This window comes from Bradyrhizobium sp. BRP23 (assembly GCF_020194135.1).
GTDB lineage: Bacteria > Pseudomonadota > Alphaproteobacteria > Rhizobiales > Xanthobacteraceae > Bradyrhizobium > Bradyrhizobium yuanmingense.
Genome location: NZ_JADYVW010000004.1, coordinates 56,075 through 113,160 on the forward strand (window position 1 = coordinate 56,075; position 57,086 = coordinate 113,160).

At 64.5% G+C, this 57,086-nt stretch carries 52 protein-coding genes and 1 pseudogene (2 of these 53 running past the window's edge); 18 read left to right on the top strand and 35 right to left on the bottom strand.

Annotated features, from left to right (window positions below):
- Positions 1-337, top strand: the end of a protein-coding gene (locus I6F24_RS11750; protein ID WP_036021959.1) for a 5-(carboxyamino)imidazole ribonucleotide synthase. It extends 770 nt beyond the left edge of the window; the window shows 337 of its 1,107 coding nt (coding positions 771-1,107); its start codon lies beyond the left edge, outside the window; the stop codon is at positions 335-337.
- Between the two features lie 42 nt (positions 338-379).
- Here I6F24_RS11750 and aqpZ read toward each other — a convergent pair whose 3' ends face one another.
- Positions 380-1,102, bottom strand: coding sequence for an aquaporin Z (gene aqpZ, locus I6F24_RS11755; protein WP_035998714.1), 723 nt, complete (start codon positions 1,100-1,102; stop codon positions 380-382).
- Positions 1,103-1,361: 259 nt separating this feature from the next.
- On the opposite strand from aqpZ, the gene rpsU reads away from it, so the two are divergent.
- Both rpsU and I6F24_RS11765 read left to right on the top strand, forming a co-directional pair.
- Entirely contained in the window at positions 1,362-1,658 is a 297-nt protein-coding gene (rpsU, locus tag I6F24_RS11760; protein ID WP_008546194.1) for a 30S ribosomal protein S21, read from the top strand.
- 101 nt (positions 1,659-1,759) lie between these two features.
- Positions 1,760-2,410, top strand: coding sequence for a tetratricopeptide repeat protein (locus I6F24_RS11765; protein WP_074447704.1), 651 nt, complete (start codon positions 1,760-1,762; stop codon positions 2,408-2,410).
- Between the two features lie 26 nt (positions 2,411-2,436).
- Here the strand turns inward: I6F24_RS11765 and I6F24_RS11770 are convergent, their stop codons facing one another.
- From I6F24_RS11770 to I6F24_RS11825, 12 genes are all read right to left on the bottom strand, one after another.
- Complete coding sequence (locus I6F24_RS11770; protein WP_036021950.1) at positions 2,437-3,342, bottom strand: hypothetical protein; 906 nt, start codon at positions 3,340-3,342, stop codon at positions 2,437-2,439.
- Positions 3,343-3,435: 93 nt separating this feature from the next.
- On the bottom strand, positions 3,436-3,720 hold the full coding sequence (locus I6F24_RS11775) for a cupin domain-containing protein (protein ID WP_036021948.1): 285 nt from the start codon (positions 3,718-3,720) through the stop codon (positions 3,436-3,438).
- 12 nt (positions 3,721-3,732) lie between these two features.
- Positions 3,733-4,830, bottom strand: a complete 1,098-nt coding sequence (locus I6F24_RS11780; RefSeq protein WP_035998688.1) for an ionic transporter y4hA — start codon at positions 4,828-4,830, stop codon at positions 3,733-3,735.
- 48 nt (positions 4,831-4,878) lie between these two features.
- Positions 4,879-6,306, bottom strand: coding sequence for a sodium:proton antiporter (locus tag I6F24_RS11785; RefSeq protein WP_225146460.1), 1,428 nt, complete (start codon positions 6,304-6,306; stop codon positions 4,879-4,881).
- A gap of 4 nt (positions 6,307-6,310) precedes the next feature.
- Positions 6,311-7,108, bottom strand: a complete 798-nt coding sequence (locus I6F24_RS11790; protein WP_035998702.1) for an alpha/beta hydrolase — start codon at positions 7,106-7,108, stop codon at positions 6,311-6,313.
- A gap of 211 nt (positions 7,109-7,319) precedes the next feature.
- Entirely contained in the window at positions 7,320-8,717 is a 1,398-nt protein-coding gene (locus I6F24_RS11795) for an NAD(P)(+) transhydrogenase (Re/Si-specific) subunit beta (RefSeq protein WP_035998685.1), read from the bottom strand.
- Positions 8,718-8,756: 39 nt separating this feature from the next.
- Complete coding sequence (locus I6F24_RS11800; RefSeq protein WP_035998681.1) at positions 8,757-9,074, bottom strand: proton-translocating transhydrogenase family protein; 318 nt, start codon at positions 9,072-9,074, stop codon at positions 8,757-8,759.
- 12 nt (positions 9,075-9,086) lie between these two features.
- Positions 9,087-10,214, bottom strand: coding sequence for a Re/Si-specific NAD(P)(+) transhydrogenase subunit alpha (locus I6F24_RS11805; protein ID WP_036021943.1), 1,128 nt, complete (start codon positions 10,212-10,214; stop codon positions 9,087-9,089).
- A 140-nt stretch (positions 10,215-10,354) separates the two neighbouring features.
- A complete protein-coding gene (locus tag I6F24_RS11810) occupies positions 10,355-10,507 on the bottom strand; it encodes an aa3-type cytochrome c oxidase subunit IV (RefSeq protein ID WP_036021940.1) in 153 nt (50 codons plus the stop codon).
- A gap of 97 nt (positions 10,508-10,604) precedes the next feature.
- On the bottom strand, positions 10,605-11,000 hold the full coding sequence (locus tag I6F24_RS11815; RefSeq protein ID WP_074447732.1) for a type II toxin-antitoxin system death-on-curing family toxin: 396 nt from the start codon (positions 10,998-11,000) through the stop codon (positions 10,605-10,607).
- A 12-nt stretch (positions 11,001-11,012) separates the two neighbouring features.
- Positions 11,013-11,237, bottom strand: coding sequence for an AbrB family transcriptional regulator (locus tag I6F24_RS11820; RefSeq protein ID WP_035998672.1), 225 nt, complete (start codon positions 11,235-11,237; stop codon positions 11,013-11,015).
- Positions 11,238-11,318: 81 nt separating this feature from the next.
- Positions 11,319-13,256, bottom strand: coding sequence for a M3 family oligoendopeptidase (locus I6F24_RS11825; protein WP_225139252.1), 1,938 nt, complete (start codon positions 13,254-13,256; stop codon positions 11,319-11,321).
- Between the two features lie 127 nt (positions 13,257-13,383).
- Here I6F24_RS11825 and I6F24_RS11835 point away from each other — a divergent pair, with 127 nt between their 5' ends.
- The 3 genes from I6F24_RS11835 (at position 13,384) to I6F24_RS11845 (ending at position 19,273) form a co-directional block, all read left to right on the top strand.
- Positions 13,384-14,880, top strand: a complete 1,497-nt coding sequence (locus I6F24_RS11835) for a sigma-54 dependent transcriptional regulator (RefSeq protein ID WP_057028054.1) — start codon at positions 13,384-13,386, stop codon at positions 14,878-14,880.
- Positions 14,881-15,227: 347 nt separating this feature from the next.
- Entirely contained in the window at positions 15,228-17,396 is a 2,169-nt protein-coding gene (locus I6F24_RS11840; RefSeq protein ID WP_225149231.1) for a L,D-transpeptidase family protein, read from the top strand.
- Positions 17,397-17,680: 284 nt separating this feature from the next.
- Entirely contained in the window at positions 17,681-19,273 is a 1,593-nt protein-coding gene (locus I6F24_RS11845) for a DUF882 domain-containing protein (protein ID WP_225126293.1), read from the top strand.
- A gap of 49 nt (positions 19,274-19,322) precedes the next feature.
- On the opposite strand, the gene I6F24_RS11850 is transcribed toward I6F24_RS11845, so the two are convergent.
- From I6F24_RS11850 to I6F24_RS11860, 3 genes are all read right to left on the bottom strand, one after another.
- Positions 19,323-21,089, bottom strand: a complete 1,767-nt coding sequence (locus I6F24_RS11850; RefSeq protein ID WP_035998656.1) for an adenylate/guanylate cyclase domain-containing protein — start codon at positions 21,087-21,089, stop codon at positions 19,323-19,325.
- 86 nt (positions 21,090-21,175) lie between these two features.
- Complete coding sequence (locus tag I6F24_RS11855; RefSeq protein WP_018641571.1) at positions 21,176-21,448, bottom strand: DUF2312 domain-containing protein; 273 nt, start codon at positions 21,446-21,448, stop codon at positions 21,176-21,178.
- A 195-nt stretch (positions 21,449-21,643) separates the two neighbouring features.
- Positions 21,644-21,949, bottom strand: a complete 306-nt coding sequence (locus tag I6F24_RS11860) for a DUF1244 domain-containing protein (protein WP_035998652.1) — start codon at positions 21,947-21,949, stop codon at positions 21,644-21,646.
- Between the two features lie 153 nt (positions 21,950-22,102).
- Between I6F24_RS11860 and I6F24_RS11865 the strand changes: the two genes are divergently transcribed.
- The 3 genes from I6F24_RS11865 (at position 22,103) to I6F24_RS11875 (ending at position 25,260) form a co-directional block, all read left to right on the top strand.
- Positions 22,103-22,684, top strand: coding sequence for a DUF1036 domain-containing protein (locus I6F24_RS11865; protein WP_035998649.1), 582 nt, complete (start codon positions 22,103-22,105; stop codon positions 22,682-22,684).
- Positions 22,681-24,117: a pyruvate kinase gene (gene pyk, locus I6F24_RS11870; RefSeq protein ID WP_036021924.1), complete on the top strand. Its 1,437-nt coding sequence runs from the start codon at positions 22,681-22,683 to the stop codon at positions 24,115-24,117. Before I6F24_RS11865 ends, pyk begins: the two co-directional genes overlap by 4 nt.
- 231 nt (positions 24,118-24,348) lie before the next feature.
- Positions 24,349-25,260 (top strand): EamA family transporter, encoded by a 912-nt coding sequence (locus I6F24_RS11875; RefSeq protein ID WP_225149232.1) that lies wholly within the window; start codon positions 24,349-24,351, stop codon positions 25,258-25,260.
- A 34-nt stretch (positions 25,261-25,294) separates the two neighbouring features.
- Here I6F24_RS11875 and I6F24_RS11880 read toward each other — a convergent pair whose 3' ends face one another.
- Positions 25,295-25,975 (bottom strand): TetR/AcrR family transcriptional regulator, encoded by a 681-nt coding sequence (locus I6F24_RS11880; protein ID WP_057028549.1) that lies wholly within the window; start codon positions 25,973-25,975, stop codon positions 25,295-25,297.
- A 438-nt stretch (positions 25,976-26,413) separates the two neighbouring features.
- Here I6F24_RS11880 and I6F24_RS11885 point away from each other — a divergent pair, with 438 nt between their 5' ends.
- From I6F24_RS11885 to I6F24_RS11900, 4 genes are all read left to right on the top strand, one after another.
- Positions 26,414-27,139, top strand: a complete 726-nt coding sequence (locus I6F24_RS11885; RefSeq protein WP_225149233.1) for a hypothetical protein — start codon at positions 26,414-26,416, stop codon at positions 27,137-27,139.
- A 252-nt stretch (positions 27,140-27,391) separates the two neighbouring features.
- The gene (locus tag I6F24_RS11890) at positions 27,392-27,811 is read left to right on the top strand and encodes a hypothetical protein (protein ID WP_225149234.1); all 420 of its coding nucleotides are present in this window, start codon (positions 27,392-27,394) and stop codon (positions 27,809-27,811) included.
- Positions 27,812-28,124: 313 nt separating this feature from the next.
- The gene (locus I6F24_RS11895) at positions 28,125-29,723 is read left to right on the top strand and encodes a glycosyltransferase 87 family protein (RefSeq protein ID WP_225149235.1); all 1,599 of its coding nucleotides are present in this window, start codon (positions 28,125-28,127) and stop codon (positions 29,721-29,723) included.
- Positions 29,724-29,797: 74 nt separating this feature from the next.
- A complete protein-coding gene (locus tag I6F24_RS11900) occupies positions 29,798-31,030 on the top strand; it encodes a glycosyltransferase family 87 protein (RefSeq protein WP_081492866.1) in 1,233 nt (410 codons plus the stop codon).
- 222 nt (positions 31,031-31,252) lie between these two features.
- Here the strand turns inward: I6F24_RS11900 and I6F24_RS11905 are convergent, their stop codons facing one another.
- The 3 genes from I6F24_RS11905 to I6F24_RS11915 form a co-directional block, all read right to left on the bottom strand.
- Positions 31,253-31,465, bottom strand: coding sequence for a hypothetical protein (locus tag I6F24_RS11905; protein ID WP_036021901.1), 213 nt, complete (start codon positions 31,463-31,465; stop codon positions 31,253-31,255).
- A 109-nt stretch (positions 31,466-31,574) separates the two neighbouring features.
- On the bottom strand, positions 31,575-32,804 hold the full coding sequence (locus I6F24_RS11910; protein WP_036021898.1) for a glycosyltransferase family 87 protein: 1,230 nt from the start codon (positions 32,802-32,804) through the stop codon (positions 31,575-31,577).
- A 167-nt stretch (positions 32,805-32,971) separates the two neighbouring features.
- Entirely contained in the window at positions 32,972-33,136 is a 165-nt protein-coding gene (locus tag I6F24_RS11915; protein WP_035998610.1) for a Flp family type IVb pilin, read from the bottom strand.
- 297 nt (positions 33,137-33,433) lie between these two features.
- On the opposite strand from I6F24_RS11915, the gene I6F24_RS11920 reads away from it, so the two are divergent.
- The 3 genes from I6F24_RS11920 (at position 33,434) to I6F24_RS11930 (ending at position 37,591) form a co-directional block, all read left to right on the top strand.
- Entirely contained in the window at positions 33,434-34,924 is a 1,491-nt protein-coding gene (locus I6F24_RS11920) for a hypothetical protein (protein WP_074447703.1), read from the top strand.
- A gap of 110 nt (positions 34,925-35,034) precedes the next feature.
- Positions 35,035-36,531 carry a hypothetical protein gene (locus I6F24_RS11925; protein WP_225156416.1) on the top strand — a complete coding sequence of 499 codons (1,497 nt, stop codon included), beginning with the start codon at positions 35,035-35,037 and terminating at the stop codon, positions 36,529-36,531.
- Positions 36,532-36,595: 64 nt separating this feature from the next.
- Positions 36,596-37,591, top strand: coding sequence for a glycosyltransferase family 2 protein (locus I6F24_RS11930; protein ID WP_036021887.1), 996 nt, complete (start codon positions 36,596-36,598; stop codon positions 37,589-37,591).
- A 64-nt stretch (positions 37,592-37,655) separates the two neighbouring features.
- Here I6F24_RS11930 and I6F24_RS11935 read toward each other — a convergent pair whose 3' ends face one another.
- From I6F24_RS11935 to tolQ, 14 genes are all read right to left on the bottom strand, one after another.
- Positions 37,656-39,095: a hypothetical protein gene (locus I6F24_RS11935; RefSeq protein WP_225149236.1), complete on the bottom strand. Its 1,440-nt coding sequence runs from the start codon at positions 39,093-39,095 to the stop codon at positions 37,656-37,658.
- Between the two features lie 121 nt (positions 39,096-39,216).
- Entirely contained in the window at positions 39,217-40,449 is a 1,233-nt protein-coding gene (locus I6F24_RS11940; RefSeq protein ID WP_057028066.1) for an APC family permease, read from the bottom strand.
- Positions 40,450-40,458: 9 nt separating this feature from the next.
- Positions 40,459-41,298, bottom strand: a complete 840-nt coding sequence (locus tag I6F24_RS11945; protein ID WP_225126311.1) for a universal stress protein — start codon at positions 41,296-41,298, stop codon at positions 40,459-40,461.
- Positions 41,299-41,549: 251 nt separating this feature from the next.
- On the bottom strand, positions 41,550-43,472 hold the full coding sequence (gene ftsH / locus I6F24_RS11950; RefSeq protein ID WP_035998585.1) for an ATP-dependent zinc metalloprotease FtsH: 1,923 nt from the start codon (positions 43,470-43,472) through the stop codon (positions 41,550-41,552).
- A 276-nt stretch (positions 43,473-43,748) separates the two neighbouring features.
- A complete protein-coding gene (tilS, locus tag I6F24_RS11955; protein ID WP_035998583.1) occupies positions 43,749-44,804 on the bottom strand; it encodes a tRNA lysidine(34) synthetase TilS in 1,056 nt (351 codons plus the stop codon).
- A gap of 64 nt (positions 44,805-44,868) precedes the next feature.
- A complete protein-coding gene (gene ybgF, locus I6F24_RS11960; RefSeq protein WP_225149237.1) occupies positions 44,869-45,966 on the bottom strand; it encodes a tol-pal system protein YbgF in 1,098 nt (365 codons plus the stop codon).
- 207 nt (positions 45,967-46,173) lie between these two features.
- Positions 46,174-46,662: a peptidoglycan-associated lipoprotein Pal gene (gene pal, locus I6F24_RS11965; protein WP_035998574.1), complete on the bottom strand. Its 489-nt coding sequence runs from the start codon at positions 46,660-46,662 to the stop codon at positions 46,174-46,176.
- Positions 46,663-46,906: 244 nt separating this feature from the next.
- Positions 46,907-47,668, bottom strand: a complete 762-nt coding sequence (locus tag I6F24_RS11970; protein ID WP_035998571.1) for a hypothetical protein — start codon at positions 47,666-47,668, stop codon at positions 46,907-46,909.
- A 167-nt stretch (positions 47,669-47,835) separates the two neighbouring features.
- Complete coding sequence (locus I6F24_RS11975; protein WP_036021865.1) at positions 47,836-50,157, bottom strand: EAL domain-containing protein; 2,322 nt, start codon at positions 50,155-50,157, stop codon at positions 47,836-47,838.
- A gap of 36 nt (positions 50,158-50,193) precedes the next feature.
- Complete coding sequence (locus tag I6F24_RS11980) at positions 50,194-50,337, bottom strand: hypothetical protein (RefSeq protein ID WP_225112956.1); 144 nt, start codon at positions 50,335-50,337, stop codon at positions 50,194-50,196.
- 78 nt (positions 50,338-50,415) lie between these two features.
- On the bottom strand, positions 50,416-51,762 hold the full coding sequence (gene tolB / locus I6F24_RS11985; RefSeq protein WP_225112957.1) for a Tol-Pal system beta propeller repeat protein TolB: 1,347 nt from the start codon (positions 51,760-51,762) through the stop codon (positions 50,416-50,418).
- A gap of 30 nt (positions 51,763-51,792) precedes the next feature.
- On the bottom strand, positions 51,793-52,752 hold the full coding sequence (locus tag I6F24_RS11990; RefSeq protein ID WP_225112958.1) for a protein TolA: 960 nt from the start codon (positions 52,750-52,752) through the stop codon (positions 51,793-51,795).
- A 4-nt stretch (positions 52,753-52,756) separates the two neighbouring features.
- Positions 52,757-53,209: a protein TolR gene (tolR, locus tag I6F24_RS11995; RefSeq protein ID WP_036021864.1), complete on the bottom strand. Its 453-nt coding sequence runs from the start codon at positions 53,207-53,209 to the stop codon at positions 52,757-52,759.
- A 43-nt stretch (positions 53,210-53,252) separates the two neighbouring features.
- Positions 53,253-53,969, bottom strand: a complete 717-nt coding sequence (gene tolQ, locus I6F24_RS12000) for a protein TolQ (protein WP_225126318.1) — start codon at positions 53,967-53,969, stop codon at positions 53,253-53,255.
- A 421-nt stretch (positions 53,970-54,390) separates the two neighbouring features.
- Between tolQ and I6F24_RS12005 the strand changes: the two genes are divergently transcribed.
- Positions 54,391-54,909, top strand: coding sequence for a DUF2231 domain-containing protein (locus I6F24_RS12005; RefSeq protein WP_225149238.1), 519 nt, complete (start codon positions 54,391-54,393; stop codon positions 54,907-54,909).
- A gap of 7 nt (positions 54,910-54,916) precedes the next feature.
- Here I6F24_RS12005 and I6F24_RS12010 read toward each other — a convergent pair.
- A pseudogene (locus tag I6F24_RS12010) lies at positions 54,917-55,686 on the bottom strand (serine acetyltransferase).
- Between the two features lie 255 nt (positions 55,687-55,941).
- Between I6F24_RS12010 and I6F24_RS12015 the strand changes: the two are divergent.
- Positions 55,942-57,086 carry the 5' portion of a fatty acid desaturase gene (locus I6F24_RS12015; protein WP_225112960.1) on the top strand. 19 nt of this gene lie beyond the right edge of the window, so 1,145 of the gene's 1,164 nt are visible here — the first part of the coding sequence; the start codon lies at positions 55,942-55,944; its stop codon lies off the right edge, out of view.

The following is a 57,086-nucleotide window of genomic DNA, read 5'->3' on the forward strand; positions in this document are numbered from 1 at the left end:
GGTCGAGATGTTCGTGCTGGCAGGCGGCACCGGACCGAAGGTGCTGGTCAACGAGATCGCGCCGCGCGTGCACAATTCCGGGCACTGGACGCTCGACGGCGCCTCCGTCTCACAGTTCGAGCAGCACATCCGCGCCATCGCCGGCTGGCCGCTCGGCAAGCCGGTGCGCCACGGCGAGGTCGTCACCATGACCAACCTGATCGGCGACGAGATCAACGATTACGAAAAGTGGCTGAGCGTGCCGGGCGCGACCGTGCACATCTACGGCAAGGGCGCGCCGCGCCCCGGCCGCAAGATGGGCCACGTGACAGAAGTCAGGCCGCCCCGGGACAAGTGACGGGATCGCAGCAAGAGCTGCAATCCCGCCGGGTGATTGTGACTACGCCGTCTTCACGCCCGCAACGACGCCGCTGGGCTCCTCGCTGAGCCAGCGATAGATCACCCCGCCGAGCGCGCCGCCGATCAGCGGCGCGACCCAGAACAGCCACAGCTGCGACAGCGCCCAGCCGCCGACGAACAACGCCGGGCCGGTGCTGCGCGCCGGGTTCACCGAGGTGTTGGTGACGGGAATGCTGACGAGGTGGATCATCACCAGCGCGAGCCCGATCGCCAGCGGAGCGAAACCCGCCGGCGCGCGCCCATGGGTCGCCCCCATGATGATGAACAGGAACATCATGGTCATCACCACCTCGGTGAGGAAGCCGGCCATCATGCTGTACTGACCGGGCGAATGCGCGCCATAGCCGTTGGAGGCGAAGCCCTTGCTGACGTCGAAGCCGGGCGCCCCACTCGCAATGACATAGAGCAGCGATGCGGCGACAATCGCGCCCGCCACCTGGGCGATCACATAAGGCAGGATCTGGCCGGCCGGAAAGCGGCCGCCGGCGGCGAGACCGACCGTGACGGCCGGATTCAGATGGCACCCGGAGATGTGGCCGATCGCGTAGGCCATGGTGACGACGCTCAATCCGAAAGCCAGGGACACGCCGACCAGCCCGATCCCGACCTGCGGGAAGCCGGCGGCGATCACCGCGCTTCCGCAGCCCGCGAATGTCAGCCAGAAGGTGCCGATGGCTTCGGCAGCATATTTTTTGATGTCCATTGTAGTCCCTCATTGCAAAGATTCCGGAACAAAGCTCCGGTGCGGCCCCGTCCTCGGCGCCAAATCGCCCAAATCGGGGCCGCATGGAGGTATTTTCGCCGCATTTAATGGCCGAACTTGGCCCGAAAATCCGCTTGGCCGGTGGACATCTGCGGTTTTGTCTGATACATCCGCGCGCTCAAGGTTAAGGGCTTGCGCGTTTCGCCATCCCCTTTGACTTACCAGAATTCAAATCCGATCCACCTGAAGAGGATGCCGCGTGCAGGTTCTCGTTCGCGATAACAATGTTGATCAAGCCCTCAAGGCGCTGAAGAAGAAGATGCAGCGCGAGGGAATTTTCCGCGAGATGAAGCTCCGCGGTCATTACGAGAAGCCCTCCGAGAAGAAGGCCCGCGAAAAGGCCGAGGCCGTGCGCCGCGCGCGCAAGCTGGCCCGCAAGAAGCTGCAGCGGGAAGGCCTGCTGCCGATGAAGCCGAAGCCGGTGTTCGGCGCCGGCCCGGGCGGTGATCGCGGCGGTCGTGGCGGCCCCGGTGCAGGTCCGCGCGGACCGCGCTGAGCCGATTCAGCAAGACTTTAGTTTTCGATGACGCGGGCCCCGGGCCCGCGTTATTGTTTTGAGGACTTGTCGGATCAAGCTCTAGCGCGAGCCAACCGTAGATGGCCTCCCCTTTCTCCCAGCGCGGCCTTCCGCGACGGCGCCGGATCTGGCAGCCGCCGCTCGCGGCGGCCCTGACGGGGATCGTGCTGGGCGGCTGCTCGTTCGATCTGGGATCACTGATGCCGGAGAAGGACAAGCCGCAGGAGGCCCCCAAGGCCGCCGCGCCGGCCGAGAGCGCGGTGAGCGCCGGCAACGTCACCGAAGCCCAGGCCCATACCGCGAAGGCTCAGTCTCTGGCGAAGTCAGGCGAGGCCGCGGCAGCGCTCGACGAGTTCAATCGCGCGATCGGCCTCGATCCCTACAATGCGCAGGCGCTCTATGGCCGCGCCCTGATCTACCAGGGCAACAACCAGCACGACTTCGCGATCGCCGATTTCAGCGCCGCCAGCGGACTCAACCCGCAAAAGGCCGAGCCGCTGCTGGGCCGCGCCAACAGCTATCTCGCGCTCGGCAAGGTCAAGGAGGCCGCAGCCGATCTCGACGAAGCCTCCGAGGCCGATCCGAACAATGCCCAGGTCTGGACCGCGCGCGGTCAGGTCTATGAGCGCTTGGGCGACAAAGCCAAGGCGGCGGCGTCCTACACCAAGGCGGTTGCGCTTCGTCCACGCGACGAACCCGCTCGCAGCGGTCTCGCCCGCGTCGGCGGCTGACGGTTTGGCGGAGGCTGAGCGGAGTTCTAGTCGGGCGTGGCGCTCTTGGGCAGAACGGCGTTGAACATCGACTTCATGCCCGACAGCATCTCGTCGGCGACATTGGTCTTCTTCGGCCGCGGCAGGGCGGCGCCCGCATCGGCACGCAGGTCGAGCGGCGGTGCGATGACCGGCACGGGAATGTCGGCCGGCGGCGTCACCCGATTCGGATCATCGTTGCCGATCGAGGCCGTGTAGGGCGGATTGGAGCCCCCATTGCCATAGGCCTCGGGTGAGGGCGTCGAGACATTGATCGGCGGCGGCAGCGGACGGACTGGAGACGGCTCCACATTCACGACACGCGGAGCCTCCGGCGTGCGGGCGGCGTCCCGCACCGCAGGCTCAGCCGGCTTGGTCTCCGACGCGCGAGCCTCGGCAGGCTTGGTTTCCGACGACCTGGCCTCAGCAGCCTTGCCCTCGGGCGACTTGCGCAGGCGCTCGATCGCAGCACGCGCCAGATCGTTGGCGTCGGGAGCCGCGGAAGCCGCCGTCGGGGCCGAATTGGCCTCAACCACGGGAGCAGAAGCCGCCGGTGCGGATTTCGCCGCGGCCTTGTCGCGGGCAGAGGGACGTCCGCGCGGACCGGTGTCAGCGGGAGCCACGTCTGCGGCCTTGGTCTCGGCGGCCGGCGGATGATCGACCGGCTTCTCGACCGCCGCCTTGTCCGTCACGCTCTTCTCGGGGATGCCCTTGGCCTTGACGCCGGAGGCGGGAAGGTTGGCGGTATCGGTGGGTTTGCCGTCGCTGCCGGTCTGGGCAGGCGCGGTCACGGCGGCTGGGGTGTCGGCGGCCGGCTTGGCGTTGATGTAATGATTGACGATGTAGGCCCCGATGATCGTCGCGAGCACCGAGGGGAAAATATCCATCGAAATTTTTGCGAGGTATTTCAGCATTCCGACCACACTCCCCGCGCGACCTGATGCGGGAACTTTAGGGCATTGTGAGGGATCAACTGCGACGGATCGATGGCAAACAGGGGCGCGACCCTAGCGTTTCAGCTCAATTTCAAGGAACACGATCTCAGTTGAGGTTTCGTTAAGTACGTCATGCTGGACACCGGCCTTGCGGAAATAGGATTTCCCGGCGGCAAGCTGCGCCTTGGACCTTTCGCCATTGGGCGCGACGATGGTCATCTCGCCGGCGGCGACCGGAACGATCACATAGTCCATGCCATGGGTGTGATGGCCGGTGGCGCTGCCGGGGGCAAGCCGCCATTCGGTCACCCGGACCTCTTCGTTGTCGACCTGAACCTCGGACTTGGCGGCAAGCACTGGGAGCTCCTTCTAGGGTACGAAAACCATGAACACGTAGACGGCAAATACCACCATATGCACCAGGCCGAACAGGACATTGGTCCTGCCCGTGCCGAAGGTCAGCATGCTCAGGAAGAAGGTCAGCAGCAGGAGCACGCTGCCCTGGGCGCCGAGGCCGAGCTCGAGCTCCTTGTCGAGCGCGTAAGTGGCGACCCCGACGGCAGGAATGGTCAGGCCGATGGTCGCCAGCGACGATCCCAGAGCGAGGTTGATGCTCTTCTGGAGGTCGTTCTGGCGGGCCGCCGAGACGGCCGCGACGCCTTCCGGCATCAGGATTAGAAGCGCGACCAGAAGCCCGGCAAAGGCCGGCGGCGCGCCGATCTTGGCCGCGACGGCGTCGACCACCAGCGAGAATTTCTTGGAGAGCAGCACGACCGCCAGCAGCGCGATCAGCAGCAGCACGACGCTGAGCACCAGCATCCTGCCCGACAGATGCACCTCGCCGCTGCCGGCGTACGCCCGCTCGTGGACGAAGTAATCCTTGTGCAGGACCGTCTGGGTGTAGAGAAACACCGCATAGAGCGCCAGCGTGACCACGTCGACGAAGCCGAGCTGGACCGCCGAATAGACAGGCCCCGGCGTGGTGGTGGTGTAGTTCGGCAGGATCAGCGTGATGGTCGCGAGCGCGAACAGGACGCTGAGATAGACGTTGGCGCCGGAGAGCTGAAAACCCTGCTCGCGATAGCGCAGGCCGCCGATGAAGATGCAGAGCCCGACGAGGCCGTTGCAGACGATCATGACCACGGCGAACACGGTGTCGCGCGCCAGTGCCGGGGCAGGCTTGTCGCCCAGCATGATCGTGGTGATCAGCGCGACCTCGATGATGGTCACCGAGAGCGTCAGCACCAGCGTGCCGTAGGGTTCGCCGACCCGCTCCGCGATCACCTCGGCATGATGAACCGCCGCGAACACCGTGCCGAACAGGATGACCAGAAGGACGACGGTGAAGAGAAGACCGCCAAACGACAGCGTGAAGACGTAATCCGTGGCGCTGACGGCTGCGAACAACAGCAGGGCCAGCGCCGGAAAGACCCAGGCCGACCGGGGCATCGGATCATGCGCGCTCATCCATCGGCTCCAACTACAAAGCGAGCAATAGCAAATCGGCCGGCGGATTCAATGCCAGTGCAGGATCGGTGCGACCGGCAGGAACGTCAGCAACAGGAACAGCGGGATCAGCACGGCGCCGGCGCGCAGGAGATAACCGAAGAAGCTCGGCATCGCGACGCCGTTCTCGCGGGCGATGCTGCTCACCATGAAGTTCGGCGCGTTGCCGATATAGGTGAGCGCTCCCATGTAGACCGCTCCCATGGAGATCGAGGCGAGCGTGCCCGAGAGCTGATGCATCAGCACCTGCGGATTGCCGCCGGCGAGCTCGAAGAACAGCAGATAGGTCGGCGCATTGTCGAGGAACGCGGACATCAGGCCGGTGAACCAGAAATAAACGACCTCGCGCGGCGCGCCATCCGGCGCCGTCACCGCCGACAGCAGCCAGGCGAACGCGCCGTGATGGCCGGCATTGAGCATGGCAATGACCGGGATGATGGCGACGAAGATGCCCGCGAACAGTTTTGCGACCTCGCGGATCGGCTCCCAGGTGAAGCCGTTGGCCTGCCTGTGCTCGTCGGGCGTCAGCCACACCGACAGCGCCGCGATGGCCAGCAGCGCCAGGTTGCGCGCGACGTCCTCCAGCTCCAGCTTGGTACCGAAAATGTCGAAGGCAATGTCGGGCCTCCACATCGCCGAAGCGAGAAGGCTGGCGACGATGGCTGCGATCAGCACCAGATTGACGAGGCCGCGGATGCGCAACGGCTCTCCCCGGCCTGTGTCGGCGGGCGGCGGCTCACTGCGAAAGCGCCAGACGTCGACGACGGCGAAGATCGCGAGCAGCAGGACGGCGACGAGTGCTGTCTGCAACCAGATGGTCCGCGTGGTCCAGAAGAAGTCAACGCCATGCAGGAAGCCGACGAACAGCGGGGGATCGCCGAGCGGGCTCAGCGCGCCGCCGACGTTGGCCACCAGGATGATGAAGAAGATGACGACATGGGTGTTGTGGCGCCGCTGCCGGTTGGCGCGGATCAAGGGGCGGATCAGGATCATCGCGGCACCCGTGGTGCCGACGATGCTCGCCCCCAGCGTGCCGAGCGCGAGGATGCCGACATTCGCCGCCGGCGTGCCCTTGATGTCGCCGGTGATGAGGATGCCGCCGGCCACGACATAGAGAGCGAACAGCAGCACGATGAAGCCGAGATATTCGGCGAGCATGGCATGGACCAGCGCCGCCAAGGTCGCCGCGCCGCCGGCAAAGACGACGAGCGCGGCGAGCGCCAGCAGCGACCAGGCGGCGGTGATCTTGCCGTAGTGGTGATGCCAGATCTTCGGCAACAGCAGCGGCCCCATTGCAATCGACAGCAACAAGCCGGCAAAGGGCAGCGCATAGGGCCAGCGCATCGCCGCACCATCGAGGCCGGTCGCGGCAAGCGCATTCTGCGGCAGAAGCGTCAAGCAGGAGACGGCGAGCGCGGGGATGTAACGTTGAGCCAAGCCGTCAGCCGCCAATGAAGCCTCTCGCCGTTTCGATCGCGCCATATTGATCGAGATCGTCGTGCCCGCCGCCCTCGATGCGAACGAACCGCTTGGGCTCGCGGGCGAGCGCGAACAGACGCTCTCCGAAGACGATCGAAATGACAAGGTCATTGGTGCCATGCATGACGAGCAGCGGCACCGTGACGCGCGACATGCGCTGGTCCGAATGGAACGGGTCGCGCATCAGAAGGCGGACCGGAACGAACCAGAACGATGACCCCGCAATGTCGGCCGTCGACGTATAGGGCGCCTCCAGGATGAGTTTTCCAACGCGATGCTCCGAGGCGAGCGCGACCGCGACGCCCGTCCCGAGCGAAAAGCCCCAGGCGACGATTCGTTCCGCCGCATAGCGCGCGGTGGTGAACGCGTAGGCGGCTGCAGCGTCGCGCAGCAGGCCCTGCTCGCTCGGCATCCCGCTCGAGCCGCCATAGCCGCGATAGGACAGCGCAACGAGGCCGGTGCCGTCGGCAGTCATCGCCTTGAAACGGCCGACGCGGCCGGCGAGAAAATCGCCATTGCCGTGGAAGTAGAGGATCACGGAACGACCGGGCTTGGCCGGCACGTGCCAGACGATGACCTGCTCGCCATCAGACGTGGTCAGGACATGCTCTTGCGCCTCGGGAAGGCCCGCAGCATCGGGTGCGGTGCGGCCGGCGGGCGGGATCGGAAACAGCATCTCGCGCTGGCGGACGTACAGCACGAGGAGACCGGCGCAATAGACGGTCAGGAGCACGATGGCGATCCACTTGACAATGCTCATCATTGCGCGGCCGCTCCCTCGCTTGAGACTAGGGCTTGCGACGGCTCCGCAGCAATTTCATGACGTCGGTCGCAGGCTCGCCGGAACGTCGCGGCAGCTGCACGCCGCCTTGTGGGCAGCGTGCCAGGCGACGCGCTGCTCGCGCACGCCTTGGGCGGCATGCGATCGGACTGGTGCCATTCCTAATTGATGGCCACGGTCCCTCCCCCCGTCACATCGCCTTGACGATGTTCTCGGTGACCTTCTTGGCGTCGCCGAGCAGCATCATGGTGTTGTCGCGGTAGAACAGCGGATTGTCGATACCGGCATAGCCCGACGCCAGCGAGCGCTTGATGAACATCACCGTGCCGGCCTTCCAGACCTGGAGCACCGGCATGCCGTAGATCGGCGAAGTCTTGTCCTCTTCGGCCGCCGGGTTGGTGACGTCGTTGGCGCCGATCACGAAGGCAATGTCGGCCTGCGCGAATTCGGAGTTGATGTCCTCGAGCTCGAACACCTCGTCATAGGGCACGTTGGCTTCGGCCAGCAGCACGTTCATGTGGCCGGGCATGCGGCCGGCGACCGGGTGAATGGCGTATTTCACCTCGACGCCTTCCTTCTTGAGCATGTCCGCCATCTCGCGCAGCGCGTGCTGGGCCTGCGCCACCGCCATGCCGTAGCCGGGCACGATGATGACCTTGGAGGCGTTCTTCATGATGAAGGCCGCATCGTCCGCCGAGCCGAGCTTGGCGGGCTTCTGCTCGCCCGTGGCGCCGCCGGCCGCCGCGGTCTCACCGCCGAAGCCGCCGAGGATGACCGAGATGAAGGACCGGTTCATCGCGTGGCACATGATGTAGGACAGGATCGCGCCCGAGGAACCGACCAGCGCGCCGGTGATGATCAGCGCGGAATTGCCGAGCGTGAAGCCGATGCCGGCGGCCGCCCAACCCGAATAGGAGTTCAGCATCGAGATCACGACCGGCATGTCGGCGCCGCCGATCGGGATGATCATGAGCACGCCGAGCGCCAGCGCGATGATGGTGATCATCCAGAAGTCGAACGCGCCGCCGGTGAGGACGAGACGGACGATGAAGAACACCAGCGCGACGGCCAGCGCGATGTTGATGATGTGGCGGAACGGCAGGATGATCGGCGCGCCGCTCATGCGCGCGGACAGCTTCAGGAAGGCGATCACCGAGCCGGTGAAGGTCAGCGCGCCGATGGCGACACCGAGCGACATTTCGACCAGACTTGATGCATGAATGGCGCCAGGCTTGCCGATGTCGAAGGCCTCAGGCGCGTAGAACGCGCCGGCAGCGACCAGCACCGCGGCCATGCCGACCAGCGAGTGGAAGGCGGCGACCAGTTCCGGCATCGAGGTCATCGGCACGCGGCGGGCGATCACCGCGCCGATGCCGCCGCCGATCGCGACCGCGAGGATCACGAGGACCCAGGCCACGCCATCCGCCGGCGGATGGCTCGCCAGCGTGGTGGCGACCGCGATCGCCATGCCGATCATGCCGAACAGATTGCCCTGGCGCGAGGTTGCCGGGCTCGACAGCCCGCGCAGCGACAGGATGAACAGCACCCCCGCCACGAGATACAAGAATGCAGAGAGATTGGCGCTCATCTCAGGTCCCCATTGATCCCTTCAGCCCGAGGTGGCCGCTTACTTCGACTTCTTCTTGTACATCGCCAGCATGCGCTGGGTGACAAGGAAGCCGCCGAAAATGTTCACGCAGGCGAAGACGAGCGCGACGAAGCCGAAGCCGCGCGCCCAGCCCGAGCCGCTCGAAACCATGCCGACGCCGACCGCGAGCAGCGCGCCGACCACGATCACCGAGGAGATCGCGTTGGTCACGCTCATCAGCGGCGTGTGCAGCGCCGGCGTCACCGACCACACCACGAAATAGCCGACGAAGACGGCGAGGACGAAGATCGACAGCCGGAAGATGAAGGGGTCGACGACCTGTGCAGCGTGCTCCATGGCAATCTCTCCTTAAGCTTTCGGCTGGAAGTTCGGGTGGATCACGGCGCCGTCCTTCGTCAGCGCGGTAGCCTTGACGAGTTCGTCGTCCCAGTTGACGGCGAGCTTCTTCTCTTTCTTGTCGACCATGGTCTCGATGAAGGAGAACAGATTGCGCGCGTAGAGGCTGGAGGCCGAGGCCGCAACGCGACCCGCAACGTTGGTGTAGCCGACGATCTTGATGCCATCGAGGTCGACGACTTCGCCGGCCTTGGCGCCCTCGACATTGCCGCCGCGTTCGACGGCGAGATCGACCAGCACCGAGCCGGGCTTCATCGACTTGACCATGTCGGCACTGACGAGCTTCGGCGCCGGGCGGCCCGGAATCAGCGCGGTGGTGATGACGATGTCCTGCTTCTTGATGTGCTCGGCGGTGAGCGCGGCCTGCTTGGCCTGGTATTCTTTCGACATTTCCTTGGCGTAGCCGCCGGCGGTCTGCGCGTTCTTGAACTCCTCGTCCTCGACGGCGAGGAATTTCGCGCCGAGGGATTCCACCTGCTCCTTGGTGGCAGGCCGCACGTCGGTCGCGGTCACGACGGCGCCGAGACGGCGCGCGGTCGCGATCGCCTGGAGGCCGGCGACGCCGACGCCCATCACGAACACCTTTGCGGCAGGCACGGTGCCGGCTGCGGTCATCATCATCGGAAAGGCGCGGCCGAAGGCTTCGGCGCCCTCGATCACGGCGCGGTAGCCGGCGAGGTTGGCCTGCGAGGACAGCACGTCCATCACCTGCGCTCGGGTGATGCGCGGCATCAATTCCATCGCGAAGGCGGCGATGCCGGCATCGGCCATCGTCTTCAGCGCGGCATCGTTGCCGTAGGGGTCCATGATGGCGATGACGAGGGCGCCGCGCTTGTACTGCGCCAGCTCGGATGCCTCAGGGCGCTTCACCTTGATGATGATGTCGGCGTCCTTGAGCGCGTCAGCGCTGACGGTGGCGCCGACCGCGGTGAATTCGGAATCCGGCAGGCCCGATTTGATGCCGGCACCCGGCTCGACGGCGATCTCGGCGCCCAACGCCTTGAACTTCTTCACCGTATCAGGCGAAGCGGCGACCCGCGGCTCCGACGGATCTATTTCTTTGGCAACGGCGATCTTCATAGGCCCTCCGGCGACGCGGACAAAAACGCGCACGCGAACTTAGCGTTACTCCCGCAACGTTTGGATACCGGTTTTGAAACCGGCTTGTATGCAAATTTAATGAGCAGCCGCCGGCGTTGGCGGATGCAGCCGACGATGGATCAGGTCAGAAAGACCGCCATCAGGATCACGATGAGCGCGACCGAGACCGTGCCGTACTTCACCAGCTTGATGAAGCCCTCATAGGTCTGCTCGTGGGCAACGTAGTCGTTGCCGTCGGCGATGGTGTACGCCACTTCGCTATGGTCAGCCATGGAATGTCCCCAATCGAACGTCGAATTCTCGGGCTGGGATACCTGAAAGATTTAGACAGGGCAACGGCACCGAGGCGGGGTTTTCCCGCAAATCGGGTCATTTGGAATTCCAATTGTCCCGGATCCATCGCGTCAGACTCTCCTCACTGACTTCGCCGGCGGCGAGGGAGAGGATGATCGTTGTCGCTTCCGCGGGATCGGGGCTGAAAGCTACGCCGTTCTTGCGAAGAAAAGCCATCATGGCCATGAAGGCGATGCGCTTGTTTCCATCGACGAATGCATGATTTTTCGCGAGGCCGAATGCATAGGCTGCAGCGAGTTCGTCCAACGGCGCCTGTTCCGAGCGCCATTTGTTGATCGGGCGCTCCAGCGCCGAGCGCAGCATGCCTTCGTCGCGCAATCCCGGCGCACCGCCGAAGCGCCGGAGCTGTCGACCATGAATTGCGACAGCCTGCTCGTAAGTGACCCAGAGCGGCTCCTGAGGATCGCTCATGCGCATCGCCAGCTATTTTGCGAGCGCAGCGAGCGTGTCGCGATACTTATCCATGATCTCGTCGGCGATCTCCATCGTCCGCTCGAAATCGGGGTCGTAGGGCAGCAGCTGAAAACCACCACCAGGCAATTCCACCACATGCAATTGCTGGCCGCGCTTGAGATCGAGGCGCTGCATCAGCTCGCGTGGCAACAGCAAACCATCCGAATTGCCGATCTTCTTGATCTCAATTTTCATGGCTGACCTCCGGCGCGTTATACACTTGTATAACACAACCAACGAGTCGGTTCAACGGATGTTTTACGGATGGCGAATGCGTCAGCCCATCGCCTCCAGCTCGTCGATCATTCCGGCGATGACGCTGAGCCCGCCGTCCCAGAACTTTGGGTCCTTCGCATCTAACCCGAATGGCCGCAGCAGCTCGGAATAGTGCTTGGTGCCGCCGGCGGCGAGCATGTCGAGATAGCGCTCGGCGAAACCCTCGGCCGCGTTCTCGTAGACGGCATAGAGCGAGTTCACGAGACAGTCGCCGAACGCGTAGGCGTAGACATAGAACGGCGAATGGATGAAGTGCGGGATGTACATCCAGTAGTTCTCGTAGCCCGCCTTGATCTCGATCGCCGGTCCAAGGCTCTCGCCCTGCACCGACAGCCAGATCTCGCCGAGCCGCGTCGCGGTGAGCTCGCCGTTCTTGCGCTCGGTGTGGACCGCACGCTCGAAGGAATAGAACGCGATCTGCCGCACCACGGTGTTGATCATGTCCTCGACCTTGCCGGCGAGCAGCGCCTGGCGCTGCTTCGCGCTCTTGGTCTGGGCCAGCAGCCGCTTGAAGGTGAGCATTTCGCCGAACACGCTCGCGGTCTCCGCCAGGGTCAGCGGCGTCGGCGCCATCAGCGCGCCGTTCTTTGCCGCGAGCACCTGATGGACGCCATGGCCGAGCTCATGCGCGAGCGTCATCACGTCGCGCGGCTTGCCCTGGTAGTTCATGAGAACGTAAGGGTGCGCTGACGGCGTGGTCGGATGCGAGAACGCCCCGGGCACCTTGCCCGGCCGGACCGGCGCGTCGATCCAGCGGTCGGTGAAGAAGCGCTCGGCGATATCGGCCATTTTGGGCGAGAAGCCGCGATAGGCCGTCAGCACCATGCTGCGCGCCTCCGGCCAGGCGATGACATCGGTCGCCGCGAAAGGCAGCGGCGCGTTGCGGTCCCAATAGGCCAGCCGCTTCTTGCCGAACCATTTCGCTTTCAGCGCATAATAGCGATGCGACAGTTTCGGATAGGCTGCGCGCACCGAGGCGACCAGCGCATCGACGACCTCGCGCTCGACACGATTGTTCAGATGGCGGGAATCGGCCACGTCCTTGAAGCCGCGCCAGCGGTCGGAGATGTCCTTGTCCTTGGCCAACGTGTTGGTGATCAGCGCAAAGGTGCGCTCATTGGCCTTGAAGGTCTTCGCCAGTGCCTCCGCCGCGCTCTTGCGCTTGGCGCCGTCGCGATCCTGCAGCAGATTCAGCGTCGGCTCGATCGCGAGCTCCTTGGCGCCGACCTTGAAGCGGAGGCTGGAGATGGTCTGATCGAACAGCCGGTTGAAGGCTGAATAGCCGGTCTGCGCCTTCTCCAGGAAAAGCTGCTCCAGCTTGTCGTCGAGCTGGTACGGCTTCTCCTTGCGCAGATCCTCGATCCAGGGACCGTAGTGCGCGAGCTCGGCGGCCTGCATCGCGCGATTCAAAATATCGTCATCGATCCGATTGAGCTCGAGCGCGAAGAACAACAGATGCGTGGACGCCGCCGTCAGCCGCTCGGACACGTCGCCGTAAAACTTTGAAATCGCAGGGTCCACACTGTCGCCGGCATGGACGAGCCCGGCATAGGAGCCGAGACGGCCGGCGAGATCGTCGATCGCCTCATAGCGTCGCACCGCCTCGGCGAGCCACTTTCCGCCATCTTCGTTTGCTGTCCCTGTCGCCAGCTTGCCCCTGTAGTCCGTCTCGAAGGCGACGCAGTCGGCATCCATTCTCTCGAGGTCGCGCGCCACCTCCGGCGCCTCGATCCCGGAATAGAGGTCGGCCAGGTTCCACTCCGGAAGCTTGCCGGTCTTGCTCGCAGCTTTGGAGGGTGCAGCTTTGGAGGGCCTTGCCTTGGGGGCGGATTTTTTGGTGCTTGGCTTGCGGAGAGCGGGCTTGCCGGGAGCGGACTTCTTGAGAGCGGACTTGTTCAAGGCAGATTTGTTCAAGGCGGACTTGGAGCGCGAATTCATTGTGTGGGAAACCTGTGTTCAACAATCGCGGCGGCAGGCGGGGGCATCAAGGTTTAAGCGTGCGTTAATCGGCTTCGGCCAGAGTGCCCCGATTCGAGACAGATAGTAGTAGCGTGCGGGGAACACCATGGCTGCCAGTATTTTGATCGCCGACGACGACGCTGTAGCCCGCCGGCTGGTCGAGAACATGGTGCAGAAATGCGGCTATGAGACGGTCGTCGTGGACTCCGGTGACGCCGCAATTGCCGCCCTCACTGCCCCCGACGGACCGGCCATCGACGCCGTCATCCTCGACCTCGTCATGCCCGGCCTCGACGGCATGGGCGTATTGGCGAAGATCCGCGAAGCCGGCCTGAGCGTCCCCGTCATCGTGCAGACCGCTCATGGCGGTATCGACAACGTGATCTCCGCGATGCGCGCGGGCGCGGCCGATTTCGTCGTCAAGCCGGTCGGCGTCGAGCGGCTCCAGGTCTCGCTTCGCAACGCGCTCAACACGTCCGCGCTCAAGGGGGAATTGCAGCGCATCCGTCACAGCCGCGAAGGACGGCTCACCTTCTCCGACATCATCACCCGCTCCGAAGCGATGACGGGCGTGATGCGCGCCGCCCAGAAGGCGGCAAACTCCGCGATCCCCGTGCTGATCGAGGGCGAGTCCGGCGTCGGCAAGGAGATGTTCGCGCGCGCCATCCATGGCAGCGGCGAGCGCAAGGCCAAGCCGTTCGTTGCGGTCAATTGCGGCGCAATTCCCGACAACCTCGTCGAGTCCATCCTGTTCGGCCATGAGAAGGGCGCCTTCACCGGGGCCACCGAGCGGCACACGGGCAAGTTCGTCGAGGCTCATGGCGGCACGCTGTTTCTGGACGAGGTCAGCGAGCTGCCGCTGACGGCGCAGGTAAAGCTGCTGCGTGCGCTCCAGGAGGGCGCCGTGGAATCGGTCGGCGGCCGCAAGCCGCTCAAGGTCGACGTCCGCATCATCTCGGCCACCAATCGCAAGCTGCTGGAGCGGGTGAAGCAGGGACAATTCCGGGAAGACCTGTTCTACCGGCTGCACGTGCTGCCGCTGACGATCCCCTCGCTGCGCGCGCGGCGTGAGGATATCCCGCACCTGCTCAGGCATTTCATCGCGCGCTTTGCCGCCGAGGAGAACCGCCCGATCACCGGGATCAGCGGCGAGGCGGTGGCCCATCTTGCCCAGCTCGACTGGCCCGGCAACATCCGCCAGCTCGAGAACGCGGTCTATCGCGCCGTGGTGATGAGCGACGGGGACCAGCTTGGTCTCGGCGACTTCCCTCTGCTCGCCTCGCAGGCGCATCCCGTCACGGATATTCCGACCGCTCCGTTGCTGCTCGAGCCGGCGGCGACGCCCTCCGTAGTGTCGGGTAATGAAATACCAATCGCCCCGCTCCCCGCGGTGGGAACGCTGTCTATGCTCACTGCGACCGGCGATGTCCGCCCGCTGGAGGACATGGAGAACGAGATCATCCGTTTCGCCATCTCGCATTATCGCGGCCAGATGTCCGAAGTGGCTCGCCGACTCAAAATCGGCCGCTCGACGCTCTACCGTAAACTCGACGAGGCCGGGGTTCCCGGGCATGGCGGCAAAAGCGGCGAGGAGACGCATTGAGCCCAGTGCGAACGAAGCTTCGCACGGCGGTGCGAGATCGCTCTAAGCCGTTCGCGTGACGACGGAATTCGTCTGCGATTTGAACCGTGACTTGGAAGTGACAGACAGAGGGAAAAGCGCGTGGCAGAAGCGTACAATCCGTTGCCAAGAGGCTCCCTTGAAGTCAGTTTGTCGTGAGTTGCCCCGGGCAGCGCTGGCCGCAAAATCGGGGCCTGTATATCGTCTGCGTCAGAATCGTTGCGTGCAGGCGTGCAACTTTCGAGAGGCCGGCGCGGTTTAGCCGAAACATCAATAAGCGATAACGAGCTGTTCCGTGAAGGAACAGTTCACCCGAGGGGTGCGACACAATGCGTGACTGTTTGAACCACCGTGTGGGCTTTGACCGTGTCTTGATGACGGTCGCGGCGACCTTCCTCACGGTGTCGGCCAGCTCGGCCCTGGCGCAGGATCTGCCGCGCAGCAGCGCCGCGGAACTCGCGATCGAAGCCGCGATCCCGCGCCCCGAACCGGCAAACGTCCCGCCCCCGACTGCAGCCGACATCAAGCTCGACACCACCGCCACGGTGCAGGATTCCACGAAGGACGTCGCAAGGGATTCCGCCAAGGTGAACGTCGCGCCCACGGCGGACAAGGTGGAGACCAAGCCCTCCGACGTTGCCACCACACCCGCGCCGGAAGCGCCGAAGAGCGAGACTGCGAAAACCGAGCCGGCCAAGGCCGACACCGCAACGGCCACGCCGGCGGCTCCCGCAGCACCGGCCGCCGAACCGGTGAAGGCCGCAAGCAACGTGCCCACCGCCGACCAACCGGTCGCGGACAAGCTCAAGGACATCATCGGCGCTAAGACCTCGCGCCATTTCGACCGCAAGAACGAGCGTGCAGCGATTGAGAAGTTCTATGGCGCGCGCGACTTCGCGCCGGTCTGGACGCAAGGCGGCAACCTGACTGCTGCGGCCAAGGGCGTGATCGCACGGCTCAAGGACGCGGCGTCCGACGGTCTCAATCCCGCCGACTATCCGGTGCCGGATTTCGCCGCCACGACCCCCGATGCGCTGGCTGATGCCGAGCTCAAGCTCACCGCCAGCATGTTCGACTATGCCCGCCACGCCCAGAGCGGCCGCATGCATTGGTCGCAGGCCGGCGGCGACATTCTCTATCCCGAGCATCCGGTCGATCCCGGCGAAGTGCTCGCCAAGATCACGACGGCGGCGGACGCCTCCGCGGCGCTCGAGAGTTACAACCCGCCGCACAAGCTCTACAAGGAGCTGAAGGCCAAGCTCGCCGAGCTGCGCGGCCAGGGCAGCGGTCCGGTGATCGAGATCGCCGACGGCCCTGCGCTGAAATACACCCCTGCCGGCAAGAAGCAGGCTGAGATCGTCGTGGAAGATCCGCGCGTGCCGCAACTGCGCGCCAAGCTCGGCCTCGCCGAGAATGCCAGCGACACCCGCTACGACGCTGCGGTCGCCGAAGCCGTGCGCAAGTTCCAGACCGGCGCCGAGCTGAAGCCGACCGGCATCCTAGACGACAAGACGGTCAAGGCGCTCAACACCCCCAAGCGCGACAAGCAGATCGACGTGGTGCTGGTGAACATGGAGCGCTGGCGCTGGCTGCCGCGCGATCTCGGCGCGCCGGCGCTGGGTGATGCCTATGTCATCCTCAACATTCCCGATTTCACTTTGAAAGTGATGCAACGCGGCCAGCAGGTCTGGACCACACGCGTCGTCACCGGCAAGCCGGGCAAGCAAGCCACCCCGCTCCTCACCGAGACGATGAAGTACATCACGGTGAACCCGACCTGGAATGTGCCGCCATCCATCGTTTACAACGAGTACCTGCCGGCATTGCAGCAGGACCCGACCGTGCTTCAACGCATGGGCCTGAGGCTTGAGCAAAACCGCGACGGCTCGGTGCACATTTCGCAGCCGCCGGGCGAAGCCAACGCGCTCGGCCGCATCCGCTTCAACTTCCCGAACAAGTTCCTCGTCTATCAACACGACACGCCGGACAAGCATTTGTTCGCCAAGGAAGAGCGCGCCTTCAGCCATGGCTGCATGCGCGTGCAGAATCCGGATCAGTACGCCTCCGTTCTGCTCAACATCGTCATGCCGAACGAGAAGTACACGCCGGAGCGCATCCGCAGCATGTACGGCAAAAGCGAGATCGACCTGAAATTCCCGACCCCAATCCCGGTCAACATCACCTATCAGACCGCGTTCGTGGATGAGGCCGGCAAGCTGCAGTTCCGCAAGGACGTCTATGGCCGCGACGCGGCCATGATCAACGTCCTGAAGAACAACCGCGGCAAGGACCTCGAGGCCGTCGTGGCGCATTCCCAGCCGAGCTATTCGCGTCCGGCAACGACGCTGCCCTCCGGAGTGGCCGTGGCCAACAACGGCAGCGGCTTCGGCTCGTCCGGGCCGAACTTCTTCGAGCGGCTGTTCGGGGCGCCCACCCAGGCCGTGCCGCCGGCACCGGTCGGCCGCCGTCCGCAACAGCAGCGGGTGTTTACCCGCTGACGCCCGTCCCGCACTCGTTTTCCTGAAATTCTGCAAGGAAATCAGCGACCCCGTCCCCAGGATGGGGTCGTTGACGTTAACCATGCTGCGACCTGCGATGGGGCGGCGGGCGTTTTTTTGCCACAGTCAACCGCTTAGGATCGTAATCTGACTTGGTTTGGGGGCGAGAAGGTCAACCTCAAATTAACCTTCTCGCTTTAAGAAAGCGTTCATTCTCTTTCGCGCTGCTAACGGGGTTGGCGGGAGAGTCCATTTGAACGCTCGTCGACTGGGTGGGCTCATACGTGCTGACTGGTCTCGCACGCCAATTCGTTGTGCTGTCGTTGTCCCATGCGGGCGTGAAGGCCGGATCCCGGATCGGCCTTGCGGCTGCATTGCTGCTTGCGGCCGCCGGTTCGGTTCATGACGCCGCCGCTCTGAACGAGACCAAGACGCTCTCGTTCCACCACACCCATTCCGGCGAAGACCTCACCGTCACCTTCAAGCGCGACGGGCGCTACGACGAGGCGGCGCTGAAGCAGCTCAACCACTTCCTGCGCGACTGGCGTACCCAGGAACAGACGGTCATGGACCGTCGCCTGTTCGACATCCTCTGGGAAGTCTATCGGGACGTCGACGGCAAGCAGCCGATTCAGATCATCTCCTCCTATCGCTCCCCCGCCACCAACGCCATGCTCCGCCGCCGCTCCTCCGGCGTGGCGCGCGCCAGCCAGCACATGCTGGGCCATGCGATAGACTTCTTCATCCCCGGCGTACCGCTGGAGCAGATCCGCTTCGCCGGCCTGCGTCTGCAGCGCGGCGGGGTCGGCTTCTATCCGACATCCGGCTCGCCTTTCGTGCACCTCGACACCGGCAGCGTCCGGCACTGGCCGCGGATGACGCATGACCAGCTCGCCCGCGTCTTCCCGGACGGCAAGACGGTGCATCTGCCGACCGATGGCGTGCCGCTGAAGAACTATGAGCTCGCCAAGGCCGAGATCGAGCGGCGCGGCAGCGGCGATGACGCCGGCAGCAAGCCGAATTTCTTCGCAGCCTTGTTCAGGAGCAAGCCGGCAGCTCCGGCCGCCAGCGACGAGGATGACGAGGGCGCGCCCAGCCCGGCCGCGAAGCCGGCGGCACCGACCGTCGTCGCAGCCGCCGCCAAGCCCGCCGAGCCGGTGCCGACGCCGCGCGCCAAGCCGCAGATCGCCGCCGCGATCCAGCTCGCGTCGGCCGATGCGCAGATCGTCGCGCCGCCCAAGCCGAAGCCCGCGCCCGTGGCTGACAAGCCCGCTGCCAGCAAGCCGGAAACCCCGGCCGACATCATCAATGCGCGCGGCTTCTGGGATGACGTTCCGGCCATGCCGCAGCAGGCGACGCCGGCGCAGGTCGCCGCGCTGAAGGCGCGCCAGGCGCTGGCCGCGGCCACCGATCCGCAACCGACCGCGAGCGTGTCCAACGCGGCCCTGCAAGCCCTGGCTTACGCGCCGGCGGCGTCCCCGGTCGACCGCGGCAATGTCGTCGCCGCCTCGGCGCCGATCCCGCGCACCACCCGCCCCCGTAGCGTGGCTCAGGCGCCGGAGATCAACAGCGTGGTCGGCAAGAGCGTCGACGGCAGGGTCGCAACCGCGACCCGCCTGTCTGCGGCCAAGGGCGAGAGCATCTGGCTCAAGATCGTGATGCTGTCGCCGAGCGCCAGCCACGCGATGTCGGTGACGCTGATGGGCGAGCTCGATACCGCGGCGCTGCGCGGCTATTTCGTCAAGCCGCGCTCCGTGATCGCGATGGGCTTCTCCGACGACCCGATGCAGGGCCTGTCCTGCGACAATTTCTCGGGCAGCGCGACCGCAAAGCTCGAGACGACGTCGTTCGTCGTGCGCACCGCCGCGCTGCGCTGAGTCCTCTGTGCCAGCAAAGCTCTCTCTGTTCGTCCTTGCCCGGGGTCGATCAAGCCGGCAAGCCGGCCGCGATGAGGCCGGCCTCGTGACGCTGCCGGTCGGGCTCGCGCTTGTAGTGCAGCGTCGCAAGATAAGCTGCCACCGAGAATCCCGGTTCGCGCTTCAAGACCTCGGCGGCGTGAGCGCCGGCCGCGATCGCGTTCTTCATCTGCGCGAATGTCGCCGCCAGGAACGCATGATGGGTATAGTCGGGGCGCGTGATCCTTGAAAACGCCTCGGCGGCCTCGGCGTATTTCTCCGCGCAATAATAGGCGCGGCCCAGATGGCTCCAGAAGCGCTCGGGATGATAGGGGTTGAGACGCATCGCTTTCCTGATCCAGTCGATGCCTTCCTCCGGCAGGCCCAGCCAGGTCAGAAGCTCTCCCTGTTGCACGACGACGAGGTCGTAGTTCGGATTGAGGGCGAGTGCACGCTCCTGGTGATAGGTGGCCTTTTCGTAGTCGTGTCGCGTCAGATTCAGCGCGGCGAGAATTCGGTGTACGTCCGCGTCGTTGTCGTCGAGCGCCAACGCAATTTCCAGCTCCGAAGCAACCTGCTCGAAGGTCGCCTCGCGGTCGGCGCACCAGCCATAGATCCAGCACTGACCGAGCACGCATGCCTTCCAGGCATGAGCGTGGGCATAGTTCGGATCCATCGCCAGCGCACGGTTGAGCAGCGTCTGCGCCTGAGCGTTGTCGTCGCGGGTTGATCGATGATGCAGGAGCTTTGCAGCCAGCACGCATTCGTAAGCGGGCATGTTGTCGGTCGGCTTGCGCTTGGTGCGGTCGTGCGTTGCGGCTTCTACTCGCCCCGGCAACGTCGCCACGATCGCGCGGGTCATCTCGTCCTGGATGGCGAAGATATCCCGGAGCTCGCGGTCGTAACGTTCGGCCCAGATATGGCGGTCGGTCTCTGCATCGATCAGCTGCACGGTGACGCGGACGCGCTCGCCGGCCTTGCGAACGCTGCCCTCGATGACATAGTCGACTCCGAACTCACGGCCGATGTCCTGGACCTTTACGGCCTTTCCCTTGTAGACGAACGTCGAGTTGCGGGAGATGACGAGCAGGTCGTGGAAGCGCGAAAGCTCGGTGATGATGTCCTCGGTGAGACCGTCAGCGAAGAACTCCTGCTCCGGATCGCCGCTCATATTGGCGAACGGCAGCACGGCGATGGACGGCTTCTTCGAAACACCCGGCGGCGTCAGAGCACGATTGGACCCGTCAGGCAGGCTTGCGGGCCCCTCCGCCAGCCGAATGCGGAAGATGCGGATTGGACGGGCGATGTTCTTGACGCTCTGTTCACCGAGATCGTCGAACTGAACGCCGTCGAGCCGGTCGCCGACCTGATCGCGCACCGCGCCGGAGACGCAGATTCCTCCGGGCTCGGCCAGCGTCTCCAGCCGCGCCGCGACGTTGACGCCATCGCCGAATATGTCGTTCTGATCGACGATGACGTCGCCGAGATTGATGCCGATGCGGAATTGGATCCACCGCGGCGGCGGGACGTCGGCATTGCGCCGCGCCATGCGGCGCTGAACCTCGGCCGCACATAGCACGGCATCGACGACGCTGTGGAATTCCGCGAGCATGCCGTCGCCGGTCGTCTTGATGATACGGCCGCGATTCTTGGCAATGGCGGGATCGATGAGCTCGACACGATGGGTCTTGAGGCGCGCAAGAGTGCCGGCCTCGTCGACCTCCATCAGCCGGCTGAAGCCGACCATGTCGGCAGCGAGAACCGCGGCAAGCCTGCGCTCTGGTCCCGGCACATCCATCGCTCGGTCCCTTCACCGAGCAACCTAGCAGATGCCGAGATTTTGCCCAAGCTTGGTGCGCTGCAACGCCGACCGGGCGGGGGGCCTCAGAGCATCCCCAGCGCCTGCATGTAGGTCTCGAGGATGGTCTCGGCCTCGGCGCGCTCGTTGGGGTCCTGCTTGCGCAGGCGCACGATGGTGCGCAGCGCCTTGACGTCGTAGCCGTTGCCCTTGCTTTCGGCATAGACGTCGCGGATGTCGTCGGAGATCGCCTTCTTCTCTTCCTCCAGCCGCTCGATGCGCTCGATGATGGATTTGAGCTGGTCCTTGGCGAATTTCGTCGCGGGCTCGTCGTCGCGGACGGCGGCGGAGGTGGCCATCTTGGTACTCCCAATGGAACTGGCAAAACGAGGTGACGCCGGCATCCCTCACCGCGCGTGCTGGGTAGACCCTTAGGGTCGGCGCTCCCAGCGTTCAAGCAAGCATCACGCTCGTCCACAGCGCGCCCACACCTTCCTGCGCCGACGCACAGAAAGCTGTTGTGTGGTGCGGCTCAGGGCTCGGCGATGGGCCGTTCAATGCCCGTGGGGATGGACCTTCTTCATCGCCTCGAGCTGCTCGGGCGTGGCCGTGCCCTGGTGCTTCGCCTTCCAGGTCTCATAGGGCATGCCGTAGACGGCCTCCCGGCTCTCGTCCTTGCTCAAGGCGACGCCCTGGGCGTCCGCAGCGTCCTTGAGCCAGTTGGACAGGCAATTGCGGCAGAAGCCGGCCAGATTCATCAGGTCGATGTTCTGGACGTCGGTGCGGCTCCGCAGATGCTCGACCAAGCGCCGAAAAGCGGCCGCCTCGAGCTCCGTTCTGGTTTTGTCGTCGATTGCCATGGCTGTCTTCCTCAAGGTCCGTTCCGGGGCAGGGTTACGGGATCAGGTGGGTCTTGTCACAGATTTTGCCATATCGCGGCGCAAAGGGGCCACTGCCCGGCTGCCCCCGGCCCAACGCCAAATCGTCAATGATCTGGTATAGCTTCCGCGACAATGACTGCCGAATCTCCCCGCTCCCCGCTTTACCTGCTCGCCCGGTTGGTCCCGGTGCTGGTGGTCGCCCTGGCGTGCCTCTACGCCGGCCCGGCCTCCGCCGATTTCCGCCTCTGCAACAACACGTCGAGCCGGGTCGGGATCGCGCTCGGCTACAAGGACGCCGAGGGCTGGACCACCGAGGGCTGGTGGAACATCTCGTCCCGTTCCTGCGAGACGCTGCTGCGCGGCACGCTGGTCGCCCGGTACTACTACATCTACGCCATCGACTACGACCGCGGCGGCGAATGGTCGGGCCAAGCCTTCATGTGCTCCCGCGACAAGGAGTTCACCATCCGCGGCACCGAGGATTGCCTGGCCCGCGGCTATGACCGCACCGGCTATTTCGAGGTCGACACCGGCGAGCAGCGCGCCTGGACGGTGCAGCTGACCGACGCCAACGAACAGCCGGCGCAGCAGCGCGTGCCTGGCCTGCCCGGCCCGGTGGGCCCGGGCGGCGTTCCGGGTTTGCCCAATAGCCCGCCCGGTGCTACGCCCCCGGGCTCGCCCGGCCTGCCACCCCCGTCTGGAAATAAGCCATGAGGCGCCTTCGCCGTATCAAGATTCTCGCGACCCTGGGACCAGCCTCTTCAGACCTCGCGATGATCCGCCGCCTGTTCGAGGCCGGCGCCGACCTGTTCCGCATCAACATGAGCCACACCCCGCATGACAAGATGCGGGAGCTGGTGGCGACGATCCGCAACGTCGAGAGCAGCTACGGCCGGCCGATCGGCATCCTGGTCGACCTGCAGGGCCCGAAGCTGAGACTGGGCTCCTTTGCCGAAGGGGCGATCCAGCTCCAGAACGGACAGACCTTCACGCTGGATTCCGACAAGACGCCCGGCGATGCCACGCGCGTCCAGCTCCCGCATCCGGAGATCCTGGCGGCGCTCAGGCCCGGCCATGCGCTGCTGCTCGACGACGGCAAGGTGCGGCTGATCGCGGAGGAGACCTCGAAGGAGCATGCGGTGACGCGTGTCGTGGTCGGCGGCAAGATGAGCGACCGCAAGGGCGTCAGCCTGCCCGACACCGACCTGCCGGTCTCGGCGATGACGCCCAAGGACCGCGCCGACCTCGAGGCCGCCCTCGTCACCGGCGTCGACTGGATCGCGCTGTCCTTCGTGCAGCGCGCCGACGACGTCATCGAGGCCAAGAAGATGATCCGCGGCCGGGCCGCCGTGATGGCCAAGATCGAGAAGCCGCAGGCGATCGACCGCCTCGCCGACATCATCGAGGCTTCCGATGCGCTGATGGTGGCGCGCGGCGACCTCGGCGTCGAGCTGCCGCTGGAGCGGGTGCCGAGCCTGCAGAAGCAGATGACGCGGATGGCGCGCCGCGCCGGCAAGCCGGTGGTGATCGCGACCCAGATGCTAGAATCGATGATCCAGTCGCCGGTGCCGACCCGCGCCGAAGTCTCCGACGTCGCCACCGCGGTCTATGAGGGCGCCGACGCCATCATGCTGTCGGCGGAATCGGCGGCCGGCAAATTCCCGGTCGAGGCGGTCTCGACCATGAACCGCATCGGCGAGGAGGTCGAGCGCGATCCGACCTACCGTTCGGTGATCATGGCCCAACGTCCGGCGCCGGAATCCACCGCGGGCGATGCCATCGCCGACGCCGCGCGGCAGATCGCCGAGACGCTCGACCTGCCGGCCTTGATCTGCTGGACCTCATCGGGCTCGACCGCCGTGCGCGTGGCGCGCGAGCGGCCGAAGCCGCCGATCGTGGCGATCACGCCGAACATCACCGCCGGCCGCCGGCTCGCGGTCGCCTGGGGCGTGCATTGCGTGGTGGCGGAGGACGCGCGCGACCAGGACGACATGGTGAGCCGCGCCGGCCAGATCGCCTTCCGCGACGGTTTCGTCCGCGCCGGCCAGCGCGTCATCATCGTCGCCGGCGTGCCGCTCGGCATCCCCGGCACCACCAACATGGTGCGCATCGCCTCGGTCGGCCCCGAGGGCGACGCCAACATGTGAGGCCCGCCGGGGGCGGCCAAACAAAAAGTCGAAAAACAACCCCATGCACAGTAGCCGGCCACTCTGGCCGGTCTTGCCGGGGTTTTGCGAAAAGGCACGCTCGGGCAATGGCCTGAGCGCGATCAGGTCGCCTTTTGGCTCGCGGCGCGATTTCTTCAGGTCCCGACCAGCGCCGTGTTCGCAGGCAGCAGCGTCTGCTGCACCAGGCCGCTATCGCTAGGAACCGGTTATATGGCCACCACCGTCGAATCCGAAGCCCGCGCCCGCCCGACGCTGGGCATCGTGCTCATGGCGGCCGCGATGCTTTCGATCCCGCTGGTCGATGGGATCGCCAAATATCTGAGCGCCGACTATTCGCCGCTCTTCATCGCCTGGGCGCGCTACGCCGTGGCAAGCGCCGTCGTCCTTCCAGTGGCCGCGATCAGGTACAAAGGAGAGATCTTTCCCGCCGAACGGCGCGCCTCCCATATGCTGCGGACGGTGTTCCTCGTCACCGGGATGACGCTTTACTTCCTGTCCATCGCGACCGTTCCGCTGGCTACAGCCGTCAGCGCCTATTTCGTGGGGCCGGTCATCGCGGTCGCGCTCGCCGCCATGGTCCTGAAGGAGCGTTTGACGCAACGAAAGATCGCGAGCCTGGCGCTGGGCTTCACCGGCGCCATCGTCATTCTGCGCCCGGACGGCGACATCGAGCCCGGCATCCTGCTGGCGCTCGGCGCCGGGCTAACGTTCGCGCTCTATCTGATCGCAACGCGGCAGGCTTCTCTGGTCAGCGATCCCGTCAAGACGCTCGCCTTCCAGTGTGTCGTCGGCATGGTGCTCCTGACGCCACAAGCCATCTTCACTTGGGCCACACCGGCCTGGGACGCTGTCATGTTCTTTCTGGCTTTGGGTGCGCTCTCTGCTGTCAGTCATGTCCTGTCCATCGCGGCATTTCGCTTCGCCGAAGCGTCCACCCTGTCGCCGCTGGTCTATCTCGAACTGCTCGGTTCCACAGCCATCGGCTATCTTGTCTTCAAGGATATCCCGCAAGGCTCCACGATCGCCGGAGCCGTCCTCATTGTGACCGCCGGGCTCATTCTTCTGAAGCGTCCCACCGGGGTTGATCAGTCCGGCCGGGAAAATGCTGATGTAGCAGGATAACAGCGGGCCCGGGCGATCCCGGTGGCGGGTCGGCTCAGGCGCCGACCAGTGCCTTGGTCGTCGGCAGCAGCGTCTGCTGCACCACGAGGCCGCGGGCACGAGCGTCCATGACGCCGACGGCGCGCAGCGCCAGCAGGGTCACGGTCTGCACCGCATCGCGCATCTTGACGGGATCATCGAGATTGTCGGGCGCGAGCGGGCCGACGAGCGCCTCATGCAGCGCGCCGAGCAAGGCGGTGGCCGCAAGCGCGGTGTCCTGCGCCGGCAGATGGCCGGCACGCACGGCGGCGTCGATCCGGGAGGCGATCTCGCCGGCGATCTCGCGCCGGCTGGCAAGGCGCGAGGCGCTGACATCGACATCGACCGGCTCGGCCAGGATGCCCCAGGCCAGCCTGCGCTGCGACAGCGTATGCACCGCCACCGTGGTCACGGCGGCCGCCAGCGCCGAGGACGGCCCCGGCGCGGCATCGGCCGCCCTTCGGATCGCCGCGAGCTCGTCGCGGGAGACCTCGGCAATGAGCTCGGAGATCAGCTCGGCCTTGGAGGGGAAATAGCGGTAGACGGTGCCGGCCGCGACATTGGCCCGGACCGCGACCGGCGCGATCTGCACCGCCGCCATCCCGCCTTCCGCCGCCGCCTCCCGCGCCGCCGCCAGAATGGCGCTGCGCCGCGCCGCAAGGCGCTTCACCACTTGATGCGTCCGCCGATAAACCATGGCGCGCTTCCTGTCCCACACGCCGGCCGCACGCCCTGCGGCCGAACGCTTCTCACGCAATAGATGCAAATCGCCCCGCAAGGACTGAACAACTATTCAGGGTGAATGACAAGATGCAAATGCGTGGGGCGTCATGGTGGGCGGACGGGGGCGTCAAACGAACCGGTCGAGAGACTGAACGAGTATTCTTGGAGGGTTTGGATCGCACAATGTGAATTCAGTGGTCGGTGTTTCGCCTGTGAGTGTTCCGGCTGGATTGCGCTACGATCATATACTTATAGGTTCATTTATCCTGTTCGCAGCCAGACGTTGACGCGCGCCTGGTGCAGTGTGCTGATGGCATCGATCTTCACTGCCAGGCAGTTTTCGAAGCCTCGAAAGACTCGGCGCTCTCTCAAGCTGCGGTGGACAGTCTCATGGACGAACGGAGCGTGCGTCATGAAGCGGCTCTTGGGCCTCGCGCTCATTCTCTTTCTGATGCCGACGCCAGACCGCGCGGCAGCCGGTGAATTATTTTCGGTGCGGTGTGAAGGCGGCATTCCCGCCCGCCTCTACTTCGCGACGTTCGACGTCGATGCCAAAGCTGTCGTGTTTGAGACGCCGCCGATAGACCTCGAAACAAATTTCGGCATCACTACACGTTCTGGAGAAATCATTTCCAAAAACGATGGAAAGATCGAATTCATGCTGCGCGTTCGTCCAGGTCGGATCGGCCTGATCTTTGATAGCAACAAGAAGACGATGACTTGGCCGGGACTCGACGCCCCCACCTTTCGGCCGACATTAACCCATCCGTGCACTGTCACCCCCCCGAGAAGCATTTTGAGCTTCGGGGTTCGCGATCCCATTCTGAATCCGATCTCTGTACGCTGTGAACACACGGGCGCTGTGTACTTCACGATGGATGCAGCTTCGAAACAAGCACTCTTCGAGCGTGGCAAGGAGGGAAGAGGGTTTCGCGGTGAAGTCACCGATGCCGGCCAGGATGACGTCACGCTCTCGATGAATTTCGAGGTCCCCCGCCGGGTCGTATGGAGCAGAAGCCGCCAGACCATCACGATTGAAGGCATCGATGGCGATGCAGCGCGACCTCGCACTGTCGTGCAATGTCAAGAAGTCCCGCCTCGAACAATGATGGAATTCCATAGAGAGTCGCAGCGGTAAGAGACGCCTCTCCACGGCAGCAACAATCAAAGAAAACGAAAGACTGGGCGACCGTGCCGACGACATGAACGTTGATGGTGCGTCGTCATGAGACGCAAACTCGCTGCACGCGGAGCAAGCTGCGCCATTCTCGTTCTGGCGTTGCCCACAGCCATCTTTTCGGCCGAGCAGCCGACCAAGAACCAAACCCTCCAAGTCCGATTCGCGGCACATTTGGTCCCGGCAAGCTCATCTTGGAGAGGAGAACGAAAGATGCTGCTCACAGCCGGATCCGAGCTGCCCGTTATGTACTTTCTCGATAAGCCTCCGAGCGATATTCGCACGTCAACATTACCCACGACGGCCAAGGAAGTACTGCTGGCGAGAGTGCGGCTACTGGAGACTGCGGCCGGCCTGGGTGGGCGGATTCCACCGGGAGGCCGTGGGAACGATTCTCTCAGGGAGCGTCTCGCGGTCAGCCTCAGGGTTCTCGAAGTCCAGAGCGGAAATGCATCGGTCGACTCGGTCTTCGACGCGACGTTCGGAGTAACTGATCAAACCCATTCCCTGATTCCGGTGCCGCGTACCAAGTCCGAGCTGGAGAGGGATTATTTTGTCGTCGTGTACGCGGACGATGGCGGTCATTGGCATTTGGCCGGATTTCCGATGAGCGAGGCAGAGTATCAGAGTTGAGAAGAGAAATTCTGGAACGATGAGCGCGAGCGCATGGGCATCAGGCCCTAAACGCTGCAGGTCGACCCGGAGGACCGATTCGAGCCCTCGACTACTCGCGACTTTGACGTGCAATCACGCAAAGTTCCCGCATTGATTCACACAACCTTAACTGGCTACCCGTAGTCCTACGGTTGTAAATTGGAATTCGGCAATGCGTTTCACGAGCGGGCTTTCTGCGGTTCAGCGACCCGGCTCTGCTCGTGATGTTCCCGGCGCATATGGCGCCTTGATGCTGGAACGCGCGGCCATTTCCTCCGATCTGCGAGAGGTCATGTCCCTGCCCGCGGCCGACAGGCTGCGGCGATCGTGGAGGGCGAAGCAGCGCGGCAATGCGCTTGCAGCGATCGCCGTTGTCGTCTGCTCGATGCTGGCAGGCGCGCTCTACACCCTGGCCATGGGCGAGGACGTCAACTGGGATTGGCAGAACTACCACGAATACAATGTCTGGGCCGTTCTCAACGGCCGCTATGGCGTCGATGTGGTCCCGCCGGGCTTTCAGACCTACTTCAATCCGCTCGTCTATTTCCCCGTCTACTATCTCCGCCATGTGCTGCCGGCGCCCTATGGGCTGATGATCATCGGCGCTGTTCACGGCCTCAACCTTGCGCTGATCTGCCTGTTCGCGCGTCTGGTGCTGCGCCAGGCCGCAACCATCGCGCCGGTCATAGCAGTGGTCGTCATCGCTGCCTCGGGTCCGATGACGCTCTCGGAAGTCGGCACGAGCTTTTCCGACGTGCTGCTGGCCTTGCCCGTGATCGGCGGCTGCCTTCTGATCCTGGTGGCGGATCGCCGACCCGCGATCTGCGTCCTGCTCGCGGGATTGCTGATCGGTGCCGCCGTCGGGCTGAAGCTGACCAATGTCGTCTACGCGATCGGCGCTGCCGCTGCGCTGCTCGTCTCCGCGCGTCCGCTTCGCGCGATCGCGCTTCTTGGCATCGGCGGGATGGCCGGCGCGGCGCTCACCGGCGGCGGATGGTGCCTGATCACGTGGCGCGACACCGGCAATCCGATCTTCCCGCTGTTCAATGCACTGTTCCAGTCGAGCGAGGTGGCCGGCGTCAACCTGATGGATGCGCAGTTCATGCCTCATGGCGTGCTCGACGCATTGGCCTACCCCTTCTACTGGCTGATCGGCGACCACCGCGGCGCGGAGCATCCGTTCCGCGACGCGCGCTTCGCGGTGGTGATGGTCCTGCTCGTGCTCGGCCTGTGGGTCCGCGCGAGGCGCAAGAGCGCGATCCTCACCCGGGGTGACGTGCAGCTGGTGGTGCTGTTTGCGGCCTCTTACCTCGCATGGCTCGGCTTGTTCTCGATCCAGCGCTATGCGGTGGTTCTGGAGCTCCTGTGCGGTCCGCTGATCGTTCTCCTGCTCACGCGCCTCGCCGCGAGCACCGGACCGTCATCGCTGACGGCGTCCCCTCGTCCGCTCGCCGTGTTGACGTTGACGCTCGCAGTCGCGATCGCAGCGTGGTCGCAGCCGGCGGACTGGTGGCACCGCCCCTGGTCCGACGTCTACCGGCCGAAGATCGCCCACGAGCTCGATCAGCCCGCGACCTATTTCATCCTCGGCAAGCCGCTGGCCTATATCGCGCCGCAGCTGCCCTCCCAATCGCGCTTCTACCTGCTCGCCGATATCGCCGTGCCGATCGTCCCCGGCGGCATCTTCGACCAGCGCATTCGCGCCGGGCTGAAGACGCCGCTGCCCGGCGGCGTCCGCGAATTGCACATGCGCGGCGATCCGGACCGCAGCGCGCTGCTGGATCGCTACGAGCTCACCATCGATCGCTCCCGGCCCTGCGTCACCATTGAGGGCGCCCGCCCCGGCACGGTGATCGAAAGTTGCCCGCTGATCGCGCGGACTGCGCATTAGTCGCCGTCCGCGCGGAACTCAAACTTGAGAACCATCGCGCCTCTCGAACAGAGGCCTCACCCTTTGAGCGTACAATGAGTCATGGCAAGCTTGGCACAGGCAATCCAGCATCAGTAAGGATCTACGCGTCCCTCACCGTGGTCGCTGCGGCCATTCTGCTGGCGGTTGTCATATTTGACTTCCAACTGGCAGCAGCCCAGTCGTTCCCATCGTTCGTACGTGACCCAGGCGGCTTTCCGGTTGGTCGAGATTTTCTGAACACTTGGATAGGCGGCCGATCGGCTTTTTCCGGCGGCCCTGCGGACTGGTTTGATTCCAGCGCCTACATGGCTGCGATAGCGAAGGTGACCGGCATTCCCGATTTGGCACCTCTGTATTGGTCGTATCCGCCGCATCTTCTGTTCTTCATTTGGCCCTTTGGTTTGCTCGGTTTTCTGCCGTCGTACATTGTGTGGTGCGTCACCGGGCTTGCCCTGTACGTTTGGGCGGCAACATCATGTGGTGTCGAACGAAAATACTGGGTGTTTCTGGCCGTCGCACCTGCCGTCACGGTTAACGTATTCCTCGGCCAAAATGGCTTCTTGACCGCTGCGCTCTTGATCGGCGGTCTGGCAAACCTCGAGCGGCGGCCGATACTCGCTGGAATTTTGTTTGGTATGCTGACTATCAAGCCGCAACTCGGACTCCTGCTTCCGATCGTGCTGGTGCTGGGAGGGCACTGGCGAGTCATTGGTTCAGCCGTCGTCATGACGGTGTCGCTTGTCGCCGCGACTGCAGCATGGTTTGGGCCAGAAATCTGGATCGCATATTGGCATAAAGTTTTGCCGCAACAGCACGAACTGCTCGACGTGGCAGGTATCATGGGCTGGCCGATCGTTGCCTCAGCCTTGATCAACGCCCGCCTTGCGGGTCTTCCCGCTGATTTGGCCTGGGTGGTGCAAGGAGCGGCGTCGGTATGCGCCGTCGGTGCGGTAGTTTGGACGTTCTGGCGCAAGCGCGATCCGATCCTCTCACTAGCGCTCTTCGTTACCGCCACCTTCTTGTTTTCACCCTGGATCATGAACTACGACATGGTCGTATTCGGATGGATTGTCGCGCTTCTGCGTCAGCGCGGAAACGAAGCATTCGCCGATCAAATTCTTTCGCTTGCGTTGTGGATGCTGCCTATTCGGATGTTTCCATTCGGCTTCGCGCAAATACCGATTGCTTTACTGATCCACCCCTTGTTCGCCGCTCGTCTGCTGTGGCGGTTGTCCAATGATAGATCAAAGCAAGCCTCGTCAGTGACGTCGCCAGCGTTAGCTTGAGTGGCGACATCTCCTATTGCGTGACACCATCACGAGGGCAATCTTGAGCAGCGTTCTCACGCGCGGACATCCCTCGTGCGAAGGCGCAACATCCATCGGTTGTGCATCAAATGAGCGCGAAGCTTCAGTAAATTGGGAGCCGCGTTTCGCTTCCGGCGCTCAGCCGACAATCTCCGGCTTTCAGCCGGCAGACCGTTTTGGACCCAAAGCGGGCGATACCTGTCACCCTTTCATCCCATCCAGCTTGGGATGATTATTGTAAATGTTGTCGTGAAGCATGGTGTCTATTCGAGCGATGATATCGCCGACCGACGTTCTCAATCTCAGGAACTCTTCTGCTGAAGAGGCTTCTTGGGCAAGCGCGAGCGCCCGGGATAGCTCCTCAATGCTCCGCTCTATATGTAGTTTGAATCTCGCGGCTGGCTCTGCGTCCATGGTACTCTCTCGCGGGAATTTCGCCTACATTGGCAGCGTACCAGTTCTTCGGCCCCAAAAGTCTTTCAATTCTAGCGTCTCAAATCCGATCAGAGCGTGACCGAGTTCCTCAGCTCGTTCGCGTGAGAGCGAGCTGCGCCGATGCGGCCTCGGCACTCCGCCAGGCTGCGCAGCGTCCGAGGATCAGCCCGAACACGATCAGGATCGCCGGGAAGCCGACCGGTTGCCCGAGAAACAGGAAGCTCGCAAGCAGCGCGAAGACGAGCGCCAGCGCCATCACCTCGTGGCGTGCGAAACCTTCATCGAGCCCGGCGCGGATGAGGAACGCCACCGCGATGCCCAGCACGACCAGATCGTACATGAAAAGATAGGGCGTCGTGAGCAGCGTCGCCGTGGCGAGCATCGCTGCCTTGAGGGCGTAGGGCAGCCGGCTCCGCCACACCACGACCAGCGCCACGGCAACAGCTGTGGTCAACACCCACTGGAAGATCCATGCGAGCTGCTCGGTGCCGCCGAGATAGCGCACCAGCGCGAAGATGCTCTGCATCTTGAACCAGGGCGCCCTGCCCTCGGTCAGAAAGGCCTGGGAGAACATCGGAATCCAGTGGAAGAACGCCTGCCAGCTTTCGGTGCCGAAGGCGAACCAGGATAGTGCAGCGATCGCAACGGTGACGATCGCGGCGCTGAACAGCACGGTCCATTCGGCGGCGGCGAAGAGAACCAGCGGAAACAAGAGACCGTATTGCGGCTTGTAGCTGAGAAGGCCGAGACAGATGCCGGCCAGCACCGGCCGCGTCGGCAGCAGATAGAGCATGCCGCCGATCAGCGAGGCCGTGAGGAAACCGTTCTGCCCGACCAGGATGTTGAGGAAGGCTGCCGGAAATCCAACCGCAATCACAAGGCCCGCATTGCGTCCGATGATCGCGCGCATCACGGCGAGATAAGGCACCATGCTGAAGGCGGCCCAGCCGATGAAGGCGATCGCATAGGGAAATTGCGCGAGGAAGGACGCGACGAACAGGAAGGGCGGCGGATAGTGCCAGGCGAAATGGCCGACGAAATCCTGCTTGAGCAGCGCAAGCTCGACCTGCTTCTGAATGTCCCAATCCCAGGCCTGCGCGGGATGCCCCTCGAGCGCCAGTCTTCCGGCCGCCCAGACGTTGACGAAATCAGTGGGGATGCCGCGCCCGTCGGCGTCAAAGATCCAGAGATGGGCGAGATAGGCCGTCGGAAAATACGCCAGCGTGACGATCGCCAGCACGAAGGAGATGTTGACGAGGATCGCTGGGACCGCACCGTGACGGCCGATTGCAGGCGGAACGGAGGAGGCTTCGGCCATGCGGCTTCCTTGCGCGATGATGTGAGGCGGATGCGCCCAAGCCATACACCCGAGTGGCTTGAAGGAGGCTTAAGCCTGATCGTCGAACGCCCCGCGCCGATTCCTGGACAACGCAAAAGAGCCCCGTCGATGACGGGGCCCTTCGCTATTCCGCTGGTCGTCCGGCCTTACTTGAGGCTGGTCGAGATCGAGCTGAACTTCGTGTTCAGCGTGGTGCCGAGGTTGTTGACGACGGTGATGATCGCCAGCGCGATGCCGGCAGCGATCAGGCCGTATTCAATGGCGGTGGCGCCGGATTCATCCTTCATGAAACGCGCAACGAGGTTCTTCATAGAGTGCTCCAAATGAGTACACGAGGCTACAACTGATCTGGTCTCTTCGGCTTCCCAGCGCCGCCCGACCATGGCAACTGAACGTAGAGGCAAAGAATTGCACCGCAGTTAATTCGGCTGCGTAAACACCGAGCGGATTGCGTGTATCGGCCCATGGTAAATCCAAGTTCGAAACAATCCGTTAAATTGTAAGCATCTGACGCCGGCCTGGCGCGGCCGGTTTACCCGAAGTTATGACCGGCGTGGTCCAATGCCGCCCGCTCGGGCCGGCAAGAACAACCAGGACGACGAGACGGCATGTCCCTTTCTTTCGCCAACAGCATCGCGGTGCAGGGCCGCGCGCGTGCCCTGGTGCCGTTGTGCGTCGGCGCCGGCGCCTATCTGTTCTTCCTGTTCCTGGGCGATACGCTGCTTCAGGATTCCGACTCGTTCTGGCAGATCAAGATCGGGCAATGGATCCTCGATCACCGCGCCATGCCCATGATCGATTTCTATTCCTTCACGCGGACGGGCGCGCCGTGGATCTCGACGTCCTGGCTGTCGCAGGTCGCGTTCTCCTTCTCGCATGCACAATGGGGCTGGGCAGGCCCCGTCATCCTCACCGCGGCCGCCATCGCGCTCGCACTCGCGATCCTCGTGTATCTGCTCGAGGCGCATATCGGAGCCCCGCGCGCGGTGCTGTTCGCGATGCTGGCGCTGCTGCTGTCGATCCATCACGTCCTGGCGCGGCCGCATATTCTGGCGCTGCCGGTGATGGTGGCGTGGGTCGGCTTGCTGATGGCGGCTGCGAGCCGCCGGAGCGCGCCGTCCTGGACCTGGCTGCCGCTGATGGCGCTGTGGGCGAACCTGCACGGCGGCTTCGTGCTCGGGCTCGCGCTGATCGGCCCGATCTCGCTCGAAGCGGTCGAGCATGCCGAGAAGGGACGGCGGCTCGCCCTGTTCATGCGCTGGGTGCTGTTCGGAATCGGGGCGCTGATCGCGAGCTGCTGCACGCCGTACGGCTGGCGAACGCTGCAGGGCGCGACCAACATCCTCAGCCTCGGCGAATTGCTGACGCTGATCGTCGAATGGATGCCGGCGAACTTCGCCACGTTCACCCCGTTCGAAGGCGCCCTGCTCGCCCTGATCGCATTCGGTTATTATCGCGGCCTGGTGCTGTCGGCACCCCGGATCTTCCTGATCCTCTTCCTGACCTGGAGCGCGCTGAGCCACGTCAGGAGCATCGACGCATTTGCATTCCTGGTGCCGCTGGTGCTGGCAAAGCCGCTCGGCGAGATGTTCCCGCAGCCGGCGCTTGAGCCCGCCGGTGCCGACAGCTGGCCCGGCCGCTATGTCACGGCGCTCGGCGCGCTGATGATCGTGGCGGCAAGCTGGACCTCGACCTCGCTCTATCTGGGGCACCACCGCTTCACCTTCACGATGACGCAGACGCCGGTCGCGGCGGTCGACCTGCTCGAGCAACGCAAGGTGCAGCGCGTCTTCAACGCCTACCAGTTCGGCGGCTATCTGATCTCGCGCGATATTCCTGTTTTCGTCGACGGCCGCGCCGAGCTCTACGGCGAGAAATTCATCATGGACTTCTTCAAGGCGACCGAGGGCAAGAAGCCCGAGCTGTTGCCGCGCCTGCTCGACGAGCACAAGATCGATGCGACACTGCTGGGCGCGGATGCGCCGGGCCCGCAGATCCTCGACCAGCTCACGGGCTGGAAGCGGATCTATGCGGACGACATCGCCGTGATCCACGTGCGCGACGCCGCAGACGGCGCGACCGCGGCGCCTTCGAAGTGACGACCCGCTCCAGCGCGCGTCTTCGGCCTCAGCGACTTCATCAGATGGTTCCTTCCAGCAAGCCGATCCTGACAGATCCGGCGCGTTCCGCCCCGGACCGAGCCGTGGCGATGATCGTGCTTGCGATGCTGGCTGTAGTCTCGTTTGTTCCGGTGCTGCTGACGCCCATTCCGGCGATGGTCGATTATCCCAATCACCTCGCCCGCATGTCTGTTCTGAGCCAGAACGGCACCGCGGGTGCAAATCCGTATTACGAGGTGAGGTGGGCCTTCTATCCCAACCTCGGAATGGACCTGCTGGTCCCGCAGCTGGCGCGGCTGATGAGCGTCGAGAACGCGACGCGGCTGTTTCTCCTGCTGAGCCAGGTCCTGATCGTCACCGGTGCGCTTCTGCTCGAATGGGTCAGGAAGGGACGCATCCATCTCGCCGGCTTCGCCGCGCTCGCTTTGCTCTATTGCCTGCCGTTCAGCTGGGGTTTCGTGAACTTCGAGTTCGGGCTCGGCCTCGCGCTCTGGGGCATCGCCGTCTATCTGATGCTGGCGGAAGGCCCCTGGCCGCTGCGCTTCATGGCCAATCTGATCTTCGTCGCCGCGCTCTATGTGGCGCATTTCTTTTCGCTCGGCATCTATGGCGCAACGCTCGGCCTTTTCGAGCTGTCGCGCGTCCGCCAAGGGCGGGTCGCGTATTCCGTCGCGGCCGCGCGGCTTGGCGCGCTGGCCCTACCGGCGCTTGCGCTGCTTGCGATCATGCATGTCACGGCAGGCGCGATCGGAAGCCAAGGCAACGATTGGTTCCTCGCATTCAAGCCGGTCTGGCCGCTCCGCATCATGAACGGCTACAATCTGACGGCCGCGGCGGTGACCGGGCTGACCCTCATGACCGCGTTGCTGTTCGCCGTAAGGCGCGGCTTGCTCAGGCTCGAGCCCGCCGGGATTTGGATCGCGCTCGGTCTTGCGCTCCTGTACGTGGCCATTCCCTCGAGGCTGTTCGGGACCTCTTTCGCCGACCTCCGCGTGTTTCCTGCTGCGGCGCTGATCCTGCCGGCGTTCTGCTCGCTGTCGCTGCCAAGCCGGGCTTGGCGGATGGCTGCACTCGCTGCGATCGGCGGCATCACGCTGATCAATCTCGCCGTTGTCTTCACGGTATGGCTGCCCTACCGCACTGACTACGCGGCCATTGTCGAGTCGTTCCGCAAGGTCGAACGTGGCTCGCGCGTCCTCGTCAGCAATGCGGACGAAGCTGGCGACCCGCCCTTCGCCGATCTCACGGCGTATCCGATGTATTATGCGCCAACGCTGGCGGTGCACTATGCCAATGCGTTCGTGCCCAATCTCTTCACGGAGGCGGGCAAGCAGCCTGTTCGGGCCGTCGAGGCCGTGCGCCATCTTGCCACTCCGGATGGCGGACTGGTGTCCTCAGGCCTGCTCACCGCGATAGCAGCGGGCCACCCGCCGGCGGACTCGCCGCGCTTTGTCCGCACCTGGCACCGGGATTTCGACTACCTCTATGTGCTGGGACCGCGGGCCGCAAACCCGCTGCCGGATCTGCTGGAACTATTGGAGACCTCGGATCGGTTCGTGCTCTACAGGATTCGCCGCAAGTCCTGAGAAAGGCGACCTTAACCACCTGCCCGTAGACTTCCGTCCCTGCAACCCAGCTGGACTCCTTCGCATGGCGGCCAATTCCGGACCGATCCGCTACAGCCTCGTCATTCCCGTCTTCAACGAGGAAGCCGTACTGCCGATATTGTTGCGCCGGCTCGACTTCCTGCTGTCCCGGCTCGACGGGCCGGCAGAGGCGATTTTCGTCGACGACGGCAGCAGCGATTCCAGCTCGATCGTGCTACAGGCACTCGCTGTGCGCGACGCCCGCTTTCGCTATATCGGCCTGTCGCGGAATTTCGGCCATCAAGTCGCCATCACCGCCGGCATGGACGCCGCGCAGGGCGACGCGATCATCGTCATGGACGCCGATCTGCAGGATCCGCCCGAAGTGATCGAGCAATTGATCGCAAAATGGCAGGAAGGCAACGACGTCGTCCACGCCCGCCGCCTGTCGCGCGAGGGAGAGAGCCGATTCAAGCGCGCGACCGCACACCTGTTCTACCGGCTGCTCGGCAAGATGTCCTCCGTCGGCATCCCCGCCGACGTCGGCGACTTCCGCCTGATCGATCGCAAGGTGCTGGACGCGCTCAGGCAGATGCCGGAGCAGGATCGCTTCGTACGCGGCATGATCGCCTGGCTCGGCTTCCGCCAGGCCGAGGTCACGTTCCATCGCCTCGAGCGCGCCGCGGGCGAGACCAAGTACCCCCTGTTCAAGATGATCCGGCTCGCGGTGAACGCCGCGCTCGGCTTTTCCGATCTGCCCTTGCGCCTGGCGATCTGGTGCGGATTGACCGTCTCGGCATTCGCACTGCTCTACGGCGGCTGGGTCGTCGTGATGTGGCTGAGCAATGACGCTCATCTCGTGACCGGCTGGTCCTCGACCATTGTCCTCCTCTCGCTGTTGTGTGGAATGAACATGCTGATGACGGGGATCGTGGGCCTTTACGTCGGCCGCATCCATGCCGAAGTAAAGCGCCGTCCACTGTACGTGGTCCAGAAGCGAGCCGGCTTCGATCGCAACGAGGCGGCGACTGCACCCGCGAAACACGCAATCAACGAGTGATTCGCCGCAATCATCTCGGACGTGAGGCCAACACCTGGTCTTCAATGCTGCTGCCGAGCGGGCTTTACTGCATCTCTCGGCGCTTGTGGACGACCGCCACATCGTCGCTGTACACGCGTTGCCAGTGCGGCAGCCGGTCAAGCATCGCTGTGGCGGGCGTATTCGGTGCGAGCAGCGTCGCGCTGATCTTGTAGTCGTCGAGCAGCTTGAGAAAATCTCCGAGGTCAATCAGCGCCAGGGCGCGATTGTAGCGGTCGATGAACGGTCCGCCGAACAGTTCCGCGCGGCCGTCGATGAAGGTTGGAATGCCGGCAAAGACCAAATAGCCGCCGAAGGAATAATCGTTGAGCAGCGGCCCCGCCTTGGCGAGGTCGGCACGGGCGACCGCCGCCTCGGGGGTGATGAGGGGAGCCGGCCGGATGTCGCGCGCCAGCGCCAATCCACTCATCGCGGCCAAGATGCCGAATGCCGCCAGGTTCAAGCCACGCGAGGAGCGGTCGGTCTCGTTCCCGCTCGGCCCGCCGAACCTCCGGGCCAGCGGGGCCGCGAGGTAGAGCGGTGCCAGCATGGCCAGCAGATCCGCATTGCGCATCTGCGCCAGCGCGAAATGGAGCAAGCCGATCACCACGAGGGTCCGCACGACCGGCAGCGTGACGCCGCGCGAGAGCGCGAAGATGCCCCCCAGCAACAGCAGCTCGAAGCCGCCGATGCGGCTGAAATCCTGCGGCCGCCATTCCGCGATCCAGGCGAGCGCGGGACCGAGGCCGAGCGTCGTGATGGGCATCAACAGCGGTTCCGGCCCATGCGGCGTCAGGCAGGATGCGGCGACGGCAAGCAGTGTGAATGGCACCCAGCGCAGCAGCACGCGTGGCCATTGGCTTCGCTCCTCGCGCAGCAGCGCCTCGAGCACCACGGGTCCAATCAAGCCAAGCGCCAGCACTCCGCTGCCGTGCAGATTGCCCCACACGACCAGCAGCGGCAGGGCCCAGTATGGTGGCGGCCTGCCGTGATCCATGCAACGCACCAGGGCAGCCGCCCAGATCACCATGATGGGCATCACGAGCACGTGTGGCCGCGCCAGCATGTGCGGCGCCGTCAGGATGACGGCCGCGATCACCATGACCAGCGTCTGGGTCGGCGACAGCTCGCGCAGCAGGAAGTATGTGAGCAGACCAAAGGCGAGTGCGATCGCCGCGGCCGCGACGACGACGACGCCGGACCAGCCGGACAGGACGTAGGCTCCGGCATAGATGACTTCCGACAGCCATTCGAACGTGATCCAAGGCGCGCCATGCTTCGAAAACGAAAATGGATCGCTCGTCGGCAGGGTCCCATGCGCCATGATCCAGCGCCCGAGCTCGACGTGAGAATAGCTGTCGGGATCTCCGAGCAGCTTCGGGCCGACAGCCAGCAACACAGCGTAGACGGCGAGCCCCACAGCCCAAGGGAGCACTGCACGCGCCGAAAACGGTTGAACCGCGCTGGAGACGACCTGATCAGTCATGGCGGGCCAAGCTAGGCCTTAATTGTTAAGGTGTTCTTTAATGTTTCACCGATCGCGCGTGCGGAAGCGAGAGAACCGCCATCGCAACGTCCGGGTCCTCCGCCGAAACGCCACGCGGGCGCTATCGCACGAGATCGATCAGGAGCAACGCGGCGCTTGTGAACAGTCCTGCGATCGGCACCCAAATGGGCACGAAGAACACGCCGGCGGGAGGCTTGGATTCTCTCGTCTTGATGCGAAGAAGCGCCAGGTTGACCAGGACGAAGATCCCGAGCGTCAGGCGTGAGGTCCATTCGGCCAATCCGGTCAAGGGAATGCCGAGCGCGAGGATCAGGATGGCGCCCACGCCGAAGAGGGTTGCAACCACCGGCGCTCCGCTTCTGGCGTTCACCCGGGCCAGAAAGGCCGGAAGGCTGCCTTGGTCCGCAAGCCCGTACAGCACACGTCCGATCATCAGCATGTGAACGATGATCCCGTTGACCGTCGCAACGATCGCGATGACGCTCAATACCGAGAGGGGAAGACCGGTCAACCGCTGAAAGACAAGTGCAAGCGGAGCCGAGGCGTGCGCGAGCTCGGCCGGGGGCACCGCGACCACCGCGACCCAGACGACAATCATGTAGAGGAGCGCGGTCACGCCGAGGGTGATGAAGAGCGCCCAAGGCAGCGTGTGGGACGGATTCTTCATTTCCTCGGAGATGTTCACGAGGTGCTCGAACCCGATGAACGCAAACACGGCGAGCAGCGACGTCTGTGCGATCCCGGTCCACGCTGCTTTATCGCTCAGGGGAGCCAACAGTTCGGGCAGCCGGGAGACCAGGGCGTCGCCCTCAAACAGCCCGGCTCCGACAATGAGGACCAATCCTCCGATCTCCACGACCGTCATCAAGCCGGCGAAGCTGATGGACTGAACCGCGGACAGGCAGGCGATCGCTCCCATCGCGAGCACGACGCCGGCGATGATCCAGCTGGCAGGCAGCGGCAGGAACACGCTGATGTAGCCGGCGCTCCCCACGGTGATGGTCGCGCCCGAAATCGTCGCTGCAGCCACAACGAGCAACCCTGTGGCACCGCTGAGCCATTTTCGATGAAACGCGGCCTGGACATAGGCGGCCTCGCTCGCCGCGACCGGCAGTCGCGTGCCCAGTTCGGCAAAGCTCCCGGCCGTCACGCCCATCACGACCGCGGCAACGAGGAACGCCAGAGGTGCATGCATTCCGCTCCGGGCAGCGGCCGCGCCCACCAGGACGTAGATTCCGGCACCGATCGTCACGCCGAGCCCATAGAGGACCGCGTGCGTGAGCGTCAGCGATCTGACGAGTTTCGTAGACCCGAGCGGCGCCACCTCCTGCATCACCAAGCGTCAATGCGAAAACAGGATCGGCACCGGCGGCTTGGACAGCAGGCCCCTGGTCGCGCCGCCGAGCACGAATTCCCGCCACCTCGGCGTTCCGTACGCGCCCATCACGAGGACGTCGATGCCGTGGGACAGCACGTAAGATGTGAGGACCTCGTCGATCGGCTTGCTCTCGGCATCGATCTCATCCAGCACGACCTCGATGCCGTGACGAGCCAGGTTCTTCGCCAGTTCTCGGCCGGAATGTCTGGAATCCAGGGGCTTTTCGTTGGTGACAGTCACGACGCGCACACTTCTTGCGCTTTCAAGCAAAGGAAGTGCGTCGGAAACCGCTCGCGCAGCGGTACGGCTGAAGTCCCAAGCCACGCAGATGGCATCGAGCCGCAACGGACGCGACCGCGGGCCGGTGGGCAGGATCAGCGTCGGCCTGCCGGATTCGAAGATCACCTCCTCGGCGTACCCCAGATCATGGGAGTCCGGCACCGCCATGATCGTGAGATCCCGAAGCCTTGCATAGTCAACCAGCAGCGCGGCCTCGCTGGCGGTTGCACAGTGCTCGAAGATGGTCTCATGCCGGACGCCGGATTTGTCGGCGGAGGCTTCGAATGCGGCAAGCAGGGCTTTCGCATTCTCGCGGCTCTTGGCGGCCTCGCGCGCAATAAGCGCGGGTATGTCCAGGATGACATCCCCGAGCAGGCTTGCGCGCACCTCCGCATGGACCTCGCAGGAAATGGCTGCGAGGTGCGCCCCCAGGGTGGCGGCCACCGAGACGGCATCGTCGATCACTGAAACCGGCGTCGGCTCCGGGTAGCTCGCCAGGGTCAACAGAACATCCTTGAAAGCCATGTGTGCCTCCTTTGACGAGTCGGAACCTAACGCCGTCGAGATGCTCCTTCTTGACCCACCGCAACCGATTCAGCCGGATGGCTGTGGCAAAACGGCCCAGGCTCGAACGATGCGCCGGAACAGAACGCTCTGGTTCGGCGGCGCCTGCCTTGCGGGAGGGGCCAGCGCAATGCCAGCTCGCGAAGCGCGCTCGGACAATAAAAAACGCGGCGTCACCGCCGCGTTTTTCGATTCTCAGCTGCCGCTTGGAATTACGCCTGCGGCTGCGGCTCGAGGCCGGGATCCGGATCGGGACGCGGGCGCGGCTTGCCGGCCGGGGGCACGGCGGAGGCGCGCGGTGTGGTCGGCTCGAGCACGGACTCGCGGTTCGGCTTCTTGCCCTTGAGCAGGTCGACGATCTCGTCGCCGGTCAGCGTCTCGAACTCGAGCAGGCCCTTGGCCAGCGTCTCGAGATCGGCGCGCTTCTCGGTGAGGATGCGCGTCGCCTCCTTGTAGCCTTCCTCGACCAGACGCTTGATCTCGGAATCGATCTTCTGGACGGTGGCTTCGGAGGCGTTCTGCGTGCGCGACACCGACATGCCGAGGAAGACCTCGTCCTGGTTCTCGCCATAGGAGACGGTGCCGAGCTCTTCCGACAGGCCCCAGCGCGTCACCATCATGCGGGCCAGGCGCGTGGCCTGCTCGATGTCGGACGCCGCGCCCGAGGTCACCTTCTCGCGGCCGAAGATCAGCTCTTCGGCGACGCGGCCGCCCATCATGATGGCAAGGCGCGAGGTCATCTGCTCCAGCGACATCGACAGCTTGTCGCGCTCGGGCAGCTGCATGACCATGCCGAGCGCACGGCCCCGCGGGATGATGGTCGCCTTGTGGATCGGATCGGTCGCGGGCACGTTGAGGCCGACGATGGCGTGGCCGCCCTCGTGGTAGGCCGTGAGCAACTTCTCTTCCTCGGTCATGACGAGCGACTTGCGCTCGGCGCCCATCATCACCTTGTCCTTGGCCTCCTCGAACTCGGCCTGCGTCACCATCCGCTTGTTGCGGCGGGCGGCGGTCAAAGCGGCCTCGTTGACGAGGTTCATCAGGTCGGCGCCGGAGAAGCCCGGGGTGCCGCGCGCGATGGTCTTGAGATTGATATCGGGCGCCAGCGGAACCTTGCGAACATGCACCTTCAGGATCTGCTCGCGGCCGACGACGTCGGGGTTCGGCACCACGACCTGACGGTCGAAGCGGCCCGGACGCAGCAGCGCGGGATCGAGCACGTCGGGACGGTTGGTGGCGGCGATCAGGATCACGCCTTCGTTGGCCTCGAAGCCGTCCATCTCGACCAGCAGCTGGTTCAGCGTCTGCTCGCGCTCGTCATTGCCGCCGCCGAGACCGGCGCCACGGTGACGACCGACGGCATCGATTTCGTCGATGAAGATGATGCAGGGCGCATTCTTCTTGGCCTGCTCGAACATGTCGCGGACGCGGCTCGCGCCGACGCCGACGAACATCTCGACGAAGTCGGAACCGGAGATGGTGAAGAACGGCACGTTGGCTTCGCCCGCGACCGCACGCGCGATCAGGGTCTTACCGGTGCCGGGAGGGCCGACCAGCAGCACGCCGCGCGGAATGCGGCCGCCGAGGCGCTGGAATTTGCCGGGGTCGCGCAGGAACTCGACGATCTCCTGCAGGTCCTGCTTGGCTTCGTCGACGCCGGCGACGTCTTCGAAGGTGACGCGGCCATGGGCCTCCGTCAGCATCTTCGCACGCGACTTGCCGAAGCCCATCGCCTTGCCGGCGCCGCCCTGCATCTGCCGCGACAGGAAAATCCAGACGCCGATCAGCGCGATGAAGGGCAGCCAGGAGACCAAGAGCGAGACGAACCACGGCACGTTGTCGCCGGGCGGCTTCGCGGTGATCTGCACCTTGCTGTCATAGAGGCGCTTCACCAGCGTCGGGTCGTTCGGCGCGTAAGTCTGGAAGCTGGAGCCGTTGGTGAAGGTGCCGTGGATGTCCGGCCCCTGGATCACGACGTCGCGCACATTGCCGCGGTCAACTTCGCTCAGCAGCTGCGAGAAGGCGATGTCCTGCGAGGAGGCCCGCTGACCCGGATTCTGGAAGAGCGTGAACAACGCCAACAGCAGCAAGACAATGATGACCCAGAGGGCGAAATTGCGCAGATTGGCGTTCATCGATCTTCCTTCGTGGTCGCGCGGATCGCGGCCGTGATCCTTGGGCAGTTGATTTGGTCAATGCGAGGAAATCCCAAGGAATCCTCATCGTTAGACGGATACAATTTAGGTGCCGCCCCGGTCGCTGCCAAGGGAACGAGATGGGACTATTTATCCCATCTTAGCGCGATTCCCGCTGAAATCATGGCGTCCGAACCCGGGTTTTTCCTGCCTGGTTAAGGTGGCCTGACGGCACGGACGCGAATTGACCGGTGTCATGATCCGCTCTCGTCGCGCTCATCTGCCCTTGCGCCGCCGGGCCGGCGCCGGCGCGATCTGGATACGCCCGCCGGCAAGGCTGATCAAGGCTCCCGCGAGGGTCTGCTTCAGAACCGGCCGGCCATTTGCGGCTGCACCGGGGCCGGCGATCGCCCGATCAAGCACCGACATCAGGGTTTCGACCTTGCCGAGTTCCGCCGGCCCTTCATGGCCGAGCGCGTTGATGGCCCGCAGCAGGAGCCGCAGCCGCACCTCCTCCGGCAGGGCGGCAAAGGTCGCGGCCTCGAAGCTCCTGACACTCGCCTGCGGCGCATCGCCGCGATCCCGCAGGCGGAGGAAGCGCTCGGCGCCGTCGGCAAGCACCTCGACCGCCGCATTGGCCCGCGCCAGCCTTGCCGCGAGCCGCGCCAGATTTCTGGCGTCGCCGCCCTCGGCCGCGAGGAGCGGCAGCAGCGCGCGCAGCCGCGGCCGTGTGTAGGCGGTGTCCCGGTTGGTGGGATCCTCGGCAAAGCCGATCCTCGCCCGCCGCAAGGTCGCGATCAGCTGCGATTTCGGAACGTCGAGCAACGGACGCGCCAGCACGATTCCGTCGCGCTCGGTGAATGGAGCCATGGCCGAGAGTCCGGCAAGTCCGCTGCCGCGGAACAGGCGCATCAACAGGGTCTCGGCCTGGTCGTCGCGGGTGTGTGCCGTCAGCACATGGCTCGCGCCGGCGGCACGGGCGGCCTGTGCGAGCAGGCGGTAACGGGCCTCGCGCGCGGCGGCAGGCAGCCCCGTCTTCGGCTTTTCACCGCGCCAGCGCAAGGTCCGGTGCGGCAATCCGAGCGCCGCGGCGAGCCGCTTGACCTCGCGCGCCTCACGGGCGGCCTCCGGGCGCAGGCCGTGATCAATCGTGACGACCGTGATTTGCGGGCCTCGCGCGAGGCTGCGCTGCCAGCGCGCTGCAAGCCACATCAGCGCAACCGAGTCGGGCCCGCCGGAGACCGCGAGCACCAGCGCCGGGGCATCTCTCAGGCCCGCGAAGAGCCGCCTCGCCTCGCGCGCCGAGATCGGTGAATCGTCGTCGTCTGACATGACGCTGCAATCATCCGCGGATTGACCGAATGTTTAGCGCAACGCCATCCGCTTTGTCAGCGGATCAGCACTTCATCCGCTTCTGCTCGCGATCGACGGCGGCTTTGACGCCGGCGGAGGCGCGGGGATATTTGCGGCCGATCTCGCCGAAGGCGGCGCAGGCGGCCTCCTTCTCCTTCAGCGCGGCGAGCGACTGGCCGAGCCGCAGCAGCGCATCCGGCGCCTTGGCCGATTTCTCGTATTTGGTGGTGACGGCGAGGAACGCTTCGGCGGAATCGCGATATTGCTGGCGCTGGAAATAGCTCTCGCCAAGCCAGTATTGCGCGTCGCCGACCAGCGGGTCGCTCGGAAATTTCTGCGTGAAGTTCTTCATGGTCTGCTCGGCCAGCGCGTAGTCCTTGCGCTGCATGTAGCCGATGCCGAGGTCGAACTCGTCGCGGGGCGTCGCCGACGGCGGCAGGGTGGCCAAAGCAGCGCCACCGGCCGGTGCGGGATAACCCGATTGTGCCGGCGGATAGCCGGGCTGCGCGGCCGGCGGCACACCTTGTTGGTAGCGCGGGCTGGTGTTGGCGAGATCGAGCGGCTCGCCCGCATTGCGGCCGCCGCCAGGCGTGACCGCCGGCATCGGCTGCTGCCCGCCGCCGAGTGCGCGCGGCGCGCCGGGCGCATTCGGGTTCTGGTTCGGGTCGAAGGCATCGCCGCGGCGGCGTGTGCCGGGAGCGCCGGGCGCCGGCTGCTCCTGAACGATCGGCGCGGGCGCGGCGATCTGCGGCTGCTCGTAGCTCGGCGGCGCGGCTTGGCTCGGCTGCGCGGCCTGCTGTTGCGGGGGCTGGCGATATCCGGGCGCGACCTGCCCCGGTGCAATCTGGCTCGGTGCGATCTGCGCGGGCGGCATCGCCGCGACGTTTGGTGCCTGCCCGGGCGCCCCTTGCGCGCCGCCCTCGAGCGCCCGCAGGCGCTCTTCCAGCTGGCGGTTGCGATATTGCAGCTCCTCGTTCTGGCCGGTGAGCTGGCGCAGCCGGTTCTCCAGCCGCTCGATCCGCATCTCCGGGTCGACATCATCCGACTGCCCGTAGACCGATTGCGCAAGCGCGGGCGAGCACAAAGAGAGCAGCGCGGCGGTCGCCGCGGTACCGGTAAAAGCCTTAAATCTGGATGACATCTTGCCCTGACGACGAAAGCGAAATGGCCTGCGACGGAACCCTCGACGCGCCACACATCGAAGTGGAGTACGCCAAAAATGTGACTGATACCAAGGGGTTTTCAGTCACAGAATGCTGAAACGAAACCGGCGCCCGAGAGGGCGCCGGCATCATCCAATTGCAAAGCTGAACGGGGCCTGACTGACCACCGGAGACCTGACCGAGCGTCAGGAGCTGGCGTTCAGGACAGTGACGGCGCGGCGGTTCTGCGACCAGCAGGAGATGTCGTTACAGACGGCGACCGGCCGTTCCTTGCCGTAGGAGATCGTGCGCATGCGGTTCGGGTCGATGCCGCGCGAGGCGAGGAACGAACGGACCGACTGGGCACGGCGGGCGCCGAGCGCGATGTTGTATTCGCGGGTGCCGCGCTCGTCGGCATGACCTTCGATGGTGAAGGAGTAGCGCGGATAGGTCTGCAGCCACTGCGCCTGCTTCTCCAGGGTCACGATCGCCTGCGGGGTCAGATCGGTCTGGTCGCTTTCGAAGAACACGCGGTCGCCGACGTTGACGACGAAGTCCTGCTGGCTGCCGGGCGTCGCCGCATTGGCCATCGCATCCGTCGCGGCATTCTTGTTGGCGCAGGCGCCCATCGACAGCGCGACGGCGAGCACCGCGGCCAGCTTCAATCCCTGGAGGATACGCATAGGATGTCTCATTCCGGAGCCTCCACGCTCACGTTAGTCCACTGCTGTCCGGTCTACAGGGGGTTGGTTAAGCGAACGTTCCGTCAACCTTGACGGAACCTTGCCTCAGCCGGTCAAATGCCCCCAACCAGCGAAAAGCAAACGTCATGGTTAATGGGTTGTAAATGTGGCGCGAGGGTGAAGGCAAGCCGCGTCGGCCGGCAAAAGAGCCGGCACTTGCTGGAATTTTGGGCCGAAATGACCGGGGAGCGCCCGCCTAGACCGAACCGAGCGCTTGAGAGGCCACGTCCAAGGTCCGCGGCGTGGTGAGCAGAATCGGCCGCGTGGCGGCCTGCCGGGGGATGCTGCGTTCAAACAGCATGCGCCGCTCGAACGCGCTGGAGCGCATGATCGGAAAGCGCGCGAGCACCTTGTCCCGCTGCCGCCGGACGTCGGTCGCCATCAGGACCGCCTTCTTGGTGGGCCAGCCCGGAAAGCCCCGCGGCTCCGGCGAAATGGTCTCGTGCAGGAAGATGCGGCGGTAGAACGCCTGATGATCGGTCCGGATCATGGCAAGGCCGGTGTCGGCGTTGAAATGATCGCACGCGACAAAGGCGAGCCGGACGGTCAAATAGGGCAGCTCGGGAAAGCGGTGGTGCTTGTCGGGATCCGCAACGAGCCGGCACGGATCGACAAAAACCTCGCCGCGATCGAGGCGGGGATGCAGGATGTCGCCGAACACCTCGGTGGTATAGGACATCCGCCATTCCGACGTCAGCAGATGGATGCGGACGGAGCTGCAAAGCTCTCCGTCAACGTAGACCCCGAAATTCCAGGTGTTGGGCGTTTCGTCGAAACGATCGCTGACGCGCAGCGAAGGTGATGGCTCGATCAGACCGGCCTGCAGATAGGCGCGGTAGCGCATCAGATACAGGTTGTCCTTGTCCTCGGGCGTTTCGATGAGCCGATAATCGATGCGGTCAAACAACGCGGCGCCTCGTGGAAGGAGCGCCGTGTTCGGTTCGGCTCCGGACTTCATCTGCAACCTCTGACTCCAAGCAACTTCCACGAGTAGCCAGACCTTAATGGTTCCTTAACGGAATTGCAAAGCTATAGAATCGTTAGGGTTAACCTTTGCGAGCCCGCAAGACTACGGTGCACACGGGAGCCGATTGCGAGAGTGGAGCTGCCGGGAAGGGATCGGGCCTATCGCGACGACACGAGGGCGAGCTGGTCGTCGGGCACGCGACGACCATGCGAGGCGTTGAGCAATTGCCGGATCCGCACCGCCGGTACGGGCCGGCTGAACAGGTAGCCCTGCCCTTCGGTCACGGTGCCGTCGGCGCTGATCAGCTCGAGCTGCTCGTTGGTCTCGATGCCTTCCACCACGACGGCCATGCCGAGGTCGGCGGACAGCCGCGCGACACCGCGCAGCAGCGTCAGCGGCCGGTCGGAATCGATGCCTTCGAGGAAGGAGCGATCGATCTTCACCTTCTGCATCGGGAAATTGTGCAGGTAGCTGAGGCTGGAGTAGCCGGTGCCGAAATCGTCGAGCGAGATGCGCACGCCGAGCGCATGCAATTGCGACAGGATGTCGTGGGTGAGCTGGGTGTTGCGCAGCAGCGAGGACTCGGTGATCTCGATCTCCAGACGATGCGCCGGCAGGCCCGACACTTCGAGCGCGTAGCGGATTTCGCTCAGGACGTCGCGCTGGTGGAATTGTTGCGGCGAGAAATTAACGGCGACGCTGACACCCTCCGGCCACTTCATGCATTCCATGCAGGCGCGGCGCAGGATCCAGCGGCCGAGATCGACGATCAGGCCCATGTCCTCGGCGACCGGGATGATGTCGACCGGCGAGACCGTGCCGCGCACCGGATGATTCCAGCGCAGCAGCGCTTCGCAGGTGGTGATCTTGCCGGACCTCAGATTGACCAGCGGCTGGAAGAACAGCTCGAATTCCTCGTTGGCGAGCGCCTTGCGCAGGTCGAGCTCGAGGATACGGCGCGCCTCGACGGTCGCGGCCATCTCGTCGCGGAAGAAACAATAGGTGCCGCGGCCGTCGGCTTTGGCGCGGTACAGCGCCATGTCGGCGTTCTTGAGCAGCGTGTCGGCGCTGGTGCCCTCCGGCGAGGTCAGCGCGATGCCGACGCTGGCGCCGATCTCGACCAGATGATTGTCGATGCGGTACCGCTCGCTCAACCGCTCGACGATGCGGCGGGCGAGTGCCGCGGCATCCTCGGGCGACGTGAGGTTCTGCTGGAACACGACGAACTCGTCGCCGCCGAACCGGGCGACGAAATCCTCGGGGCGCAGCATCTCGCGCAGGCGGTTGGCGACGGCGCACAGGAGCTGGTCGCCGCAGGGATGGCCCAGCGTGTCGTTGACCTGCTTGAACTGGTCGAGGTCGATGAACAGCAGCGCGGAGAGCTGCGCCGCATCGTGGGAGACAGCCAGCAGGTGCTCGATCTGGTCGCGGAAGTTGACCCTGTTCGGCAACGCCGTCAGGTCGTCGTATCGCGCAAGATGGGTGATCTTGGCCTCGGCGTTGCGCCGCTCGGTGATGTCCTCGAGCAGCAGCACCGCCCCTCCGTCCGCCATCGGCTGAACGGTCCAGCACAGCGACCGATTTCGCTCCAGGTTCGCCTCGGCGGTGATGATCTCCTTCTCCCGCGAACTTTCGATGCCGGCGACGATATGCTCGCCGTCCGCGCTCGAGATGGATCTTGCCTGCACGCACGCCGCGATGATGTCGCGCGCACTGGCGCCGCTCCGAGGCAGATGGTCGGGCAGGTTCATCATCGCCGCGAAGCGGTGATTCATCACCGCGAGCTGGCCATCGCGATGGAACATGCAAAGACCGTGCGGCATGTTGTTGAGGGCGGTATCGAACTGGCCCGCAAGTGCGGCTTCGCGTTCGCGCGCCACCACGGCGCCCATGAAGATCCGGTGCAAGTTGACCGAGAGCTGCATGATCGCCAGCAGGAAGGCCGCGCTCACAACGGCCATCGCGATGTAGTAGGGCGTGCCGCGCCACGCCAATGCCAACACCGCCGGGGCGAAAATGAGCAGCGCCTGCAGATGGAAGATCGACGGTCGTCCGTACGCCCTTCCCGCTCCCCCTGCGGCAATGCCTGTCGTGACCGACAGGGCAATCATATGCGCGACCGCGTCGTCGGTGGCGAGCAGAGTCGTGCCGCACCAGATGCCGATCGCTGCAGCTTGGATCTTCGCGCCGATCTGATACCGCGCCTGCCAGCGTTTGGCCGCCTCGGCGGTCACGCTCGACTTGCGTCCCTGATAGCGACGCAAATCGATCGCCCGCACCGTTCCGGCCAAGACGAGCAGCGCCACGCACGCCCAAATCAGGGGCTCACCTGTCTTCAGCGCAGTCAGCGCAGCACCGATCGACACGAAGATGAGACCGGCCAGCAGCGGTCCGGGCGCTTCAAAGAGCGAATCGATCTGCGCCGCCGGATTGACCGGCGGCGGTTGCCCCTGCTCTCCGCTCTGGCTTGCGAACTGCATTTTGGTTTGTACGCGCGTCCTGTTCAGCGCGTAGTCTTACCCAGCCGAGATGAAGCTTTTCTGAGGGAACATCGTTAAAGTCGGGTTGTTTTTCGGCAATAGCGAAATGATTTTCGCTGGAATATCAAGCAGGTAGGCAAGCCTTGCCGGGCGCAAGGTGAAGGAAGTGTTGCCGGTCACGGCAAACTCGGAAAAAATCGGCGCGGTTTTTCGAAAACATCGCGCGTCTGAACGCGCGATGTTTCAACTGCGCCGTTGTCAGCCCGAGGTCGAGGACAACAGTGGCGACCATGCCGGGTCCGAGGCAAAACCCGGCGTCGGCACTTTCAATTCGTTGCGGCCGGAGATGTCGACCGAGTACAGCGACGGCCCGCCATTGCCGCCAGGATCGCGGAAGAACATCAGCACGCGGCCGTTCGGCGAGAAGGTCGGGCCTTCGTTGTGAAAGCCGGAGGTGAGCAGCCGCTCGCCCGAGCCGTCGGGCTTCATGACGCCGATCGCGAACTGCCCGCCGCCCTGCCGGGTGAAGGCGATGTAGTCGCCCTTCGGCGACCACACCGGCGTCGAATAGCTGGCGTTGGTGTCGTCCTTGGAGAAGGAGATGCGCTGCGCCTGTCCGCCGCCCGCACTCATCACGTAGATCTGCGACCTGCCGCCACGATCGGACTCGAAGCAGATGCGGCTGCCGTCGGGCGAATAGGACGGCGAGGTGTCGATCGCCGGCGTGTCGGTGAGACGCGTAGTCGAACGCGAACGCAGATCCATCACGAACAGGTTGGAATTGCCGCCCTGCTGCAGGCTCATGATGACGCGCTGGCCGTCCGGCGAGAAGCGCGGCGCGAAGGTCATGCCGGGGAAGTTGCCGACGATCTCGCGCTGGCCGGTCTCGATGTTGTAGAGATAGACCTTCGGATCGCCCTGGCCGAACTCCATGTAGGTGATCTCTTGCGAGTTCGGCGAGAAGCGCGGGGTCAGCACGAGATCGGAGCCGCGGGTCAGATAGCGCACATTGGCGCCGTCCTGATCCATGATCGCGAGCCGCTTGACGCGGCGCTCCTTCGGCCCGGTCTCGTCCACGAACACGACGCGGCTGTCGAAATAGCCCTTCTCGCCGGTCAATTTCTCATAGATCTGATCGGAGATGATGTGCGCGATGCGGCGCCAATATTCCGGCGAGGTGAAATATTGCTGGCCGGTGAGCTGCTGGCCGGAGAGGACGTCCCACAGGCGGAATTCGGCCTTCAGGCGGCCGTCCGGCTGCCGCGTCATGCGGCCGGTGACCAGAGCCTGCGCGTTGATGGTCTTCCAGTTCTCGAATTGCGGCGCGACGTCGATGTTGCTGATGCGCTCAATGAAGGCGGCCTGGTCGATCGGCGCGAACAGGCCCGAGCGCTTCAGGTTGTTGGTGATGACCTGCGTGACACCGTTAGCGACGTCGCTGTCGGAGGGCGAGCCGGGCACGAAGTTGCTGATCGCGATCGAGATGGGCTGAAATCCGCCGGGACTGACTTGAAGTCGCCCCTGCGCTGTCGCGGCGCCTCCGGCCAGCAGGGTGACTGACGATCCCGCGGCCGCGATGAATCCACGTCGCGTCAGAAATGGCATCTTGTTCACCTGAGTTAATTCATGTCTCATCTACTGCTGATCTTTCATATCGAAAGTCAGCGCAATCGTTTTCCAAGTGTCATACTGAGCTTTGGGCAAGAACGTGTAGGCCTGACACTGTTGGATCGCACGCTTGGCACTCTCCGCCATCGCATTTGCAATTGCCCGAGACGGTCCTCGAACCGCGACAATCACAGGCGCTGACGCGAGCGTTCCGTCGGGGCGCATCTGAATATCTATGTCGGCCGTAAACTGATCCCTGTCCTGAGCATCGTAAGGGAAATTGAAGCAGTGCTTGACGGCAGCGACGAAAGCTCCCTGCCAAGTCGCGACGTTGTTGGCGGCCGTCCCTGTCGCTGTGCCCAGCGAGGCTGATGCATTCAACGCCGAGCCGGTCTGCTCGTGCCGGGTCGCGGCGCGCTTGTCGAGGTCGCGCTGGATCTGCGCGGGATCGAAGGTGCGCTCCTTGGGCTTGGGCTGCTGCTGCGGCTGCACCGCCGCGACCTTCTGCTCCACGGGCTTGGGCGGCGGCTTCTTGGTCTCCATCTTCTTCTGCAGCTCGGCGATCGGATCTTCCTTGGCCGGATCAGGCTTCTTTTCCTGCGGCTTCGGCTCTTCCTTCGGCTTGGCCTCGGCGACGGGCTTCGGCGGCTCCGGCTTCTTCTCCACCGGCTTCTCGACCGGCTTCGGCGGCGGCTCCGGCTGGGAGTTGGTCTTGATCAGCTCTTTCTTCTCGGTGACCTTGCCGACGGCGTCTTCCTCGGGCTTGGGCTCCGCGATCTTCTCGACCTTCGGCTTCGGCTCTTCCTTCTTGCCGGTCTTCTGCCCCGCCATCATCTTGGCGAGCTGATCGGAGGAGATGATGTCGATCGGAAGCGATTCCTGCGTAGCGATGTAGGCCTTGCTGCTGAAGGTGACGAGCCCCCATCCCAGCACGAGGACATGCAGGGCAATCGACGCAACGAGTGTCTTGTCGACGTTCACCTTCACGGCCTCAAGACCCCTGATCCGCTTCCGTGACGAGCGCCAGCTTCTTGAATCCGGCGCCCGAGAGCTGGCCCATCACCTTGGCCACGGTGCCGTAATCCGCCTTCTTGTCGGCGCGCAGATAGATGCGTTCCTCGAGGCCGCCGCGCGCATCGGTGATCGCCTTCAGCTTCGGGATCAGCTCGTTCAGCGCAATCTCGGTGTCGTTGATGAACACCTTGCCCTTGATGTCGACCGACATCTGGATCGGCTTCTGGTCGTTGTTTTCGAGGCTCTTGGCACTGGTCTGGGGCAGGTCGAGCGGGACGCCGACCGTCAACATCGGTGCCGACACCATGAAGATGATGAGCAGCACCAGCATGACGTCGACCATCGGCGTGACGTTGATCTCGGCCACGACCGGCTTGCGCCGGCCGCGGCGCCCGCCGCCGCCGGACGAACTCGCAACGTTCATGGCCATGATCGCGTGCCCAGATTGCCCTTCACACTATACATGCCGTCCGTCAGCCCCGCTCGTCGATCTGACGAGACAGAATGGCTGAAAATTCATCAGCAAAGCCCTCGAGCCGCTGGGCCTGCCGGTTCACCTCGGAGGTGAACTTATTGTAGAAAATAGTGGCAGGAATGGCGGCGATAAGGCCGACGGCGGTCGCAAACAGCGCCTCGGCGATACCGGGGGCGACCACCGCCAGAGAGGTATTTTTCGAGGCCGCGATCGACTGGAAGCTCGACATGATGCCCCAGACCGTGCCGAACAGGCCGACGAAGGGGCCGGCGGAGCCGACGGTCGCCAGCACCAGAAGGCGCCGTTCCAGCCGCTCGACCTCGCGCGCAATCGAGACGTTCATCACCTTGTCGATGCGCATCTGAAGCCCTGCGACCGAGCGGGCATGGCTCTCGAACGAGCGCTTCCACTCGCGCATCGCCGCCACGAAGCAGGCCGCCATGGAATGCGTCGGCTTTGCCGACAGCGTGCGATAGAGCTCCTCGATCGACTCGCCGGACCAGAACGCCTGCTCGAACCGGTCCATCGAGCGGCGGGTGCGCGCGTAGAGAAAGATCTTGTCGATGGCGATCGCCCAGACCCAGACCGAGCAGGCCAGAAGCCCCAGCATCACCGCTTTCACGATCCAGTGAGCCTGCCAGAACAGCGCGATCAGCGACACGTCGGCGGAGGCAGCAACCGGAAGGGCTGTCTGAGCCAATTCGGCCGGATTCATAAGCAGTATCCTCTCAAGGCGATCGTTACCTAATGTCTTCGGCCAGCAAATCGCGGCCGGTGTTCCCCAACAGCCGCGCCGGACCCGCGCGGCGGGCAAGCCCGCTCAAAGCCTTGTCTTTCTGGGGTGCAGGGCTCGTCCAAAGGCTCGTCAAAAGCCGGCCGCCTGCATTCCCCGCCAAGATGTCAAAACTAAGGGGCCTCGACCCCAGGCCTTGACGTCGGGCTCCGGGCACGCCTGTCCGCACATACCAGAGCCCGCCGATGGTTAATGCGGGGTTACCGGCGGCGCATTTGGTTGCAGGAAAGACAGTCCGTGCAGGGGGATGGACCCCGGATCCCGTGTTCCGGACGCACCGGCCGGAGGAACCTGCTCTCGTGCCGAAAATTGTCCGGAAAATCACTCTCAGCGAGGTCCTGCCATGTCCATCAACCCCAAGACGACCGCCGCGATCGGCGATCACCCGCTCCACCCCATGCTGATCCCGTTCCCCGTCGCGTTCCTGGTCGGCGCCCCCATCGCCGATCTCGGCTTCATCGGAACCGGCGACGGTTTTTGGGCACGCGCCGCGATGTGGCTGATCGGCGCCGGCATCGTCATGGCGCTGGTTGCCGCCGCAGCCGGCTTCACCGACTTCTTCAGCGAGCCACGCATCCGCCGCCTGAACGATGCCTGGTACCACATGGTCGGCAATCTCGCGGCGGTGGTGCTGGCCCTGGTCAATTTCTATCTCCGCTACGCCCAAGGCGCGGAGGCGGCGATCAAGCCCTGGGGCATCGTGCTGTCCCTGGTCGTGCTCGGCATCCTTCTGTTCACGGGATGGAAGGGCTGGGAAATGGTCTATCGCCACCACGTCGCGGTGCTGGATGCGCCGGGCCAGACCAGCTCGGAGCCGGTCAACCCGCATCATGGCGGCGAAAGCCACCGCCGCGCCGCCTGAGCGACAGTCAAGCGGACGAAGCGGCCGCAAGGCAATTGGTGAGCCGCGCGGGATTGCCGATTGCGGTGCAGCCGCCAGGCACGTCACCGGTCACGACAGTCCCGGCGCCGATCTTGGCGAAGTCGCCGATCTCGATGTCGCCGAGGATGGTCGCGCCGGAGCCGATGAACACGCCGCGACCGATGCGAGGCGAGCGCATCGGCAGGTCGCCATGGCGTCCGATGCTGACATTCTGAAGGATGGTCACCTCGTCGCCGATGCGACATTGGCACCGATCACGATGCCGGTGGCATGGTCGAGATAAACCGACGAGCCGAGGCTCGCGGCCGGATGAATGCTGACCTGCAGGACGTTCGAAGCCTCGTTCTGCAACAGCAGCGCCGCATCACGATGGTCATGACGCCATAGCCAGTGCGAGACGCGCCAGGACTGCAGGGCGACATAGCCCTTGAAGTGCAGCAGCGGCGGCAACAATCCGGCGATGGCGGGATCACGGAGCATGATGGCGCGCAGATCGCGGCCGGCCGCTTCGACCAGATCCGGTTGGCCGCGAAAGGCATCGCGGGAAAACGTCGTGAAGCGCTCGCGATCGGCGGCGCTGCCGCCCAGCCGACGCCCGATCAGATCGGCCAAGGCAGCGGTAAAATCATCATGGGCAAGGATGGCATCGGCGACAGCCTTGCCGAAGACGGGATCCGCCGCTGCGGCGCGCCGCGCCTCGCCGCGTATCTCCTGCCAGAGGATGTCGCTCGCCACGATCGCAGTCTCCGTCCGCATTGCCGCCTGCGGTGTTTTGACGCTTGCTTCTCGCTGTCGAATATAGGACGCAGGCCGCCTGCGCGCCAATTGGCGTCGGCAACACGCGCGGCCACCTGTGCGCCATGCTCCCCGTAAGGCTACGGGCTTGCTTGCCAGAGAGCTGCGGCCAGCCTTCGGCCGAAGCCCGCGGTGGCATCCGCGGGTTTTGGTACCCGCCGGACGTCAAGCTGCCGGCCAGTTCCGAATCCACGTCATCCGAGGTCACGCTCAAATATGCCGCTCAACGCCCCCGCCGACGACCAGCACGACGACATCATGTATCCATCCGCCCTGCCGTTCCTGCTGGTCCATCTCGGCTGCCTTGCGGCAATCTGGTCGGGCGTCACCTGGCAGGCGGTCGCGATCTGCGTCTCACTCTATTGCTTGCGGATGTTCGCGATCGGAGCCGGCTACCATCGCTATTTCTCGCATCGGGCGTTTGCGACCAGCCGGGTGTTTCAGTTCATCCTGGCCTGCCTTGCGCAAAGCAGCGCCCAGAAGAGCGTGTTGTGGTGGGCGGCCAAGCATCGCCACCATCACCTGCATTCCGACACTGAAAACGACGTGCATTCACCGCGTCACCGCGGCTTCCTCTATAGCCATCTCGGCTGGATCTTTTACCGGCAGCACGACGCAACCGACCTCGTGAAGGTCGGCGATCTCGCCGCCTATCCCGAGCTGATGTGGCTGCATCGGCTGGAGCTGCTGCCGGCCTTCGTGCTGGCAGGGCTCTGCTTCCTGGTCGCAGGATGGTCGGGTCTGGTGGTCGGCTTCCTCTGGAGCACGGTGCTGGTCTATCACGCGACCTTCTGCATCAATTCGCTTGCCCATGTGCACGGGCGCAAGCGCTACGTGACCGGCGATGATTCCCGTAACAACTGGCTGCTGGCATTGGTCACGCTGGGTGAGGGCTGGCACAACAATCACCACGCCTATCAGAGCAGCGTGCGACAGGGCTTTCGCTGGTGGGAGGTCGACGTGACCTATTACATCCTGACGCTGCTGTCGTGGATCGGCGTCGTCTGGAACATGAAGGCGCCGCCCGAACAGGTGCTGCGCAACGAGCAGCCGCTGGGCGCGCGGGTCATCCAGCGGGCGGCCCGCGAGCTCGCCGGACGGTTCGATGCGCAAACCCTGGCGCATGCGATCTCGTCGGCACGCCGCCGGGCCGATCTCGCCCAGTTGCAGCTGCCGACGCTGCACGACATCCTCAATCGCGCGCATGAAGGTGTCGACGCGCTGACGCATCTGCATCTGCCGAAGATCCCGACACGCGAGGAGTTTCTCGCGGAGGCCAAGGCGATGTTCGCGCGAACGCGATCGCTCAACGAGATCGTCGACCACGCCTACGAATACTTCCTGGCCTCGGTGCACGCGCA

Bases quoted from the DNA above. Each gene is read 5' to 3' on its own strand.
- aqpZ (WP_035998714.1), bottom strand. From the start codon at position 1,102: ATGGACATCAAAAAATATGCTGCCGAAGCCATCGGCACCTTCTGGCTG.
- I6F24_RS11765 (WP_074447704.1), top strand. From the start codon at position 1,760: ATGGCCTCCCCTTTCTCCCAGCGCGGCCTTCCGCGACGGCGCCGGATC.
- I6F24_RS11770 (WP_036021950.1), bottom strand. From the start codon at position 3,342: ATGCTGAAATACCTCGCAAAAATTTCGATGGATATTTTCCCCTCGGTG.
- I6F24_RS11780 (WP_035998688.1), bottom strand. From the start codon at position 4,830: ATGAGCGCGCATGATCCGATGCCCCGGTCGGCCTGGGTCTTTCCGGCG.
- I6F24_RS11790 (WP_035998702.1), bottom strand. From the start codon at position 7,108: ATGAGCATTGTCAAGTGGATCGCCATCGTGCTCCTGACCGTCTATTGC.
- I6F24_RS11795 (WP_035998685.1), bottom strand. From the start codon at position 8,717: ATGAGCGCCAATCTCTCTGCATTCTTGTATCTCGTGGCGGGGGTGCTG.
- I6F24_RS11800 (WP_035998681.1), bottom strand. From the start codon at position 9,074: ATGGAGCACGCTGCACAGGTCGTCGACCCCTTCATCTTCCGGCTGTCG.
- I6F24_RS11805 (WP_036021943.1), bottom strand. From the start codon at position 10,214: ATGAAGATCGCCGTTGCCAAAGAAATAGATCCGTCGGAGCCGCGGGTC.
- I6F24_RS11810 (WP_036021940.1), bottom strand. From the start codon at position 10,507: ATGGCTGACCATAGCGAAGTGGCGTACACCATCGCCGACGGCAACGAC.
- I6F24_RS11815 (WP_074447732.1), bottom strand. From the start codon at position 11,000: ATGAGCGATCCTCAGGAGCCGCTCTGGGTCACTTACGAGCAGGCTGTC.
- I6F24_RS11820 (WP_035998672.1), bottom strand. From the start codon at position 11,237: ATGAAAATTGAGATCAAGAAGATCGGCAATTCGGATGGTTTGCTGTTG.
- I6F24_RS11825 (WP_225139252.1), bottom strand. From the start codon at position 13,256: ATGAATTCGCGCTCCAAGTCCGCCTTGAACAAATCTGCCTTGAACAAG.
- I6F24_RS11835 (WP_057028054.1), top strand. From the start codon at position 13,384: ATGGCTGCCAGTATTTTGATCGCCGACGACGACGCTGTAGCCCGCCGG.
- I6F24_RS11840 (WP_225149231.1), top strand. From the start codon at position 15,228: ATGCGTGACTGTTTGAACCACCGTGTGGGCTTTGACCGTGTCTTGATG.
- I6F24_RS11850 (WP_035998656.1), bottom strand. From the start codon at position 21,089: ATGGATGTGCCGGGACCAGAGCGCAGGCTTGCCGCGGTTCTCGCTGCC.
- I6F24_RS11855 (WP_018641571.1), bottom strand. From the start codon at position 21,448: ATGGCCACCTCCGCCGCCGTCCGCGACGACGAGCCCGCGACGAAATTC.
- I6F24_RS11860 (WP_035998652.1), bottom strand. From the start codon at position 21,949: ATGGCAATCGACGACAAAACCAGAACGGAGCTCGAGGCGGCCGCTTTT.
- I6F24_RS11865 (WP_035998649.1), top strand. From the start codon at position 22,103: ATGACTGCCGAATCTCCCCGCTCCCCGCTTTACCTGCTCGCCCGGTTG.
- pyk (WP_036021924.1), top strand. From the start codon at position 22,681: ATGAGGCGCCTTCGCCGTATCAAGATTCTCGCGACCCTGGGACCAGCC.
- I6F24_RS11875 (WP_225149232.1), top strand. From the start codon at position 24,349: ATGGCCACCACCGTCGAATCCGAAGCCCGCGCCCGCCCGACGCTGGGC.
- I6F24_RS11880 (WP_057028549.1), bottom strand. From the start codon at position 25,975: ATGGTTTATCGGCGGACGCATCAAGTGGTGAAGCGCCTTGCGGCGCGG.
- I6F24_RS11885 (WP_225149233.1), top strand. From the start codon at position 26,414: ATGAAGCGGCTCTTGGGCCTCGCGCTCATTCTCTTTCTGATGCCGACG.
- I6F24_RS11890 (WP_225149234.1), top strand. From the start codon at position 27,392: ATGCTGCTCACAGCCGGATCCGAGCTGCCCGTTATGTACTTTCTCGAT.
- I6F24_RS11895 (WP_225149235.1), top strand. From the start codon at position 28,125: ATGTCCCTGCCCGCGGCCGACAGGCTGCGGCGATCGTGGAGGGCGAAG.
- I6F24_RS11900 (WP_081492866.1), top strand. From the start codon at position 29,798: ATGAGTCATGGCAAGCTTGGCACAGGCAATCCAGCATCAGTAAGGATC.
- I6F24_RS11905 (WP_036021901.1), bottom strand. From the start codon at position 31,465: ATGGACGCAGAGCCAGCCGCGAGATTCAAACTACATATAGAGCGGAGC.
- I6F24_RS11910 (WP_036021898.1), bottom strand. From the start codon at position 32,804: ATGGCCGAAGCCTCCTCCGTTCCGCCTGCAATCGGCCGTCACGGTGCG.
- I6F24_RS11915 (WP_035998610.1), bottom strand. From the start codon at position 33,136: ATGAAGAACCTCGTTGCGCGTTTCATGAAGGATGAATCCGGCGCCACC.
- I6F24_RS11920 (WP_074447703.1), top strand. From the start codon at position 33,434: ATGTCCCTTTCTTTCGCCAACAGCATCGCGGTGCAGGGCCGCGCGCGT.
- I6F24_RS11925 (WP_225156416.1), top strand. From the start codon at position 35,035: ATGATCGTGCTTGCGATGCTGGCTGTAGTCTCGTTTGTTCCGGTGCTG.
- I6F24_RS11930 (WP_036021887.1), top strand. From the start codon at position 36,596: ATGGCGGCCAATTCCGGACCGATCCGCTACAGCCTCGTCATTCCCGTC.
- I6F24_RS11935 (WP_225149236.1), bottom strand. From the start codon at position 39,095: ATGACTGATCAGGTCGTCTCCAGCGCGGTTCAACCGTTTTCGGCGCGT.
- I6F24_RS11940 (WP_057028066.1), bottom strand. From the start codon at position 40,449: ATGCAGGAGGTGGCGCCGCTCGGGTCTACGAAACTCGTCAGATCGCTG.
- I6F24_RS11945 (WP_225126311.1), bottom strand. From the start codon at position 41,298: ATGGCTTTCAAGGATGTTCTGTTGACCCTGGCGAGCTACCCGGAGCCG.
- ftsH (WP_035998585.1), bottom strand. From the start codon at position 43,472: ATGAACGCCAATCTGCGCAATTTCGCCCTCTGGGTCATCATTGTCTTG.
- tilS (WP_035998583.1), bottom strand. From the start codon at position 44,804: ATGTCAGACGACGACGATTCACCGATCTCGGCGCGCGAGGCGAGGCGG.
- ybgF (WP_225149237.1), bottom strand. From the start codon at position 45,966: ATGTCATCCAGATTTAAGGCTTTTACCGGTACCGCGGCGACCGCCGCG.
- pal (WP_035998574.1), bottom strand. From the start codon at position 46,662: ATGAGACATCCTATGCGTATCCTCCAGGGATTGAAGCTGGCCGCGGTG.
- I6F24_RS11970 (WP_035998571.1), bottom strand. From the start codon at position 47,668: ATGAAGTCCGGAGCCGAACCGAACACGGCGCTCCTTCCACGAGGCGCC.
- I6F24_RS11975 (WP_036021865.1), bottom strand. From the start codon at position 50,157: ATGCAGTTCGCAAGCCAGAGCGGAGAGCAGGGGCAACCGCCGCCGGTC.
- tolB (WP_225112957.1), bottom strand. From the start codon at position 51,762: ATGCCATTTCTGACGCGACGTGGATTCATCGCGGCCGCGGGATCGTCA.
- tolR (WP_036021864.1), bottom strand. From the start codon at position 53,209: ATGGCCATGAACGTTGCGAGTTCGTCCGGCGGCGGCGGGCGCCGCGGC.
- tolQ (WP_225126318.1), bottom strand. From the start codon at position 53,969: ATGAATCCGGCCGAATTGGCTCAGACAGCCCTTCCGGTTGCTGCCTCC.
- I6F24_RS12005 (WP_225149238.1), top strand. From the start codon at position 54,391: ATGTCCATCAACCCCAAGACGACCGCCGCGATCGGCGATCACCCGCTC.